The sequence below is a fragment of the Neobacillus drentensis genome (genome assembly GCF_036962125.1).
GTDB classification, from domain to species: Bacteria; Bacillota; Bacilli; order Bacillales; family Cytobacillaceae; genus Neobacillus; species Neobacillus drentensis_B.
Genome location: NZ_JBALOA010000021.1, coordinates 108128 through 148624, shown reverse-complemented (window position 1 = coordinate 148624; position 40497 = coordinate 108128). Strand labels below are relative to the sequence as shown.

At 35.9% G+C, this 40497-nt stretch carries 37 protein-coding genes, 1 tRNA gene and 2 pseudogenes (1 of these 40 running past the window's edge); 16 read left to right on the top strand and 24 right to left on the bottom strand.

Translation table 11 applies throughout. From position 1 onward, the window contains the following. Both V7121_RS18775 and V7121_RS18770 read right to left on the bottom strand, forming a co-directional pair. A partial coding sequence (locus V7121_RS18775) for a TPM domain-containing protein (protein ID WP_335547398.1) occupies positions 1–700 on the bottom strand: 700 nt, incomplete at its 3' end. Continuing rightward, positions 700–894: pseudogene (locus V7121_RS18770) on the bottom strand (LemA family protein); the annotation flags it as partial. The gene V7121_RS18775 and the pseudogene V7121_RS18770, both read right to left, overlap by 1 nt. Before the next feature lie 292 nt (positions 895–1186). Here V7121_RS18770 and V7121_RS18765 point away from each other — a divergent pair. The 4 genes from V7121_RS18765 to V7121_RS18750 are packed head-to-tail and all read left to right on the top strand — an operon-like array spanning position 1187 to position 7591. Beyond that, a complete protein-coding gene (locus V7121_RS18765; protein ID WP_335547395.1) occupies positions 1187–2497 on the top strand; it encodes a site-specific integrase in 1311 nt (436 codons plus the stop codon). Continuing rightward, positions 2476–5235 (top strand): hypothetical protein, encoded by a 2760-nt coding sequence (locus V7121_RS18760; RefSeq protein WP_335547392.1) that lies wholly within the window; start codon positions 2476–2478, stop codon positions 5233–5235. Before V7121_RS18765 ends, V7121_RS18760 begins: the two co-directional genes overlap by 22 nt. A gap of 9 nt (positions 5236–5244) precedes the next feature. Further along, positions 5245–6927, top strand: a complete 1683-nt coding sequence (locus V7121_RS18755) for a site-specific integrase (RefSeq protein WP_335547390.1) — start codon at positions 5245–5247, stop codon at positions 6925–6927. Then, positions 6902–7591, top strand: coding sequence for a hypothetical protein (locus V7121_RS18750; protein ID WP_335547389.1), 690 nt, complete (start codon positions 6902–6904; stop codon positions 7589–7591). Before V7121_RS18755 ends, V7121_RS18750 begins: the two co-directional genes overlap by 26 nt. A 470-nt stretch (positions 7592–8061) precedes the next feature. On the opposite strand, the gene V7121_RS18745 is transcribed toward V7121_RS18750, so the two are convergent. From V7121_RS18745 to V7121_RS24970, 4 genes are all read right to left on the bottom strand, one after another. Further along, on the bottom strand, positions 8062–9879 hold the full coding sequence (locus V7121_RS18745) for an ATP-dependent helicase (protein ID WP_335547387.1): 1818 nt from the start codon (positions 9877–9879) through the stop codon (positions 8062–8064). Beyond that, positions 9879–11879: an ATP-dependent nuclease gene (locus tag V7121_RS18740; RefSeq protein ID WP_335547385.1), complete on the bottom strand. Its 2001-nt coding sequence runs from the start codon at positions 11877–11879 to the stop codon at positions 9879–9881. Before V7121_RS18740 ends, V7121_RS18745 begins: the two co-directional genes overlap by 1 nt. Before the next feature lie 646 nt (positions 11880–12525). Continuing rightward, positions 12526–12702 (bottom strand): hypothetical protein, encoded by a 177-nt coding sequence (locus V7121_RS18730; protein ID WP_335547383.1) that lies wholly within the window; start codon positions 12700–12702, stop codon positions 12526–12528. Between the two features lie 129 nt (positions 12703–12831). Further along, on the bottom strand, positions 12832–13173 hold the full coding sequence (locus V7121_RS24970) for a GIY-YIG nuclease family protein (protein ID WP_420490731.1): 342 nt from the start codon (positions 13171–13173) through the stop codon (positions 12832–12834). A 271-nt stretch (positions 13174–13444) separates the two neighbouring features. Here V7121_RS24970 and V7121_RS18725 point away from each other — a divergent pair, with 271 nt between their 5' ends. Next, entirely contained in the window at positions 13445–13837 is a 393-nt protein-coding gene (locus V7121_RS18725) for a hypothetical protein (RefSeq protein WP_335547381.1), read from the top strand. A 331-nt stretch (positions 13838–14168) separates the two neighbouring features. Here the strand turns inward: V7121_RS18725 and V7121_RS18720 are convergent, their stop codons facing one another. The 11 genes and pseudogenes from V7121_RS18720 to V7121_RS18670 all read right to left on the bottom strand — a co-directional run bounded on the left by V7121_RS18720 (position 14169) and on the right by V7121_RS18670 (position 26869). Beyond that, a complete protein-coding gene (locus tag V7121_RS18720) occupies positions 14169–17267 on the bottom strand; it encodes a type I restriction endonuclease subunit R (RefSeq protein ID WP_335547379.1) in 3099 nt (1032 codons plus the stop codon). Then, positions 17268–18632 carry a restriction endonuclease subunit S gene (locus tag V7121_RS18715; protein ID WP_335547377.1) on the bottom strand — a complete coding sequence of 455 codons (1365 nt, stop codon included), beginning with the start codon at positions 18630–18632 and terminating at the stop codon, positions 17268–17270. Beyond that, complete coding sequence (locus tag V7121_RS18710; RefSeq protein ID WP_335547375.1) at positions 18622–20142, bottom strand: type I restriction-modification system subunit M; 1521 nt, start codon at positions 20140–20142, stop codon at positions 18622–18624. Before V7121_RS18710 ends, V7121_RS18715 begins: the two co-directional genes overlap by 11 nt. 320 nt (positions 20143–20462) lie before the next feature. Beyond that, positions 20463–20840 (bottom strand): annotated as a pseudogene (locus V7121_RS18705) (LemA family protein); the annotation flags it as partial. Positions 20841–21005: 165 nt separating this feature from the next. Further along, positions 21006–21563: a hypothetical protein gene (locus V7121_RS18700; protein WP_335495834.1), complete on the bottom strand. Its 558-nt coding sequence runs from the start codon at positions 21561–21563 to the stop codon at positions 21006–21008. A gap of 2 nt (positions 21564–21565) precedes the next feature. After that, the gene (locus tag V7121_RS18695) at positions 21566–22198 is read right to left on the bottom strand and encodes an SCO family protein (protein WP_335495833.1); all 633 of its coding nucleotides are present in this window, start codon (positions 22196–22198) and stop codon (positions 21566–21568) included. A gap of 98 nt (positions 22199–22296) precedes the next feature. Continuing rightward, complete coding sequence (locus V7121_RS18690; RefSeq protein WP_335547402.1) at positions 22297–23931, bottom strand: cbb3-type cytochrome c oxidase subunit I; 1635 nt, start codon at positions 23929–23931, stop codon at positions 22297–22299. Positions 23932–23993: 62 nt separating this feature from the next. Then, the gene (locus V7121_RS18685) at positions 23994–24461 is read right to left on the bottom strand and encodes a cytochrome c oxidase subunit II (RefSeq protein WP_335495831.1); all 468 of its coding nucleotides are present in this window, start codon (positions 24459–24461) and stop codon (positions 23994–23996) included. A gap of 11 nt (positions 24462–24472) precedes the next feature. Then, on the bottom strand, positions 24473–24622 hold the full coding sequence (locus tag V7121_RS18680; RefSeq protein ID WP_335495830.1) for a cytochrome c oxidase subunit 2A: 150 nt from the start codon (positions 24620–24622) through the stop codon (positions 24473–24475). Between the two features lie 195 nt (positions 24623–24817). Beyond that, positions 24818–25759: a heme o synthase gene (cyoE, locus tag V7121_RS18675; protein ID WP_335547373.1), complete on the bottom strand. Its 942-nt coding sequence runs from the start codon at positions 25757–25759 to the stop codon at positions 24818–24820. Positions 25760–25885: 126 nt separating this feature from the next. Then, positions 25886–26869, bottom strand: coding sequence for a 2-hydroxyacid dehydrogenase (locus V7121_RS18670; RefSeq protein WP_335547371.1), 984 nt, complete (start codon positions 26867–26869; stop codon positions 25886–25888). 239 nt (positions 26870–27108) lie between these two features. On the opposite strand from V7121_RS18670, the gene V7121_RS18665 reads away from it, so the two are divergent. Then, positions 27109–27966 (top strand): DNA-3-methyladenine glycosylase 2, encoded by an 858-nt coding sequence (locus tag V7121_RS18665; RefSeq protein ID WP_335495847.1) that lies wholly within the window; start codon positions 27109–27111, stop codon positions 27964–27966. An 86-nt stretch (positions 27967–28052) separates the two neighbouring features. Here V7121_RS18665 and garD read toward each other — a convergent pair whose 3' ends face one another. Next, positions 28053–29564, bottom strand: a complete 1512-nt coding sequence (garD, locus tag V7121_RS18660) for a galactarate dehydratase (protein WP_335547369.1) — start codon at positions 29562–29564, stop codon at positions 28053–28055. Positions 29565–29691: 127 nt separating this feature from the next. Between garD and V7121_RS18655 the strand changes: the two genes are divergently transcribed. Continuing rightward, positions 29692–30615 (top strand): LysR family transcriptional regulator, encoded by a 924-nt coding sequence (locus tag V7121_RS18655; protein ID WP_335547366.1) that lies wholly within the window; start codon positions 29692–29694, stop codon positions 30613–30615. A gap of 153 nt (positions 30616–30768) precedes the next feature. On the opposite strand, the gene modB is transcribed toward V7121_RS18655, so the two are convergent. Both modB and modA read right to left on the bottom strand, forming a co-directional pair. Continuing rightward, entirely contained in the window at positions 30769–31425 is a 657-nt protein-coding gene (modB, locus tag V7121_RS18650) for a molybdate ABC transporter permease subunit (RefSeq protein WP_335547365.1), read from the bottom strand. Further along, a complete protein-coding gene (gene modA, locus V7121_RS18645) occupies positions 31426–32229 on the bottom strand; it encodes a molybdate ABC transporter substrate-binding protein (protein WP_335547364.1) in 804 nt (267 codons plus the stop codon). It lies immediately after the preceding gene. A gap of 152 nt (positions 32230–32381) precedes the next feature. Between modA and V7121_RS18640 the strand changes: the two genes are divergently transcribed. From V7121_RS18640 to V7121_RS18625, 4 genes are all read left to right on the top strand, one after another. Continuing rightward, positions 32382–33317, top strand: coding sequence for a helix-turn-helix transcriptional regulator (locus V7121_RS18640; RefSeq protein ID WP_335547362.1), 936 nt, complete (start codon positions 32382–32384; stop codon positions 33315–33317). Positions 33318–33473: 156 nt separating this feature from the next. After that, on the top strand, positions 33474–33983 hold the full coding sequence (locus V7121_RS18635; protein ID WP_335495822.1) for a redoxin domain-containing protein: 510 nt from the start codon (positions 33474–33476) through the stop codon (positions 33981–33983). Positions 33984–34019: 36 nt separating this feature from the next. Further along, positions 34020–34454, top strand: a complete 435-nt coding sequence (locus V7121_RS18630; RefSeq protein ID WP_335495819.1) for a glycine/sarcosine/betaine reductase selenoprotein B family protein — start codon at positions 34020–34022, stop codon at positions 34452–34454. 27 nt (positions 34455–34481) lie between these two features. Then, on the top strand, positions 34482–34721 hold the full coding sequence (locus tag V7121_RS18625) for a hypothetical protein (RefSeq protein ID WP_335495817.1): 240 nt from the start codon (positions 34482–34484) through the stop codon (positions 34719–34721). 46 nt (positions 34722–34767) lie between these two features. Here the strand turns inward: V7121_RS18625 and V7121_RS18620 are convergent. Then, a tRNA-Val gene (locus V7121_RS18620) sits at positions 34768–34840 on the bottom strand. Positions 34841–34998: 158 nt separating this feature from the next. On the opposite strand from V7121_RS18620, the gene V7121_RS18615 reads away from it, so the two are divergent. The 5 genes from V7121_RS18615 (at position 34999) to V7121_RS18595 (ending at position 39558) form a co-directional block, all read left to right on the top strand. Beyond that, entirely contained in the window at positions 34999–35223 is a 225-nt protein-coding gene (locus tag V7121_RS18615; protein ID WP_335495815.1) for a hypothetical protein, read from the top strand. A 111-nt stretch (positions 35224–35334) separates the two neighbouring features. Next, on the top strand, positions 35335–36057 hold the full coding sequence (locus tag V7121_RS18610) for an alpha/beta hydrolase (RefSeq protein WP_335547360.1): 723 nt from the start codon (positions 35335–35337) through the stop codon (positions 36055–36057). A 122-nt stretch (positions 36058–36179) separates the two neighbouring features. After that, the gene (locus V7121_RS18605) at positions 36180–36692 is read left to right on the top strand and encodes a YjcG family protein (protein ID WP_335495811.1); all 513 of its coding nucleotides are present in this window, start codon (positions 36180–36182) and stop codon (positions 36690–36692) included. A 5-nt stretch (positions 36693–36697) separates the two neighbouring features. Next, complete coding sequence (locus tag V7121_RS18600; RefSeq protein WP_335495810.1) at positions 36698–37120, top strand: GNAT family N-acetyltransferase; 423 nt, start codon at positions 36698–36700, stop codon at positions 37118–37120. A 137-nt stretch (positions 37121–37257) separates the two neighbouring features. Continuing rightward, complete coding sequence (locus tag V7121_RS18595; protein WP_335495808.1) at positions 37258–39558, top strand: ATP-dependent helicase; 2301 nt, start codon at positions 37258–37260, stop codon at positions 39556–39558. A gap of 26 nt (positions 39559–39584) precedes the next feature. On the opposite strand, the gene V7121_RS18590 is transcribed toward V7121_RS18595, so the two are convergent. The 3 genes from V7121_RS18590 to spoVAE form a co-directional block, all read right to left on the bottom strand. Next, positions 39585–39839 (bottom strand): stage VI sporulation protein F, encoded by a 255-nt coding sequence (locus V7121_RS18590; protein WP_218350483.1) that lies wholly within the window; start codon positions 39837–39839, stop codon positions 39585–39587. Between the two features lie 161 nt (positions 39840–40000). Continuing rightward, on the bottom strand, positions 40001–40120 hold the full coding sequence (locus V7121_RS18585; protein ID WP_335495807.1) for a YjcZ family sporulation protein: 120 nt from the start codon (positions 40118–40120) through the stop codon (positions 40001–40003). A gap of 106 nt (positions 40121–40226) precedes the next feature. Continuing rightward, positions 40227–40497: the 3' portion of a stage V sporulation protein AE gene (gene spoVAE / locus V7121_RS18580; protein WP_335495806.1), read on the bottom strand. The gene runs 86 nt beyond the window's last position; 271 of the gene's 357 nt are visible here — the last part of the coding sequence; the start codon falls outside the window, past its right edge; it ends in the stop codon at positions 40227–40229.

Sequence of the window (40497 nt, the reverse complement as noted above, 5' to 3'; positions counted from 1 at the left end):
CTCGAGAACCACCGCCACCGCCTCTTCCCCCACCTCTGGAGATAATAGATAAAAGAAGATATGTCAGTGTGCCCCCAAAAAACTTAAAATCTAAAATCACCACAACAATTACTACAAGGACTATTAACCAGCTGGGAATACCCATTCCCTTCTCACTTGTGGACTGCGTTTGTTTACCGGCTTCTCCTTCTTTGCCATACTCAGCAAGTACTTCGTTTGCTAAAGTTTTATAGGTTTCCACAATAGCTCTGTCTGGCTGTTGATTTTTTAAATATGGAAGGGCATTTTCGTCAAGAATTCTACCGGCTTTTCCATCAGGAATTCTCCCCTCCAAACCGTAGCCCACTTCAATCCTCACTTTGCGTTCTTTCATGGATAAGACGAGTAATACACCGTTATTTTCGTTTTTATTTCCGATTCCATATTGCCGAAATGCTTCATTTGCAAATTCTTCAATTGGTTTGTCCCCGATGGTTTCTACTGTTAAAACAGCAATTTGTGCCGTTGTTTGGTCTTCAATGTTTCTGCCTAAATTGATTAATTCGTTTCGTTCTGTTTCATTTAGTACACCGGCAAAATCCTGAACATAGATATCTCCGACAGGAGCAGGAATTAGGACTTCCTCAGCATGTGTATTTCCTGCACAGACAAAAAAAGTGAAAAACACCAATAAAAGGCTGAAGAGCCGCTTCGTTTTCATTACTTATCGTCCCCAAAGTCAACGGTTGGAACTTGTCGGGCACTTGGGTCCGCTTTAAAATACTCTTTTTCATCAAACCCGGTAATGCCTGCAATAATCGCCCCAGGAAATCTTTTTACTTTTTTATTGTAAACGGCAACCTGATCATTATAATCTTTTCGTGCAACTGATATCCTGTTTTCCGTTCCATATAGATACACTTTCGGTCAATATACAAATTCAATCAATTATATCCTCAATAAAACATTGATATTAAAGGAATAAACACAATTATTTAATTTAGCCCATTATGTTAATAATTGGACAAAATAAAATTTATTATGTATACTAAAAATAATTAGTTAGGGTTTGAAGGGGACGAGCCCATAGCGGGAGGCGTATCCGGAGATGCGGAGCATCGAGGACCTTAAACAACAAGAACGGTAGTCTTTAACAATAGAAGTTCTTTTAAATAATGGGGTTATTCTTAGAAAGGGGAACAAATCAATGGACTTTTCAAATACTAAGTTTGTTAGCCGAGAGGTTACTGTAAATGAGACGATACAAGGCAAAATAAGAAATATAAAAGTAATCATGATAGGAGTATTGGATGAACAATCAGGAATAGTATACCCTCACCCTCTAACCCATTTTATTAAGACCCAATATGAGTATTATGGAAAATCACTAAATAGCCAAGATGCTCCTGCTAAAGAGGTTTGCAGACTATTAAACTATTGTTTACAAAAGATAGAAGAAGGAGATGAGGAATTTAGTGAGCTTAAGCTAAAAGGACTAAGAGGGCTTATGAGAAAACATGCTAGTCGTTACATTTCCCATTTGTCTTTAAAAGGTTTACAAAAATCAACGGTGGAGCAATATGAAAAATACCTTTCATCATTCTATGTTTACTTAAAGAAAATGGATTTAATAGATGAGGATTTTTCAATAGAGGAGAAAAAGAATTTTAAGGGAGAGACTGTATATAAATCGGTATTCAGGGAACCACAACTGGAGACAAGATTCCCCTCCCGTAATACGAGAAAGGAAAGACCAGCAAAACTTAAAGATTTCGGGGAAGACAGGGTAGTATTAACAGCACGTTTTATTAGCATAGCAATGGATGTTGCACCCGGTATTGCCCTTGGATTATGTTTTCAATACTTCGGTGGTTTAAGACGTGGTGAGGTAGTTAACTTAGACAGAGGCAGTTTAATTGTGAGCCACGGAGAATCAATGGAAGTTCAAATAAAAGATAACAGGCAGAGATTTTTCGCCCGACTTAAAGATACAAAAGCTGAGAACCCCAAAAGATTAAATTATTTAAACGTTAATTTGGCTAGACAAACTATTCTTGATAATGACTTGGTGTGGAAAGTTTACGACCAACACATGAAGCAGCTAAACATTTTACTAAAAACCGGGAAATGCAAAAATGCAAGTGCTTTGTTTTTAGATAACGACGGAAACCCAATGTCAGGAAAAGTCTATGACAAACAATTCAACAAAGTTAAAAATATTTTCCTTGATTCATTGATGGGGCATAAAGATTACGACCTTATAGCCGATACCTATTGGAGTACACATATTGGCAGAGGTGTATTCACAAATACGCTTATTGATATGGGGTTTACTCCCACACAGTTAGCCATCGCCAGAGGAGATAGAAACATTAATTCTGCTTTAAAATATATTGATGAAACACTTACTACCGAACAAATAAGAGAAGCGGTCAATGAGTTTAAAAAATATCCTATTGAAAAATTAGGGCTTATAGATAATAAAGATGTTCAAAGATGGAAGAAAAAGGTTGGTTAAATATGGAGCATGAAACATGGATTGCAAAATATGAGGTTGTTCAGTCTGGAAAATACGAAAAAATCGCCAAGACATATAAAGGTTTTAAACCCTTTGAAAATAATATCATTGAAACAAAAGAGGCACCCGGAACGACTACAATGGCAACTTATTACAAAAAAAGCGATTTGGATAATCTATTGCAACTTATCGAATTACTGGAAGTCAACTACCTACCTGATAAAGAAATTGTAAAGATGCTAGGTTTTGAAGGAAAAACCCCTCTTGCAGGAGTGAAAAGAAGAAAAGAGATTCTTGATGGAGTAATCTCCTTATGTGAATCCCAAAATATTGGGTACAAATATTTCGATGAGGGATTTAAAAAGGTTTATTTATATGTTGCCAAAGAGCATTTCTTATCTTTCATGGAAACTCATATTCAAAGCATAGCCGCAAGGGAAAAGTATAATATTTCTTATGAAGATATATACGGTTTAGAAACTAAATATAATATTCAAAGGGTGACGATAACTAAGAATAATTTTTTCTATAGTTTAAAAGACGCTGAGAAATATTTTAATATTCCTAAATACAATGAAGAGGATTTTTTTAATCTTGATGAAACATTATCAATTTTTAATTGCTCAAGAAATACGATTGATTCCCTTAGAAAAGAGGAACATATAGAGCCAGTTTTCATAAAAGGAAAGACTTTCTATTCAAAGGAAAGTGTTGATAATTTATTAAAAAAAATGGCAGAAATTAAAAATACATTTTGTACAGCAAAAAGTGTTATGCAAATTTGCAATCTGGCATATGTTCCCGGACAGCTAGTTTCTTTTCCAACAGACACCCTAGCGAATCTAGCTTTAGGAGAACCAGTTATGGTTATGTATTTCTTAGAAGATGTCAATCAGTATAAAAAACAAGTAGAAGAACGAAATAATTTAAGCCAAGCATTAAGTCTTTTCGACCCTGTTGAAGCTTTTGAACAAATTTTAACAATAAAGGAGATTTCATTTTCAGAGAAATGTCCTTACACACAAAAAGAATGGCATTCATTCTGCAAGGAAAAGCTGTCTTTAGCTAAAAGAAACATCGGTGGATTGAAAAGCCTAATATCAAACTATGTTGATTGTACAACCGTCTTAGCCGCTTTTACACTGGACAAAGAGTTATTTTCTCTTACTTCTAATGAAATTAACCTAAAACTATTTAACCCTTCAATTGCAATTCAAAAACAGCGCAATTTATATAGTTTTCTCTTGGAATACCACGGAAAAATAACTGCCCTCTTGTCGGAGAATAACAAAAAAACTAAGACCTTCAACATGTCCAGAATTATCAACCCTTATCTCTATGAAACTACTGAAAAACCCAAGGAGACTTACGAGTATTCCGAGTATATAGAAATATACGATTATGCAAAATCAATGAAACATAAACAACAAGCAATCATTGACGCTGAGAATATCATTAATAGAAATGAATATACCACTCATTACGCTTCTGCTTGGTTATATATACTGACTCATTTAGGTAATGCCTGGAGGCATAGTGATGTGATGTCTCTTCCAATGGTAGAATTAAAAGATGTTAACCATTGCTCACTGGAAACATTAAAAGAACGGGACTTAACATTGGAAGAGGCAAACTCAATAATAAATCAAGTCAAACGAAAAGACCTTACTGTTAATAAAACAGGAGCAACAAATCGATTCAACTGTCCAGATGATTTGGTCCTTCCCTTTGCTACTGCCGCTGCAATTTGTTCATTGATTGTAATTGAAATAAAAGGCATTATTAGCGATAGTGAAAATAATGTCATAAATAATAGCATTATAGATTTTGACATACAGAATAACAACGTTATTTCTAAAAAAGCCCATAATGCTTTTTTTAGTAATTTTAATAAAGAGGATTTTAAGTTCCAAAGCCTGAAAATGAATCGTACTGTCTTAGTCCTTATTTATATGGTTCTAGTACGAAAAGGACGCAGCAGTGCTGCTTTAGAATTGGCACAGAGACTACGTGCTCATGAGGACTTTGAAACAACTAACATCTATCTGGTTATCCCTGATGAAGAACTTGATGAATTATGTGAAAGTCTTTTTAACAGAAAATATTTCGGTTATATCCCATCACTTCTTGCAACTGTCCTGTTTGGAGATAATGAGGATAGAAATAAAAGAACACAAGAAATTTTAGCACTTAATTCAGCATTCGGTGGAATTCAAAGAATAGAGGCTACTACCGGATTCATCAATAAAACCTTATCAGAAAGACAAAAAGTTGCAGATGAAATTTTCAGGATGGGTCTTGATGAGGTTACAGATTTAATGTTTGATTTAGAAGTTAATGCGTTACCTAGTCATGAAGAAAACTTCCAATGTATAGTTTCACCAGATTGTCATAAGCCAGAATTAGAGTCATGTAAAGATTGTCCTTTTGCCGTTCCTAACTTCTACGCCATTTCTTCACTCGTAGAAGGCGTAAAAGGCACCATATTAGAGTTTATTAGAGATTTTGAACCCAGTACCTTTGAAGGCGAAAAAACGCGTCTAATGAACCATTTATATAAGGATATGGATGGCTTGGAACGGGCTATGCAGAAATTCGGTAAAACCGAGGTATTTAGATTCTTCGATAACGGTGAAGAAGAATACAATGGGCTATTAGACCTGCTTGATGAATTACAATATCGAACTGGTGAAGATTTTGAACAGTATCTAACTTATAATCCCATTTATTTGACATAGGAGGTACTTATGCCTGTACTAAACAAAGAATTGGAATTTGACATTGAAGAATTTTCCGATGAAACATTTAATTTAGAACAAAGCATTATAAAAGCTAAAGAAATCATTGAAAGTCTAGTAGTAGAAAATCGCTGGATTAGAGGTGATTTTGAAGATGATTGTTGGGAAGTCGCAAAACTGCAATACTATGAAAACTATTCTTCATTTGACTTTAGTAAATTAGACTCTGCACTTTTTAACAAAAATTCACCTCATGATTTCAAAGATATTGCCAAGTGTTGGACAGTCCATCTTATCGATAAATATAAGCAAGCTGCGGTTAGCTATCATATCCAATTTTTGAAGAGTTTTGAAATAACTAAGGGGTTTAGACGGCAAGAAAAAGGCTCTTTATTAAAGTATATTGAGTATTGCGATTATAGCAATAAATACAAAGTAGATTTGATAATATCTCTCTGTAATTTCTTTGACTTTTCAGACCTTGAGATAGGTGAGGACTACGTGCCTTCCCTTATCAATTTAAAAAACAAAATTCCAGTTAAAAGAAATATAAGACAGTTACCTCCTTCTAGATATGTGCTTTCATTTTCATATTATTTAGAAAAACATTTTGAACGATTATTAAATGATTCTCTTAGCCAAGCTAAACTAATAAAAGAATTACTTTTAATATTTCCATTAGTTATTTGGTGGAGATTAACAAATATAATTCCCATGCGACCAACGGAATTTTGTTTAATAGAAAGAAATTGCATTTTTATTAATAATGGGAAGCATTATATCAAATTACCTAGGAATAAACTGAAGAATACAAAAAGGATACAAATCCCCGACACACTATTAATAGATAAAGAATTATATCAACTTATCGAACGATATGTAGAAATAACCAACAAATATGGTAAAACAGATACGCTTATATCATATCGCTCGCTAATCTCCGGGGACCCTTCTACTAATAGAGCTGCTGTAACAAAAAATTTGAATCAGTTTAAATCACATAACTTAGATGCTCTGATTAAAAGATTTTACAAAACAATGGAAACAATATACGACTGTGAAATAGTGAAAGAACACCATATTTCTCCGAATGACACAAGACACTTTGCTTTTGTTTCGCTAATGATGCAGGGGTATTCCCCTATTGAAATTGCAAGATTAGGTGGGCATCAAACGATTCGAGCACAATATCACTATAACGGTCATTCAGAATATTGGGCTGATTGTGAAGTATTTAAGCTCATGAAAAAAGTAAAAAACTCTAAAATTGTTGCAGAGCATACTGGAACTATACCAGATGAAGTTAAACTTAAAGCGTATGATGATGATGGCACATTTAAGAAAAAGATGAAGATAGGATATTGTAAAGATGAAGAACAAAGTTGTGAAACAAAACTTTGTTACTTCTGTTCAAGGTGGGGTATAACTCCGGATGAATATATTGAAAAAAAAGAACAAATCAAGTCAGATATACTTGCTATGAAAAATAATATTAATGAACTTGCAGCAATAATTCGAAATCTTAACAAACAATTTTTAAGCGATGAACTATCAAGACGGAACCCAGAATTATTATCAAAGATAAAAACTAAGGCTAATGAAATACAGAGCGATATTTATAAACTTGCACTACTGTGTTCAAAAATAGGTGGAGGTGAAGTATTAGATGGCGAAAAAGTCCGTTGGTCGTAATCCAAAGCTTACTCAAGATGAGGTAAAGTTTGTTGTAAAAGACTTTAGAGATAATGTTCAACCAATGGGTATTATTAGTTATTCCAAGATTCATAGTTACGCTAATAGTCTTTATGAAGACAAACTAATCTCAGCTTCCACTTCTGATTCCTTTTGGAGAAAAGAAGGTCGTTTAGGTCGAATTGAAGTCGATAAAGCTAATAGAGTTTTTAGTGAAACTGTTACTGTTTCAAAAGGAAAGGAAATTAAGGTACCAAACGTAGTAGATTTAGTAAATAAAAAATACAAGAATAAAGAAGAATTATTAAAGCATTTAATCTTCATGGAAAAGCAATTTCATGAGTCATTAGAAAGAGAAAAAAAGTTAGGAAAGGACCTTTCAGAACTTGAAGAAACTCTTCAAAAGGTTAAATCCGATTTAAAAGAAAGAGACACACAAAATGATAAGTTACAAGCATTAGTGTACAGATTATCTAGAATCTTATCGGAATCATCCAATGAAGAGGTAAGACAGAATACTGAGTATGCAATGAAAACTATATTTAGCAACCCTGCTGCATTCTTTGAGTTTGAAGAACGAAATAAACCGAAGTATGAACCCAAAGTTATTCCATTCGAGAACAGTGAATCGAAAAATAAGTTTTCTAGTCGGTTTCGTAAATAAAAAAACAATGAGATATCTTATAAGGCATCCTCTTTTGGAGAAAAAACAATATAAATGCTACATAGGAGAGCTAATTCATATGAATTAGCTCTCCTTTTTTATTGAAAAGTTTTAATGTGAAAAATATTCGTTATTCCACTCGTCAAATTTGATAACATCATCAATATCTTTTTTACATTAGTTTTTAAAACTTATATGATGTATTTCAAATTTTTGTGCGTTTGTTTCAGAGAATTGATTGACCGATGATTTTACCTGATAAAACCATCACAGTCAGGATACACAAAATGGATATCCACAATGTTGTCACTATGCTTTGGCTCTAATGTGAATGATTCCCAATCATTCCATCTTCTAGATTTAAATGCTTCTAAAAGAGTAATATATGTTTGAGGTTTAAAACCTCTCATTGCGTTTGTTCCTGAACTCGACACGACAAGTTCCCTTTTACAAAATTCATTTAATATCAACTAGAAATAAGTAAGTTTCTTTTCTTTACATACTTGATGTAATTCTCGCCAGAACATCGATGGATAGTGTTTAAATGTAAAAGTACCTTTTTTTGTTTCTTTTGTATAATTTTTTGACATTAATAAATAGCATTCACGTTTTGCTCTTGTTATACATACGTAAAAAACTCTACGTTCTTCATTTAGCTTCTCTTGATTGTGGATGTTTCTGTAATTTGGGAAAACTTTTTGTTCCATTCCTAACATTACTACTACCTCGAATTCCAATCCCTTTGAACTGTGTCGAGTTGATAGGGCAATTTGGTTATCAGATTTACCAATCTGCGAGAACATCTCAACATTGTACATTTTATAACGACCTATAGTTGCTAATTCTAAAATTCTGTCAATATAATATATTTCACCGGAATATTTATCAGATTGATTTATAATAGCTTGAATGTTTAGCCTATTTATCATAAAAGTTAACCAATCACTCAACAAATCTTTATATTTTTCACTGATAATTAATGTATTATAGAATTTTTTTCTTTGGCTAATTTTTTCAGAATCACTAAGCATACCCTGATAACTCTCTAACAACCGAATCCAAAAATCGGAAATCTCTGTAAAGGAACCTTGATTGGTAACTAACCATGTACCACAATCTTTTAACCATAAAACAATATTACTCTTCGAGAATTCGAATTTTGGAATATAATGTGGGATTCCTCTTTCCTCCAATACTCTACGCACTTCTTCTACCACATAATTGTCTTTTACCAAGATACATATTTCTTCTAAAGGAATACCTTGTTTTTGACAACTAGGTATTATGGTATCTACTACATATTTGTATTGCTCTTCAAGTTCATTTTCACATTGGATAAAATGAAAGGCTCCCTTTTCATTTAATCTATATCCCGCCTTATATTCTCGGTCATCAATACTTAAAGCCATAGATGCAGCGTCAATTATATCCTGATTACTTCTGTAATTCGTTTTAAGCTGTATCGGCATGAGTTCATAGGAATCGTAAAGTTCTAGAAAATAGGCAGGGTGAGCACCGTTAAATCCATAAATGCTTTGGTCTGGGTCCCCGACTGCAAATATTTTTATATTAGTATTATTAATTAGAGATAAAATTAATTCATGAAGTGGCTTCCCAAAGTCTTGATATTCATCAATTAGAATCCAAGGAAACTTAGCTTCGATACACTTCCGTACGTATTCTTCTCGATTAATTAATAGTGTTGAATATTTAACAATTTCGATGAAATCCGTTTTTCCTAACTCTTTAAGTCGTTTTTCGTATTCGGTGGCAACTTTAGCGGCTAATGCATTTTCATTAATTTCTACTTTGCTTATTCCTGGCACAGAATGACTTCTTTCTGAATCTATTTGTTCGAATCTTAAGTCACTTTTACTAATGCCAAATTCATCTAAGATAGTGAAAAACAACTTATATTTTTCACTATCGGTAATGATATCTATAGGCAATGGAAAATCATCATTAAAAAGATGACAAAACGGCATTATAATTTGAGAAATACAAAATGAATGAACTGTGCCTAATGTTACATTTTCTCTTTTTTGATAACCCATTTTTCTAAGCCTGTTTATAAATTCTTTTGCCGCTTCATTACTGTAAGTTATGCATGCTAGCCCTCTTGGAGTGTTTATTCTCTCATTTAACAGTTTGATTATTTTAAGTGTTAAAATAGTGGTTTTACCACTGCCAGGTCCTGCCCTAACGATTGTACTTAAATTAGAATTAAACGCAGCTAACTGTTCGGGGTCATCCTGAATTTGGTGTACTTTTTGATAATATAGTTCCATTAAAGTTCATCTACTCTTTTATAAATAAATTCAATAGCTTCCTCGATATAGCTGGGTATATGGTTTTCTGTACATTCTATTGATAAATGCTGGGCAAATCTGCCTTTGCCTATCCCTGAATGGCTGCTTTCAATCTTTTTTAAACATGCTACATACTTTCCTTGTTCTAACTCATTTTGGAAGTTCTTTTTTTGTCTTTCCCCACCCAATGTTAGATTGGTAAAAATATTATTTAGAATTTCTTTTTCATGTTTTAATTCTTTTACCGATTCCATAATATCGATTTCCATTGTATGATAACCAATGAAGTAGCCTAATGAAAAAAATAATTCATCTTGTTCGCGGAAACTGTCAGGAATTTGTTCTTCAGTTAGCTTATTCAATTTAATTAATAGGTCACTTATTCTATCGTTTCCATCGTATCCAAAATCTTCATGGTCATCCTCGTTTAACAAACCAAATTTCCTTGTTGTATTTCCATCTTCCTCAACGTTTAAGTAATAATCGCCGTCTGTTATTACAACAAATGGAATACCTAAAGCATCAAGAAACTTTACGTATGGCTCAAAGTTTGTAGAGCTAATGTTACAGCAAATGATTCCTTTTATATCTAATGGCATATCAAGTATTTCTGCAAAACTTGGTATTAAATATTCTTCAGCAACACCCTCTATTAAAATAACTCCTTTTCCAAAATAGATTTCTCCTCTTTTAACATCGATGTAACGCTCTATATCTTTTCTATCCCTATCTTCAATTTTTAAAGTAGCAGTGGTATTTATAGTAGTTCCATCATTCGTATGCCTCAAATGAACAATTGAGTCAATAGGAGCAACAGATGTAATATGTGGAGAATGTGTGGTCATAAGAATAGATGTGTTTTTTTTCATTACATCTTTGTAAATAATCCGCTGTAGTGCAGGATGTAAATGAGATTCAGGTTCTTCAATTGCTAAGATTGTAAAACCATTGTTATTGGAATAATACGTATCCATAAAATGATAAAGTTTAGAATAATTTTCATTGGTTAAGTCAGTTTTTATTATGTAATTATTTCTTTGATTCTTTTCGAAACAAGCATTCAGTATTGCTGCTTCTTCTTCTTTTAACAGTTCCTGAAATTTATCCTCCTTAATAATTGTTGGTACTGTTTTGTCCTCTAAACTTAATAAAATTAATGAAATGTAGAGGATGTTATTTATCCCTAGACTTGTATCCCCGGTTTGACGTTTTTTCTGTCCAATCATCAATTTAAGAGTGTTTAAGATACGATTAGGGTCAAAATCCATAGTGTCTAAGGAAATCTTTGAATCAATCTGATTCCCAATTATATCAGAAAACCTTGAGCTGATTTTTCCTGTTAAATCAACGAGTTCATCAATAGATAACACTTCATCACTTTTTTCTTTAAGAGCAGAAGCAATTTCTTCTAGTTCTTGCTTTCGAATATCATATTGTTTAAGAAGCATATTTATAGGAGACTTATTAATATGCTTCATTTCAGTTTCAACGTCTCGTAATGCATTTATTACGCGTAAATTTAGAAATTTTCGATGGAAATGATTGAAGGGAACCTCTTCCTTGTCACCTTGGAAAATAATAAATTGGTAATCAAAGGTTCCATCTTCTCTTATCTTAGGAAAATACCTATATGTTAAACGCAAGGTCGGAGGTGATGTTGAAACTGTTGCAGAATCTAAGGTAGATAAAATAGTTTTATTGTGCTCAAAACCTTGAATTTCAATTGAGATTTCAATCTTTTCACCCTTGTTCATTGGTTCTGACAATCCATCAAAGAAATCTGTTTCAAATAAGAACCGGTCTTCATCGGACAATTTTGGGTCTAAAATAAGCTGAACAGCTCTCAATAAATTGGTTTTACCAACATTGTTTTCACCTATTATGATTTGTTTGTGGTTTAATTTAACATCTACATTTTTAAAATTTCGAAAGTTTACTATTTTGATTCTTGATATGTAAGGTGACTTTAAATTATACAAATGCTTCTCTCCTCTTAATTTAATTAGACATTATAATCTTAGAACATATTATAAAAGTTGACAATGTTTTACAATAAGTGTCAAATAAAAAAGTTAGTATTATGGTTTAGGTACAACTTTTCACAATCTTTCTTATGCAAAAAGAAAAAGACGACCTTCTTCCTGAAGAATCGCCCCCCTTAGTTGAACAATAGGGTTCATGGCTACAGCTTGACCTTCTAAGTCATTCTCCTTACTCGGTCAAAGTTTCTATTCCGAATCAGGTCAGAAACTGTGTTAATATTTAATTCATGTAACTCCGGGAGCTTAGCTGTAACTTCATTATAGTGCCTCGTATATAAACGGACTTTATTGTCAAATTTAGTCCATTAGAGACGCATTCCATCTAACTTAAGCTTAGTTGAAAAATTATCATAATTAAATGGTTGCTCGAATTTATGCATCAACATTGGTGAAACAAACATGCTACCTCCTCAATAATTATGAAAAAGCATAAAGTTAATTATATGCCTGGTGGGATTCTGGAAGGTGACGAAAAATACGGAGAAATAAATAGGCAATTGATTCAAAGAATCTGATTGGATAAATAACAATATAAAACACTGCAATTCATGAGAATCACAGTGCTTTAACTGTTTTGCCGCTTTTATTGCATATATGTAATAGTTACTTTGTACCAGGTCTGACCTAAAAGCCCAGTTGTTTCACCGTGAAAATGACACTGAACAAACATTATCTTCTTTTCATGATTACTCTTAAACCAGATGTTAGCCTCGTCTATACTATTATGTTCCACAATTTGTACCACATTGTCGGTATACATATCCCTGATGCCCTCCTATAAACAAACCTATACTATTTCTTTCAATATTCTATTTTGAAATAACATTTTTTCATATTACCTCAAATAGGTTGTTCCTCTAAAGAATAGCCGAAAAAAGCGTCATATCTTTCACTTACATTTTGAATAATGGATAAGTTTCTTATTAATTATTCCAGCAGGAAAGAGATATGGCGAAGCTTGTATAAGTAAGCGCTCAGACTCCCTCAATAATTGTTTGTTAGCATGGGGGATTACCGCTAAAACCTTTACTGTAAGTCTATCGGTATCGAATGCCTGCTGGAGCTCCATGCTATAATGTCTACTGCTTAATAGTAGACTTCTGTGAGCGGCAATTCTTGCCCTCATATTTTGAGTGCAACCTATATATACTTTGCCGTTCCTTTGATTTTCTAAAATGTAGACTCCTGGCTTTTTGGGGAATCCATCATCATGTGAGAATTTTAAGAGCAATTATTTCATCTCCCTTTCTAATTTATGAAGATGTTATCAAAGTAAATATTAAATAACAAATTTATCCATTAACTAGAGAAATAAAATTAAAGAGTAAAAATAATAAAAATTCAATTCTAATACGGGTTCTCACTATCTTAATATTTTTAAGTTAACTGTCTTCAATTAACTGTCTTTTTTAATTTAAAGTGTAATTATCAGAAAAATTCACCTTTTTTCACACAAAAAAGAAATACAGGTTAAAATTTAAAAAATTAAGAGGTGAATAACCATGAAAAATAATCCTAAAAACTTTTCGGTTAAGATTATTCGAGGATTGCCTTATATTTATTCTTGGTCTTATAGGAAGATGAATCATCGCTCAAATACAGTATTACAACGTTACCAATGGAAATATCGAGGTAGATACGGTACAAAACGTTTACAGAACTTTATGAAACAATTAACCGAAGATGAGCAGCAGCAATTAAAGGAGGATGTGCAGAAAAAAATAAAAGACTACCAAGAATCTCAAAAGAGGATAAATATATTGATGGAACAAGAACCCTATAAAACAAGGTACACTGAAATAACTAAGATAAAAAACAGACTTACCAGGGAAAAGGCGCTACAGGCTTTACGACGAGAATTAAATCAATTAATTAAGAATGGGCACTGTTATTAAATATTAAAAAACCTATTTTTCAGCAGGTTCGGTTCCGTAACCTTTGCAAACATTAAAAATGTAAAGGAAAATGACTATCAAAATTTAACTTATTTGATAGTCATTTTTATTGGTATATAGTAATACCTTATAATTTCTTTTTAGTTATGGTATTGAGAATACAACCATGACCAAACCATTTTTCTTTGCTGATAGGCATTGGTATAACTCTTAAGAAAACAACGTTATAGAAATCTACCACTTTTTAAATAGTATAAGCAATTACTTTATGAAATTATTTTTCACTACCAAAGGTGTCAGCCTGGTAGCAGGAGAATTGTAATAAATCTCATTAAATATGTAGGTCAAACTCCATCTGCGCCATCAACTCTGCCTGCTTAACTACTGTTTCTACTGCTTCCTTTTGTAAATCTGGTGGATAACCGTATTTCTTTAAGAGTCGCTTCACGGTTACTCGCATTTTAGCTCTTGCGGATTCACGTAGGTTCCAGTCGATGCTCATATTCACTTTAATCGACTTTGAAAGCTCGTGAGCTATGAGTTTAAGTGTAGCATCACCTAATACTTGCTCTGCTGTTTCATGTGATGCTAGCGCATCATAGAAGGCAATCTCTTCTTTAATAAGACCTGTCTGCTCCCCACGTTTATGTGCCGAATCCATTTCCTTAGCCAATGCAATCAATTCTTCAATAACCTTCGACGTTTCAATCGCTCGCTTATTGTATTTGTTGAGTGCTCCTTCAAGCATTTCAGAAAATTTACGTGCCTGTATTAAGTTCGTTCGCTGTACACTTTTCACTTTGCCGTTTAATAAACGATTCAGTAACTCAACCGCTAGGTTCTTATGGGGCATTGCCTTCACATCTTGTAAGAACTTATCTGATAAAATAGAAATATCCGGATTCTCTAAGCCAAGTGATTCATAAATATCCACTACTTCTTCTGAAATGACCGACCTCGAAATTAACTGGTTAATTCTTGCTTCCATTTGGGCGCTTGTTTTCTTCTTGCTACCGTCACCAATGCTCTTTACTAGGCTTGCTTTTACAGCCTTAAAGAATCCAATTTCTGCATTTAGTTCCTGTGCTTCGGGTGTAGTGGCGCATAAAGCAAACGCTTTCGAAAGTTCTGTTACATTCGTTAAAAAACGTTTCTTTTCTTTTTCACCCAGACCGAGAACAAAATCCATTGTTGAAATAATAGCATTCATTCGTTCCGTTGCCTTATCAGATAGATAACCGCTATAATCATGCCCATACAACATTTCATTGAGCACTTCATACTTTTCTAGCAAGACATCCACCGCAACAGATGTATCCACACCAGCAGTATTTTTGTCACTTTCTGTGTATTGATGCAGCGCTTCTTTTAAGCTTTCTGCAATACCAATATAATCTACAATCAATCCACCCGGCTTGTCTTTAAACACGCGATTCACACGAGCAATTGCTTGCATCAAATTATGTCCCTTCATCGGCTTGTCGATATACATAGTGTTCATTGCTGGAACATCAAATCCTGTCAGCCACATATCCCTTACAATAACAATTTGCAACGGGTCAGCATTATCTTTCATACGTTTTGCTAAATACTCCCGTCTCTTTTTATTCCCAATGAACGGTTGCCATTCTACAGGGTCGCTTGAGGCTCCTGTCATGACAATTTTAATCACACCTTTATCATCGTCATTGGAATGCCACTCCGGACGTAATGACACAATTTCTTTATATAAATCAATCGCAATGCGACGAGACATTACGACCACCATCGATTTCCCAAACATAGCTTGTTGCCGTTCTTCATAATGTTTCACAATATCTTCGGCTAAACGTTTCACTCGTGATTCGGCTCCGGCTAGCGCTTCGAGTCTTGACCATTTTGATTTTAATCGCTCTTTCACAGACTGTTCTTGGTCTTCTGTAATTTCCTCGTACTCATCATCTAGTCGAAGGTCGCTCGGTAAATCTAGAGGAATAATACGACTCTCATAGAATATTTTTACTGTTGAACCATCTTCTACAGCTTGTGTCATATCATAAATATCAATGTATTCACCGAAAACAGCAGGTGTATTCTTATCTGTTGCTTCCACAGGTGTTCCAGTAAAACCAATAAACGAAGCATTCGGAAGTGCATCACGAACGTATTTTGCAAATCCATACTTCGTTTCCGCATCGTTTCCACGAACAGTTGCCCCAAATCCATATTGGGACCGGTGGGCTTCATCCGCCATTACAATTACGTTTGAACGGTCAGTTAAACAAGGCATGATGCCTGTATCTTCATCAGGGAAAAACTTTTGTAGCGTAGTAAAAATAATACCTCCAGATTCAACCGACAGTAATTGTCGCAGTTCATCACGACTATTTGCTTGGCTCGGTGTTTGACGTAAAATATCTTTCGAAATCGAGAAAGTATTAAACAGTTGGTCATCTAAATCATTGCGGTCAGTCAATACCACAATCGTCGGATTGTTCATAGCTTGAATGAGTTTGCCTGCATAAAATACCATAGATAAACTCTTTCCAGAGCCCTGTGTATGCCATATAACCCCGATTTTACGGTCTCCTTGCACTGCTACTTTCGCTTTCTCTACCGCTTTATTCACAACATGGAATTGATGATATGCAGCTAAAATTTTGTATGTATTCTCTCCATCTGTTTGGAACAAAATGAAGTTACGTATGATATCCATAAAACGACTTGGTTCGAGCATTCCTTTTAGCATCACTTCTAATTGTGATAGAGAAGTAGGAGCTAGTTCAAGCCCATTAATTGTCCGCCATTTCATAAACCGTTCTTCATTAGCCGTTAATGAACCGACACGAGCATTTACTCCATCACTCGTTAATAAAAAAGCATTGTAACGGAATAAAGAAGGAATAGTTTGCTTGTATGTTTGAAGCTGATTATAGCCTTCTGAAATTCCAGTAGCTTCATTTGTAGCATTCTTCAACTCAATTACCACTAAAGGCAAGCCATTTACAAAAACAAGTACATCAGGACGTTTATTTTGATTCCCTTCAATAATCGTGAACTGATTGACTGCCACAAAATCATTATTTTCAGGATGTGCAAAATCAAACAACCATACTTTCTCAGTTGGATTGTAACCATCTGTGCCTGGCAATTCAACATCTAATCCTTCTGTCACCATACGATGGAACATTTTATTATTTACAATAAAACTAGGAGATTCATTCGCTGCAATTTTCTGAACCGCTAGCTCAATTGCATCCATTGGAACATTAGGATTAATCCTCCGGAGCGCATCCTTCAAACGTTCATCTAACACTACATCTTGATAACTGTACCGTTCAGGATACTCACCTTCATGAGCAATATCAGGACCAGCCAAGATGGAATAATCCATCTCAGCCAGCCATTCTAACGTCGCCTCTTCTAAATCTGATTCTAAATACTTGAACATTTAAACCACCACACTTTCGTCTGGGATTTCAATCTCTCCTGAGAAGATTTTTATGATTAAAGTATCCTTCAGCATTGCCAATTTTTTATTTTCTTGAAAAAGCAAATTCTTTTTCCTAAACATACTCTCAGTTAATAAATGAAACGTTTCTACAGTATTTTCAGAAGGAACAATAACTTTGAAACCATTCAAATCATTCTTTGAGATATTTAAATACACACTGCCACTGGCTGTTTGTTCAAATGTATTAAATGCATTTATTAACTGAAAATATAAGTATTCTTTAAATTTATCTTCATTAGCTCTAGCGATTCCTGCTCCACGCCCAATTGCATACTCTTTATTCGTTTCAGTAACATTCCCTAATGTAGCTCGAACACCAAAAATATAATCTCCAACTTGAGTCACTTTTTTAGGGTCAGTTGTATATTTATTAGGGTTTATATCTCCACCTTTAAAATCACTTGCACCATTGATTAACGGTAATCCAATTCCATCTGAATTATAAGTATCACTCTTTGGAGATTGTCCCATGATAATTGTTGAAATATCATGTAAAGCTCCAACACTCCACCCATCAGGTATCTCTCCTAACTCGCTATCAATCATCTTGCCACCACTTGATTTGTATGGCAATCCTTCCTCATTTGGAAACTCAATGTCAATGAACCAGCGTTTGAAAAGGGTTTGAACTATTTCTTCGATTTTAATAATAATTGCATTATTTATTTCAATTTTTTCATCGAATTTCGATAATAAATTTGCTATTCTATCCTGAAGTTCTAATGGTGGTATCGGCAATGGCATTCTCTTCAAATCTGTAACTTTAAGATTTGGTTGAGTAGAACCTAAAGTATGTTCATACATAAATCTATCAAAATGAGGACTTAGCAACACATAATAAATATATACAGGATTGACAACAAGTGGATGCCATCTAACAAAGTAATGTGCAAAAACAACATTATCGTTATCCTGTTTCACAAGGTATCTTTTCCCTAAATTGTTACCAGTGAATGAAATATATATATCATTCTTTTTTATAGTTTTTTCATAATCGCCTTTCACAAACCTCTTACAATACGGTAGATTATTAAAATTTGGTTCTCGTCCTTCTTGCAAGTCAGTGATTCTTAGCATTTTTTTATTTATACCTAATTCATCATTCAAAGATGTAGGTGCGTGTACACCATTGGTAATAAAAGTGGAAATTTCATTACTCGTAAGCCAAATCCAACCATTAGGCAATTTTGGCAATTTGCTTTTTTCCAAATCTGATAAAGGTTTTATTTTTGGGTCATTAGGAAGATTAAATTTAGTTCTAATATTTTGTATTTGCGTTAAAATATCCGTACTAAATGTCATACCCTATTCCCCCAAGTGCATGACTGATTTGTTCTTCTAATTCTTTTGATTTCGAAAACTGCACTGATAATTCCGATGTCAAACGAGCCATTTTTTCTTCAAATGGTTCTCCGTCATCTTCTACTTCTTCTAATCCAACATAACGACCTGGTGTTAACATGTAATCATTGCTTCGTACTTCTTCAAGTGTAGCTGCTCTGCAAAAACCTTGCATATCTTGATATGGAACATCTAAAGTACCACGCCATGCATGAAAGGAATTTGTAATTTTCTTGATATCTTCGTCTGCAAATTCTTTATGGGTACGGTCTGCCATGAAGCCAAGTTTCCGTGCATCAATAAATAGAATCTCCCCGTTTCGACCACGTTTGCCTGTTTTCGATTTATTTTTTGATAAGAACCAAACACAAACAGGAATTTGTGTAGAATAGAACAGTTGTCCTGGTAATGTTACAATACATTCAACTAAATCAGCTTCGATTAAGTTTTTACGAATATCACCTTCACCCGAAGTATTACTAGACATAGAACCATTTGCTAGAACAAAGCCAGCTGTTCCTGCTGGTGATAACTTTGAAACCATGTGCTGAATCCATGCATAGTTCGCATTACCAGTTGGTGGTGTTCCGTATTGCCAACGAACATCTTCACGCAACTTATCTCCGCCCCAATCCTTAATGTTAAATGGTGGGTTCGCTAATATGAAGTCTGCCTTTAATCCCTTATGTAAATCATTTAGGAATGTATCCGCATTATGTGTTCCAATGTCTCCATCAATCCCACGAATCGCTAAATTCATCTTGCAAAGCTTCCACGTTGTAGGATTCGATTCTTGACCATAAACTGCAATATCCCCTAGCTTACCTTGATGTTCTTCCACAAACTTTTCACTTTGTACGAACATACCACCTGAACCACAACAAGGGTCATATATACGTCCTTTATATGGCTCTAGCATTTCAACTAATAGGCGCACAATAGACGATGGTGTATAGAACTCTCCACCGTTCTTTCCTTCAGCACTGGCAAACTTACTCAAAAAATATTCATAAACTCGACCCAACACATCTTTTGAACGACTTTCTTCATCACCCACTTTGAAAGAAAACAAATCAATCGTTTCTCCAAGACGTACTTTGTCTAATGCTGGACGTGCATAATCTTTTGGGAGAACACCTTGTAATGATGAATTCTCCTTCTCAATTGCAATCATGGCTTTATCAATAATCTGACCAATTTCCGGCTTCTTTGCGTTATCTTTAATGAATGACCAGCGTGCTTCTTTCGGAACCCAGAAGATATTGTCCATCACATATTCATCACGGTCTTCTGCATCTGCCAACTCATCTTCCTCAAGTTCCGCATGTCGTTCTTCAAATGCATCTGATACATATTTCAAAAATAACAATCCTAATACAACATTTTTATATTCACCAGAATCCATTGAACCACGTAATTTATCCGCCATACTCCATAACTGTTCTTCAAAACCAATATTTGCTGTTGCCATATGTATATCCTCCTAGTCAATCCTACCTTTATATTGTCAAATATAGGTATGATTGTAAAGTTAAAATAGCTGTTGGGATTATTTTTGACAAATAAAAAACAGTATCTAAAAAAGCTACTGTTGGCGGTATTTATACTGCTATTAAATTAAGGAGATATAAAATGAACTGTAATTAGGTTTTAGGAGGTAAAATCAGGGGTGAATTGGAGGATTTTATTAATTGAAGAACTAATTTCGACCGCATCATATGGGCAAAATAAAAATTACCTATAGAGCACAAGAACTTGATGATTTTGACCACTTATTTTTTGTACCTATAAAGTACCTGCTAGTTCATCCATTAATTGCGTAAATTGTTGATTGGCTTTGAGATCAGGGTAATTTTCAACAACAACTAGCAATCGACTTAAAGCACCTGATAAATCTGCATTTGCTGTTGCTTGTTCCTGCGGTGTATTCGCACCGGCAAGTCGTGCACGGGCATCAGATATCGATGCAATCACTTCCTTCTCATGTGAGGCAAAACCTTTCACTGTATTCACTAAGTTTGGAATTAAATCAAGTCTTCTTTGCAGCTGATTTTCAATTTGAGCATAGGACTGATCCACATTTTCTTCTTGATTGACAAAAGAGTTATAACTGGAGATTAACATGGCACCAAAAATAACAATCACTGCTATAACAATCCCAATTACCATATATCCTTTTTTCAATTTCAACACACCCCTTCCTTAATAGTATATTTCAATTTTAAAAAATTTTCCTTTTTCGACCATTATCATTTGTAAGTGTGCCCAGAAATGATATTTACATTATCCATAAAATAGAGCCCCATCCAGATAGATCGGGCTCCCTTTTTTCAATTATTCATATTTTGTTGGGTCTACGAAGGCCATATACGCTAAATAGATGACCATACAGATTGCTGTGGTAATAAATCCCCAGCCAAGAGTGATTTGCTCAATGATTAAATAGTTATTACACAATTGCACAGGAGAATCTATATATAACCATCCCATACCAGAAAACAGGATAATAAAAAAATAAAATATACTATGTTTCACGTTTGGTTTCAGTTTTTTCCAACTATCTCTTAGTGGAACACCCGCTAGTAATGGCAAACTGATAAATTTAAATGCTTCCATACTCTGTTCCGTCAAAGCTGCATCCATTGACCTTGGCAGTGTCCAATAGACAACGATGATTACAAATAAGAGAATGCCTGGTATACCATTACCATTCCACTTTTCAAAAAAATGAGGAGTACCTAATTGAAAAAAACGGGCTATTAAAAAACCTGTAAATATCAACAGAGGCATTTGCATATGCATGTGAATAATCATGACGGATTCCATTAAGTTTGCAGCAGGCGGCAATGCCAGGGATAGAAGGATCAATAAGCCATATAGGGATTGCTTCATGATTAGTCCCTCGCTTCCTTGTCAAGAATTCCGACTAGTTTATTGGCAGCTTCATCAATTTTTTTGTAGTCCATCACATCAACGAGACTTCCCTTTTTATCGACTAAATAAAAAGCAGAGTTATGAGCAAAATTTCCGTTTTCATCGGGAATTACAATGACACCGAATGCTTTTAATAAAGAATCCAATTCTGCTTTTTTAGGAATTCTAGCCATTCTCCAGGTTTCACCATCGCTATTAAAATACCCGCGGTATTTTTCTAATGTGGACACATCATCTCTGACAGGGTCAAAGCTTATACTTAAAAAGACAATTTCTTTCCCCATATACTTACTCGGCACTTTTTCATAAACTTTAGACATGTTCATTTCTAATTGCGGGCAAACTGTGGTACAGGAAGTATATAGAAATGTAATAAATACATATTTACCTTCAAATTCAGATATTGAATAACTCCGACCCTTACTATCCTCAAAGGTGACATCGGGAAATTTAGGTTTAACGTCTATTAGTCTATTTACCCTTGCTGTTTCAGCCGTAAATGCGCTGAACCCATCGGTACCGCAATAGAACAGTACCCATCCAAATATAATCACTATAAGCGCAGCAAGTGGAGTATGCCAACGTTTGATCACGAAGATCACTTCCCATATCTAATGTTTTTTTCATGTGTTAAGACTCTTTAAAGCATAAAGAGATAGCCCTAAATATCCGAGCTATCTCTTTTTCTAGTTTACCAAGTCTTATATGGCGGTGATCCCGGAGGTGCATTTACGATAAATTCTGTTAATGGAATAACATAGGCCATTGCCACCACTAACAGCATAACCACAATCCAAAGACCCCAGCGCTCTGTTAAATAAGGAGTTTTTGTTGCATTTTCTTCTTCTTCAGCAATTGGAAATTCTGTTTCACCTTTTGGAGCAAAGAACATCATATTAATTACTGCGTACACCTGAAGTAACACACCAATGATTAATAATGTTCCGCCAACAGCTAAGCACAATAAATATGGGTTCCAGCTTAGCGCAGTTGCATTGTCTCCGTAAGTTGTAAAGGAAGTCCTACGAGGGGAACCAAGTAATCCCACAGCGTGCATAGATCCTGACATAAAAATCATACCAATTGTCCAAATCCAAGTTTGGATTATACCTAATCGATTGATTTGTGGTGTTAACACACGTTTTGAAATATAAGGAACTAACCAATAACTAATACCAAAGAATGTCATAACAACGGACATACCTAATGTTAAATGGAAGTGTCCAACAATCCACATCGTATTATGAACAACCTGATCTAATTGGTTCGTACTTTGCGCAATCCCGCCTGCACCCGCTGGAATAAAAGCAATCATTGCAATCATTGGAGCTAAGAAACGAACATCGCCCCAAGGCATTTTTTTATACCAGCCGATTAGACCTTTTCCGCCTTGTTTTCTTGCAGTCCGTTCAAATACAGCGAACATTGCCCATGCAGTCATTAATGAAGGGAAGCCAATCGCTAAACTCATAAATACGTGCATAAATTTAACAGATGGTGAAATACCCGGGTCAACGATTTGGTGATGGAATCCACCAGTAATATTCATAACAACTAAGGCAATAATAACGACACGAGTTAATGTGTCACTCCAGCGTTTTCCGCCAATAATTTTTGGTACAACAACATACCAAGCAGAAACAGCTGTTAAATACCAGATATTAACCAATGTATGACCGAAGGCCCAGAATAGTGTACGGGCAACCATAACGTTGATTGTCTTAACCCAGCCAAATGACCAAGGAATAATCATTACGATTACTTCGATTGCTACAGGAAGAGAACCAAAGAATAGTAGAACGAATACGCCAGTAGCAAAGTAAGAAAGAATTGGAACATGCTGCCCTTTATGATTCTTTCTCCAATTTGCAACTTGGATAAAGGCTCCGAAAGCACACATCCAAACGCCTACGACGATTAATGCTAAACCAATATAAAACATTGGCGCAGCTGCCATTGGCGGATAGAAGGTATACATGACAGATGCATCACCCATGATGATGGGAATGACAGCAAGAACAAATCCGACAATCTTCAATCCAAAACCAACCCAAGCAATTTTTCTAACTTTTGGAAGAAGACCTCCTAGAGTATGTGAAAGGCTGGCGTAAAAATAACCAATTGTAAAGAAAGCAGTTAATACAACCACTAATATTAACCCATGGGCTGTTAGAACTTGATAATAGTTAATCCAGCTTGGTAATTCTAAAAGTCCGGCACGGTTTAAACCTTGGATCAGACCCAAAATTCCGCCTAGAAGTAATGCTATAAATGCTACAAAAATATATGATTTCGTTAATACGGCGTCTTCCTTACTTATCCCCATCACATTATTAGCTTTATCTGTAAATGAAGCTGATTTTGCAGTTTGCACTTTGTTTCCCCCCTTTATTTAACAATAATCGTTGTACTCATAGCTTGATGACCTGCACCACAATATTCATTACATATCACTAAATACGTACCCGGTTTAGTAAACTTTTGGGTAATTTTTTGAATATGTCCGGGCATAATCATTGCATTTAGGTTTGTTCCGGCCACTTCAAAACCGTGGACAACATCTTTTGATGTTAATGTAAAATGCACAGTTGATCCAGCTGGGACCTCAATATTGACAGGATTAAAAGAAAAAGCCTGTAAGGTCATAACTACTTCATATTCATTTTCACCAATTTTCGTAATACCTGGTTTATCAAATGGAGCTGTTTGGTCTACTTTTTGTGGATCAATAATTTCTTTATTACTTGGCGGCTCCATGTCATAGGCAAATGCCTGATAGCCAGTGATAAACATAAATATCATGATCATACCAAAACTTAAGGTAAGCCATATCTTTTCATCAAGATGCATCTTCATTTCTTTCCCCCCTATACTCTAGTCATATAAAGACCGTATAATAATAAGTAAGTAGCCAAAATTACTGCACCAACTACTCCTACGGAAATCCATGTCCCTTTAAGTGGCTTTTCGTGTACTTCAACTGACTCCTTTTGGTTGTTTCTTTGTGAAGCTCCCATCCAAATCATCCCCTTTATGATTTTCATACTTTCATCATAAATGGGAACTATTCTCAGTGTAGTGAACCGCATCACACATTGAGCAGTTAGATAAATTAAAAAAAGCTGTCCTCAGGACGGCACTATAATGCCTACCAAGAACAGCCAATCATTTTATTATTTAAACTATTCATTATTAATATTACAAATTGAAAACTAGTCAAATATCGGCAATGTAACAATAACCATCATAAGGAAGACAATGGTTATATAATTAACGGAATATAGAAAATTTATATGCGCCCATTTCAGGTCATCCTTTGTAAAAAATCCACTTATACTCACAACTAACCAGCCAATGTTAAGCAGAGTAGCAAGTATGATAAATGAAGTCCCAAGGGTCGTTAAAAAGAAGGGTAGTGGCGCTAAGCAAGCAATATAAATCACCATCTGCCATTTCGTAACGGCCAAACCGCGGACAACAGGAAGCATCGCAACTCTCGCAGCCTTATATTCATTATATTTTTTTATCGCAATCGCAAAGGTATGAGGCATTTGAAAAATAAATAAGATAAGAAACAAAATGATAGGAACTTGTTGAAAGCCTGGTGCAATAGCCGTCCATCCGATTAAGGGTGTAACAGCACCAGAAACACTGCCAATTACCGTATTAAACGTATATCTTCTTTTCGACCACATCGTATATAAAACTACATACGTAAACCAACCTACGAAAGCATAAACGGTCGCTTCAACTGTTGTAAAAAGCAACAAGAAAAAACCAAGCCCCGTAAGAGATATCCCGATGGTTAAAACGATCTGTAAAGAAATATTCCCCGTAACGGTTGGTCGACTTTTCGTTCGGGCCATTACCGTATCAATATCGACATCGTACCAATTATTAAGCGCGAGTGCCCCGGCCATAATCAATGTACTTCCAATCATCGTTAAAATAAATAGACTCCAATTATCTATAAAAGATGCATCGCTAAAATATAGTGCCAGCCAGAATCCTGAAAAGACAGGTAATACATTGGCAATTAACACAGGACCTTTAAAAAGTGACTTTAGATCAGTAAATAAAGTAATTGCCTTTTCTTGTTGCAATAAGGGAGAACACCCATCCTTTTCTATCGATGGTATATCAATTTTACTCATCCTAATCCCCTTTCTTAAGAAATGCCCTAGTATATATAATATTACATGTCCGTCCAATAAAAATAAACCTTTATGATTTTACCATACTATTTAGGTGTCAGGCACTGGAAATGTATTCTCCTATATCTATTGTACTTCTGCGAAAACTTCCTGATTAATTAGTGTTTGCGGCATCTTACCTTGTAGTCCAATCACTAGACTTTCCGCTGCAAGGTTTGCCATTTTCAAACGAGTTTCATGGGTAGCAGAACCAATATGCGGCAATGTAACAACATTATCCATCCCTAATAATGGGTGATCTGGACTTACTGGTTCCTGTGCAAACACATCTAGTCCCGCTGCTAAAATTTCTCCATTTTGCAGGGCATGAACTAAGGCATCTTCATCGACCGTTGCCCCTCGAGAACCATTTACAAAAATGGCTGTTTTCTTCATTAGTTTGAATTCCTTTTCCCCAATTAGCTTAACTGTATTTGGTGTTAGTGGTGTCATTAAACAAATGAAATCAGCTTGTTGACAGAGTTCTTCTAGGGAATAGTAGGTAGCTTGAAAGGTTTGTTCAGCTTCTGTATTCCTTGAGCGGTTGTGATACAAAATCGGCATATCAAACCCGAAATGAGCTCGTTTGGCAATTGCAGAACCGATTCCGCCCATTCCAATAATCCCCAACTTCTTATGATGGACATCTACACCATACAGACCCTCTCCAACTTGTGCAGTCCATCCTCCTGACTTTACCAACTGATTTAATTCCGGCATCCTTCTAGCGGTTGCGAGTAGCAAACCGAATATAGTATCGGCGACGCTATCATTTAATACCTCAGGAGTATTCGTAGCCATAATATTTCGTTTTGATATTTCCGGCATATCTAAATTATCATAGCCAACTGAGATATTACTGATAACTTTTAGTTGAGGTGCCAGGTCTAACAACTTGGCATCCACTTTTAATCCTGAGCCGATAATTCCCGTAGCATTCTTTAATTCTTGATAAAAACTAGGAAGTGATTGCGAATCTAGGGTTTCAAAATATGTAACTTCACAATTTTCACTAAGATAGGCTAATACCGTAGTGTCGATTTTTTTATAAACAATAACTTTTGGTTTCATTAAAGACCCCTCACTTTCAGAACTAAATTGTTCATTCACAGATATTTATCATTGGTAACTGATCTACATTATCAATATACACCTTATTGAGTCAAAAATAAGAACATATTGGTTGAAAGACAAAACATTCATGGGATAATACTAGAATATAGCAAAAGAATGGATGGAGAAAAGACTTGGGAAAAGAAGTTCACGAAATCACTGAAAATCTTATTATTCCATTGCCAACTGGGTTTAATATGACAGCAAATCTTGGCTACCTGCAGCGGAGTGATAATGAATGTATGTATGAAGTGGAAAACGATAGGATTAGAAAAGTAATTGTAATTGGCGAAACCCAAACACTTGTGGAAATCGAAGGAATCAATAATAAGCTGTTAAAGATTCATTTTTTAAGAGGTACTGTCCCTAGAACCCCACAGCATCGGACTGAGATTATTCGATACATCCGCGAATGGTTTGATCTGGATATCGATCTAACACCATTTTATGAAATGGGGAAAATTGACCCTTTACTTAAAATGGCTGTAGAAAAGTTCTATGGATTACGTCTTATCGGGATTCCCAATTTATTTGAGGCATTATGTTGGGCAGTCTTAGGTCAACAAATTAACTTAAGCTTCGCCTACACATTAAAGAGTCAATTTGTTGAAAAGTATGGCGATTCGATTGAATGGAATGGAAAAAAATATTGGGCGTTCCCTTCCTACGAACGAATTGCTAAACTCACACCCAGTGATCTTGCAGATATAAAAATGACCGTGAAAAAGAGTGAGTATATTATTGGGGTCGCGCAATTAATGGCCTGCGGTGAATTATCCAAAGAAAAATTAATGGACGCCGGCAGCTTTAAAGAGGTTGAAAAACGCTTAATTAAGATTCGTGGGATTGGTCCTTGGACTGCAAATTATGTACTAATGCGCTGCCTGCGCTTCCCAACTGCCTTTCCAATCGAAGATGTAGGTCTAATTAATTCCATCAAAACAATACTTAATATGGATAGGAAGCCAACCAAAAAGGAAATTCTAGAATTTTCAATACCATGGGAGAACTGGGAATCCTATGCAACTTTTTATTTATGGCGTCTTCTTTACTAATTATCTAAGAGTTTCATGAGATCAATATCTCTCTCAGCAGGGGAACAACATATGTTGTTCCCCTTACAAAATTTGTACATCCATTATCAGGTAATTGGTGCTGGATTAAAAAGAGTAAAATCATTATAAATTTCGTATTGTTCTGCTAAACTCTTTTTACGTCCGCTCGCAACGTCGATAATTTCATTGAATAATTGTGTTCCAATTTCTTGAATGGTTGCTTCACCGGTTGCAATTGGCCCTGCATTGACATCGATCAAATCTTGCCACATATTTTTCATATCATTTCTTGAACATACTTTAATAACTGGAGCAGCTTCTAATCCGTAAGGAGTTCCTCGACCAGTCATAAAGACTTGGAGCGTAACTCCGCTGGATAATTGGCAAGAACCACAAACAAAGTCACTGGCCGGGGTTGCTGCAAAGATCATTCCCTTTTTCGTTGGTCTTTCACCAGGTGAAAGAACTTCTACAATCGGAGATGAACCAGATTTAGCAATCGATCCCATGGCTTTTTCAACAATATTCGAAAGTCCACCCTTTTTATTTCCTGGAGTAGGATTCGCTGAACGGTCAACTTGGCCATTGCTCAGGTATTGATCATACCATTTCATCTCATCAGCCAATTTTTTGCCAACTTCTTCACTCACACAACGCTCTGCAATAATATGGACACCATCACGGACCTCGGTTACTTCAGAAAACATAACAGTTGCACCTGCATTGACTAACATGTCGGCAGCATATCCAGCTGAAGGATTCGCCGTTACACCAGAGAAAGCATCACTGCCACCGCATTGTAATCCGATGCATAATTGAGAAAGAGGCAGTTCAACACGGACTCTCTCATTCAGTTTTTTTAATTTATTTTCTGCCATTTCCATAATTTTCGACATAATAGCTTGATGACCCATTTCATTTTGAAACGTGACGACGTTTTCTGGAGTGTTATATTCTGCGTCTAATAACATTTCTAATGTAAGTTTTTCGCATCCCAAAGAGATGACCATCGTCTCTCCGCCGAAATTTGGATGTTTAACCATATTTTGCAGCATTCGAATCGGAATTTTTGCTTCAGGGGCATTGATGGCGACACCGCATCCATAGGCATGGTTGATGGCTACCACATCATCAACATTTGGATATTTTCGTAGAAGTTCTTTTTTAATTCTTTTTACTGCATTATTTAATACACCAGTTACGCATTGAACAGTAGTAACAATTCCCAAGATATTTCTTGTTCCTGCATATCCGTCTTTGTTTGGATATCCCATAAACGTCCGAACTGGTGGTTTTGGAAGATCTGTATTCAAGTTTGTTGCAAACTCCATCTCATCCAAGGCTGGCGGAATGGGAAGTTCCAACATATGTTCATTTATCCAGTCGCCCTTATTAATAGAATGTAAGGCATATCCTAAAGTGACACCATATCGGATAATTGGTTCCCCTTCTCCAACATTGCATAACGCAATTTTATGCCCTTGGGGAATATCCTCGTTTGCTAGAATATCATCCATAACATGGGTACCTGCTGATATGGCATTAACTGTAATCGCAACGTTATCAGTTTCGTTGATTTTAATCATACGATTTCCCATTGCGTAACCTCCTCAACTCTTGTTCTCTCTTCAAAAACATTGTACTCTTAGCTAAAATATAAAGTAAAAGTGTAAAATTTTAGATTTCTCTTAATTAAATTAAGAGTTATGAGGAGAATGTAACAAGATGGATCTCAAACAGTTGGAATATATGATTAAAATTGCGGAAGAAAACAATATAACAAAAGCTGCCAAAAAGCTTTTTATCACTCAATCTGCCTTAAACCAACAACTCTTAAGACTAGAAAAGGAACTGGGAACACAACTATTCCTCCGCTCAAAAAGGAATTGGCATTTAACTCAGGCCGGGGAAATTTATGTGGAAAATGCAAAAAAAATGGTACGCATCAAACTAGATACCTACAACCAAATTAACGATTTAATTGAGATAAAGAAAGGGCAATTAAGAATAGGATTGACACCTGAGCGTGGTCCTGAAATGTTTGCGGCTATCTATCCGATTTTTTATAAAAAGTATCCTAATGTTAAGATAGAACCCTTTGAAATGGGGGTAAAACAACAACAAGATGAAATCACACAGGGAAATCTTGATATTGGTTTTCTAACCTTACAAAGTTTCCAAAAAACAAATGATAACTATCTCCCAATCTGTACGGAAGAAATTATTCTAGCCGTTCCTAAAGCACATCGCCTTGCACATTTGGGAGGAAGAATCGGTGAAAAACTTCCTGAAATTAGCTTGAGTTGTTTTAACCATGATTCGTTTGCCATTATGCAAAAAGGGTCCACTCTTCGAGAAATCTATGATAACCTCATCTCTGAAGAAGACTTTGATCCGAATATTCTTTTAGAAACAAGAAGTGTCCATAACTTATATCATATGGTCGCGGAGGGTATCTGTTGTTCAGTTATTCCCAGTGCTTATGCAAAAGACAGCTCTACCGTTTCCTATTTTACTATCACACAAAAACCAGTTTGGGAAGTTTACGTTAGTTACCAAAAAGGCAGTTATCTAAGTAACGTAGCTAAAGATCTTATTAAACTTGCTACTGATTATTGGACAAAGAAATTGAGTCAAACGATTGTTTAGTCGTAACTAAAATATGTCCCATATTTTACGAATAAAAAGCACACAAAAAGAAGGTACTGAAATTAGTAACCTTCTTTTTGTGTAAATCTATTTATATCACTTTTTTAGATCAAAGCCCCGTTCATACAATAAAAAGGGATTTATTATTTGCCGTCAGGATTTCATTAAGTGGACGAATATTAACATTAAAAATGAAATTCCTACTATGCTCGCTACCCATAACCAAGCTAATTCCATATTTCCTGAATCAAGTGCTACATATATAGCTGTTGGAATGGTTTGAGTTTTTCCTGGGATATTTCCAGCAAACATTAATGTAGCACCAAACTCTCCTAATGCTCTTGCAAAGCTCAAGATTGCACCAGAAATGATGGTCTTAAATGTGAGAGGAATGGTAACAAGCATAAATAATTTATACCCATTTGCCCCGTCAACACGAGCTGCATTCTCAATATCCTCATCAATCGCTTCAAATCCGGTCTTAACCGATTGATACATAAGCGGAAATGCGACCACGGTTGACGCAATCACAGCAGCCCACCACGTAAACATTAAAGGCTGCTTAAATATCGATTCAATCAATCGCCCAACAGGACTATTCCTTCCAAAAACAACAATTAACAAAAAGCCAACAACAGAAGGAGGTAATACTAACGGTAATAGGAAAACCGTTTCAACTAAGGCTACCCCTTTAAACTTTTTATTGGCCATCAACTTTCCTAAAAGCAGCCCAAAAATTACAACCAATATTCCAGAGACAGTGGCTATCTCAAGGGATAGTCTGACGGGTGACCAAAAATCAACTGCCATTTATTCTAGACCTTTAAACCCATACTTTTTATAAGTCTTCATCGAAATATCATTTTGTAGATATTCGTACAATAATTGGGCTTCTTTAGGATGGGGACTATTCTTAATCACACCCAAAGGATAAATAATCGGAGCATGAAAATTCTCCATTGCCGTTGCTGCAATGTTAACCTTTTGAGAAATCAAAGCATCTGTTTTATAGACAATTCCTGCGTTAACATTGTTCGTCTCTACGTATGTTAGCACCTGCCGAACATCCTTTGCATATACCACGTTTCTTTCAATGTCTCCCCAAACATTTAACCTTTTTAATGTTTCTTTCGCATATTGTCCTGCTGGTACAGTTTCTGGGGTCCCTATGGAAATTTTATCTGTTTTGGTAAGGTCCTCGAATCTGTTAATCTGTTTTTTTGTATCCTTTGGTACCACCAATACTAGTTCATTTCCAACTAAATTTGTTTCCCTTGACTTGTCTATTAGACCGTCTTGAACCAATTTTTCAAATTTGTCCTCTGCAGCAGAAAAGAAAAGATCGACAGGTGCTCCCTGAGTAATTTGTTGTGCAAGTGCTCCCGAAGCTCCAAAGTTATAGTTTACTTTTATATTAGAATGTTTCATCTCAAAGTTTGCTTTAATCTCATTTAAGGCATCTTGTAAACTAGCAGCTGCTGAAATGGTCAACTCCACCTTCTTTTCAGAAACTTCTTTCTGACCTTCTGGCTTTTTCGTTTGTTCGTTAGATGAACATCCTGCAACTACTAGTAAGAATATCATCATGAGAAATAAAAGATATTGTTTTTTCATTATCCATCTCCCTTTTCTAGTTATAACCAGTTATATCTAATTATAATTATTTATAACTCAAATCGATATAAGAAATCTCACAATGTTTATTTTTTTATTAGAACATACTTTTTATCTTGAAGTTAGTTAAAATAGTAAATGGAGGGATGCAAATGTCAAAAGAGCTTTCCTATACGATTGAAGAAGTATCGCAGCTATTAAAGGTATCGAAATTAACCCTATATGATCTTGTAAAAAAAGGAGAACTACCTGTTTTCCGTGTAGGAAGACAGATGAGAATTGATGCAAACGATTTGGAAATTTATATAAATAAACATAAGACTAATCAACATACTCCATTTCCACCTTCTGTTGCCCTTCCTCAAAGGAATGATTCAAAGGATATCAATAACATCGTCATTAGCGGACAAGACCTAATTTTAGACATCCTAGGTAAACATATCGAGAAAGATACTGCCTTTAAACCGTTACGATCTTTTACGGGCAGTTTAAACAGCTTAATTTCTATGTACAACGGTGAAGGTGATATCGTTAGCTTGCATCTGTTTGACGGGGATACAGGCGTATATAATCTTCCATACATAAAAAAAATATTGGTAGGCTTTCCTTTTATATTAATTAACCTTCTTACAAGAAAAGCAGGTTTTTACGTTAAAAGAGGCAACCCTTTACACCTCACCTCTTGGACTGACTTAATCCGAGAAGATGTAAAAATTATTAATCGGGAGAAAGGTTCTGGTGCTCGTGTTCTACTTGATGAGCAACTCAGAATCAATGAGATTCCTGCAAGGAATATTCACGGCTATGAGCACGAAGAGACCAGTCATTTAAGTGTGGCTTCCGCTGTCTCGACTGGAATTGCCGATGTAGGTGTGGGCATTGAAAAAGCTGCGAAAATTGTTGGAATTGATTTTGTTCCATTAATCACAGAACAGTATGACCTAGTTATTCTAAAATCACCCAAAACAGTACGTCTGATAAATACGGTAAAGGAAATTTTATCATCTCATCAGTTTCAGTCTGAAGTTAATTCTTTAGGAGATTATGATACCTCTCAGACAGGGAAGATTATTTATGAGACAGATTAAAAAGAAGGCTGCTGACATTTCAGGAGCCTTCTTTTCTGCACACCTTTCAATTCTATTAATACCAAATCTTCTTGGCTCAGATTAATTTTTAGGGTTTAAGACAATTGGGTATGGGGAAAATAAAAAGTGTTGTAAGAATGGAAGAAAAGAAAGGAGATGTTTTACATGCCACAAGGAGCTACTGAAACTAGTACCTTAAAAGTGGGCGATCAGGCACCTGATTTCACCATGGAAGCACATGGCGGCCGCAAGGTTACACTGAGCGAATTCCGTGGATCAAAAAATGTATTTCTTTGTTTTTATCCTTTAGATTGGACTCCAGTTTGAGGCGCGCAAATGCCTTCATACGAGGATGATCTTCCTCGTTTTGAAGATTTCGATACCCAGGTCTTGGGTATCTCAGTCGACAGCGTCCACAGTCATGATGCATGGGCACATTCTATTGGAGGAATATCGTATCCACTTTGTTCCGATTTTTACCCGCATGGAGAAGTTTCGGAAAAATATGGTGTTTTACGTAAGAACAAAGGTGAGCCAGCCTATGGGGCTTCAGAGCGTGCCCTCTTTATCATTGATAAGGATGGAATTGTTCAGTGGATTGATGTTCATCCAATTGATAAACAGCCTGATAACGAAGAGTTGTTTGATGTCTTGCGAAAACTTTAATACTTACTTAGTAAGCAGAGAATAAGGAGGCTGTGTATGGAACTCTCAAGAAAAGCAATCCCATATACACCCAGTAATAAACCACTTCATGAGATGACCATTATGATTGTGTCAACTTCCGGCGTCCATTTGAAGGAGCAGGAACCATTTAACACAGACCCAAGAGAAGGTGATGCGACCTTCCGCATCATTCCAGGAGATGTTAATTCAAAGGACTTAACAGTAACTCACGCTGCTCCCAAGGAACATTATAATACAGATGCTCCGAAAGAAGATATTAACTGCGTTTTCCCTATAGACCGACTGCGGGAAATGGTTGAGGATGGAGACTTAGGCGGAGTTGCTGAAAAGCATCTAACCATGATGGGTTATTCGATGAGATTAAATAAAATCAATAATGAAACCATACCCGCACTTGTAAAAGAAGTGGTTCGTTCCAAAGCCGACGCTGTACTTTTAACCGCCGGTTGACCACTCTGTCATCGCACTGTAGTTACAGTGCAGCGTGGTATTGAATCACAGGGAATTCCAACAACATTGATTACGTTGGACGTTGAACAATCCAGCCTGATGAGACCACCACGGGCTATTCATCCAGTAGGATTTGAATTTGGACATTCGTTAGGAAAGCCTAATGATAAAACAACACAAATGAAGGTATTATTGGCAGCCCTGGCAGAATTAAATGAAAGACAAGAGCCAGGGAACATACATGATGCCCATTTTCCAACTTATTAAAGAAAAAGCTCAAATCCTTGATAACAGGATTTGAGCTTTTTTATGATGACCTGTGAGGGGTTCGAACCCCCGACCTCAACCCTGTCAAGGTTGCGCTCTCCCAGCTGAGCTAACAGATCGTTTATTTAAGTACAAATATAATTATATAAAAATTTATCAAAATGTCAATATTTTTTTAGTGTTATCCCAAATAAAGAACGTATGTTTCTATTTTTCTTGAATAAAGAACGAGTGTTCGGATATAATAATACTATAAACTAAGAAAGGAGAGATTCACATGGAAGGGCTTTTCATCCGTTCAATTCAGGAAAATATCCCAATAGAAATGATTTACTTAGCCGATAACCAAGAGTTATCGCAACGGAAATTGATTGTAAAGGAAGTGAATGACGAATATATTCGCGCCTATTGTCTGCTAAGAAAACAAATGCGCACCTTTAAACGTGAAAATATATTATCCATTAGGCCTGAAACCCGCACCAACTACCGCTACCTCCACTAATACACACATCCTCATTCTCTTCACTTACATTCCCCCTATTAATAAAAGCATTTCCACTTCGGTTTTGTTATAATGCAGTGGTAGAGATCGAATCATTGGGGGAATAATCACATGGAGTTTCCAAAAGGATCAGTCAAAGAACGTACTATCTACAGTGAAGAACTTGGGGAGGATATTCAGCTCCTTGTCTATCTGCCTCCAAACTTCTCACCACTATATAAATATTCCCTGCTAATCACCCAGGATGGGCAAGACTACTTTCAACTCGGTAGAATTGCGCGATTAGCAGACGAGTTACTTTTTCAACGAGAAATTGAAAACTTAATCATTGTTGGGATACCCTATAAGGATGTTGAAGACCGGTACAAAAAATATCATCCAAACGGCTCACAGAATCAACAATACATCCGTTTTCTAGCCCATACTTTAGTGCCTTTTCTGGATAAAGAATTTCCTACTTATCATATGGGCTCAACTAGAGCACTTATTGGAGACTCCCTTGGTGGAACTGTATCTTTAATGACAGCGATTCAATACCCACATACATTTGGAAAGGTCCTGCTCCAGTCTCCTTATGTTGATGAGACTATATTGAATTCGGTCGAGTCCTTTTCGGAGGGACAGTTATTACAGCTCTACCATGTGATTGGGAATCAAGAAACGGCAGTTCCTACAACAAACGGCATTATTAAAGATTTTCTAACCGAAAACAGAGCGTTTTCAAAGCTTATTTCTGGAAAACCAATTACATATTTTTATGAAGAGTTTAACGGAAATCATACATGGACTTACTGGCAGCCTGATTTAAGACGCGCCCTTAAAATGTTATTCTAATCTTGCTAATATCAACATCATGATAAGTCATTTAATATATTTTGAAAATTTGCTATACTATGAAGAAGGTCCATTTTCTTTGTTTTGAAATAAGGAAAGTTCAATTAATTGGAGGTATACGAATGAAATTTGGAGTTGTTATTTTTCCATCAAAAAAACTTCAGGATTTAGCTAATTCCTATCGAAAACGTTATGACCCGCATTATGCTTTAATTACGCCGCACCTTACATTAAAAAATGCGTTTGAGGCGTCCGAAGAAGAAGCAAAAGGATATGCGGATAAATTACGAAGAGTTGCTTCCAGCCATAATGCATTTTCATTAAAAACTTCAAAAATCAGCTCGTTTAAACCCGTAAATAATGTTATTTATTTTAAAGTGGACAAGACAGACGAATTATCTGCCTTGCATAATGAAATCAACCAAGAATTTACAGAACAAACGTTAGAATATGCTTTTGTTCCACATATTACGATTGGGCAAAACTTATCAAATGATGAGCATTCAGATGTATTTGGCTCACTGCGTATGACAAAAATAGATCATGAAGAAACGGTTGACCGTTTCCATCTTCTTTATCAATTAGAAAATGGATCTTGGACCGTTTACGAAACATTTCGGCTTGGAAAGGAATAGTTTAAGTGACCGTAAAGATTGTTGAAACACAAAAAGAACTTGAAGATGCTTATACAGTGAGAAAAACCGTTTTTGTTGAAGAACAAGCGGTCCCATTAGAAGAGGAAATAGACAACTTCGAAAACGAAGCAAAACATTTTGTCCTGTACCAAGAAGGATTACCCGTTGGTGCAGGTCGCTTTCGTATCGTTGACGGCTACGGAAAAGTCGAACGGATCTGCGTCATGAAAGAGGCAAGAAAAACTGGGGCAGGTAAAGCAATTATGAACACGATTGAGAATTATGCTCGTGAGAAGGATATTCATAAATTAAAGCTTAATGCCCAAACACATGCGATTCCTTTTTACGCTGGTCTTGGTTATGAAGTTGTCTCAGAGGAATTTATGGATGCAGGAATTCCTCATAAAACAATGGTAAAAGAAATATAAACACTCCAAGCACTTGTCGCAAAGGCGACAAGTGCTTTTTTGGTAATTCCACCAATATTGGTGATTCCCTTTTAGTTCCCCTCCGGTTTTGATATGATAGAACATGTCTTGATTTTTGAATAAAGAGGAAAAAATTTATGAAAACAGCTATATATCAAAATCAAAGTATTGTTCTTGGCCAGTTAAGCAGGGACCAATATCAAAAAATATTTCTCGCTGGGAAAACAGGTCAATTGACGTGCCCTACATGCAACAAAAGCGTTCGCTTGTTTTTAGGTATACAGATGGAACCGCATTTTTTCCACACACATTCACCAGAATTCGATTGTCCAGAACCTGCTGAGAGTCTAGTTAGAGATGAAGCACAGCCCACTTCGGAATTGAATGGCTTTAGCATTCCAAAAGGTAGGACCATTACAAAAACTCCGCAAACCGTTGATCATTTCAAAGTTGCTAAAACGATTGAATACTCTGTTCCGTTTAACCAGACAATCAGTGAAAAACAGGGCGAACTCTCACCCTTTTTACAACAACTTACAGATAATGGCGTTGTTCTTGACCTAAGTCAGGCTGCCGCAGTCAAGGAAACAGAGGGGTCTTTATTGGTCCTCGCTGGTGCCGGGAGTGGGAAAACCCGCGTGTTAACAGCACGCACAGCGTATATGCTTGCCGATAAGCAGATTGACCCGAGAACAATCATGCTTGTTACTTTTACATCAAAAGCGGCAGCTGAAATGAAGAATCGGCTGCTTTCCTATCCGCAGATGAAACGAGAGAAAATTAATCAACTTGTTTCCGGTACCTTTCACAGCATTTTTTATCGTATCCTGATGTTTCATGATTCCTTGAATTGGGCCTCTAACAAACTCTTGAAAAAAGAATGGCAACGCGACAAAATTCTAAAGGAGGCAGGCAGAGAGCTCGACCTGTCTGAAAAGGAATTTGCTTATGATCTTGCACTTCAGCAAATTGGCTTATGGAAAAACTCTTTGCTAATGCCTGATCAAGTGAAACCCGCTTCTGAGTGGGAAGAGAAAGCAGTATTTTTATATAAGAGATATGAAGACTATAAGAATAAAGAGGGTTTGTTTGATTTTGATGATATGCTAATTGGCTGTTATCATCTGTTCGCCTCAACCCCTCATCTGCTTGAAGTATATCAAAATCGTTTTCATTATTTCTTAATTGACGAGTTTCAGGATATAAATAAGGTTCAATACGAACTTATCAAACTATTAGCAGGAAAACATAAAAATGTTTGTGCCGTTGGCGATGATGACCAAGCTATTTATTCATTTAGAGGAAGTGATCCAAATTATTTGTTAGAGTTTGAAAAAGACTTCCCCTATGCAAAAATGATTACTCTGGATCAAAATTATCGTTCCTCTCATGAAATTGTATCATCTGCGAATCAAATGATTGCAGCTAATAAAGTGAGAAAAACAAAAAAAATGAAGGCACAGTTTTCTTCTGGCGCACTTCCTCAGTTATTCTTCCCCTATGATGAAGAGGAAGAAGCAACGATGATTGTCACGGATATACAAGAGCAGATATCACTGGGGGCAAACCCTTCCGACTTTGCTATCCTCTACCGGACCAATGCGGGGTCAAGAGCGGTATTTGAAAGGTTGGCTGGCTCTAACCTTCCTTTTAGGATTGATATAGACGCAGAAGCTTTTTACGATCGTTATATTGTTAGGAGTGCTCTTTCATTTTTAAAGGTGAGCTTAAATGAGGATGACCCACAGGCCATGTCTGACATATTGCCTTTATTATTTTTAAAACAAACCATTCTAAAAGAATTAAAGGCCCAAAGCATCCTCAAGGATTGCAGTCTTCTTGAAGCTCTGGCCCATTTAAAAACCGCCCATGCTTTTCAAGAAAAGAAATTAAAAAAAGCTGTTACGATTATTCGGGGATTAAAACAAGCTTCTCCTTTCTCAGCGCTTGAAAAAATCGAAAAAGATATTGGCTTCCTTGATTTTTTGAAAAAGCGTGGCAACGAGGCCAATAAACTTGAAAAAGGCTCGGACGATCTTAAAGACTTAAAAGTGGCTGCCAAAAGCTTCGACAAGATTGAAGCTTTCCTTGCTCACGCCGAGCATATGTCAGCCATGAACAAAGAAATCAAAAATTTAAGCAAACATTTTCACGAGGCCATTAGTCTTAGTACGATCCACCGATCGAAAGGGCTCGAGTATCAGACAGTTTATGTGATTGGAGCAGTCGATGGGAGTATCCCCCATGATTTTGCATTGGACGCCTATCGAAATGGTGATTTTACCGCGCTTGAGGAGGAAAGAAGGCTATTTTACGTGGCAATGACTCGTGCCAAGGAAAAGCTGTTTATTTCTGTTCCGGAAAATAGACGAGGAAAAAAAGCTAATCGCTCAAGGTTTTTAGTTCCTTTAAATAAAAAGAAGAAGACCGATTCCTAATATATAGGAATGTGGTCTTCTTCTTTTTACTTTTTATTGATCATATTAGAAATTGTATTGAGGTCAAGCTGCTTCCCATCGTTAACGATGGACTTAACAATTTGATCTTCCATTTCTTTACTGACCGGCTTATTGGCAATTTGAGAAACTCTACGGATCACATTACGGACTGTTTTTTCATCTTTAAAATTGGCATTTTGTAATGAATTAGCTAACTCAAAGATATCCTTCATATTAACGCCCGTTTTCTTTTCAATGTTTTTAAAAAAACCATTATCCATGTTAAAAGATCACGCTCCTTCATAAACTACTTTATTGTATGAAGGAAGAGTAAATTGGTGAATTAAATTATAAGAAAAGCCTAAGCTCCCCATTTTACGAAAAAAGAGAAAGGGCTGGCCATTTTTTGGGGCCAACCCCATCCTGATGCAAGAACTAATTATTAATAAAAGCTTGCACCAACAATAATTAAAAGGATAAATAATACGACGATTAATACAAAAGTTGAACCGCCGCCATACCCTCCGCCGTAGCCGTAACCGCAGCCGCCATATCCAAACATAGACTGTCACCTCACTTCTGTAATCTCATTAATAACATATGAAATTACCTTATACTGTGTGTAGGCTCGACATCTATTTCAGTAAATTGGTTTAAAAATGAGTATTTTATCCCTTAGGTTTAAAAATTAGTGCGCCAATAAAGCCGAAAACAATCGCTGCTGAGATTCCTGAACTAGTTACTTGGAACATACCTGTCAATACACCTATCAGTCCATGTTTTTCTGCATCCTGTAATGCCCCATGAACTAAGGAATTACCAAAACTGGTAATTGGGATCGTTGCTCCTGCACCTGCAAAGTCAACTAATGGTTCATATAGTCCAAATCCATCCAATACTGCACCAATAACAACTAGCAAACTTAGAGTATGGCCTGGA

What these genes read in the sequence shown, in the direction of transcription:
- V7121_RS18765 (WP_335547395.1), top strand. Translation starts at nt 1,187, where the DNA reads ATGGACTTTTCAAATACTAAGTTTGTTAGCCGAGAGGTTACTGTAAAT.
- V7121_RS18760 (WP_335547392.1), top strand. Translation starts at nt 2,476, where the DNA reads ATGGAAGAAAAAGGTTGGTTAAATATGGAGCATGAAACATGGATTGCA.
- V7121_RS18755 (WP_335547390.1), top strand. Translation starts at nt 5,245, where the DNA reads ATGCCTGTACTAAACAAAGAATTGGAATTTGACATTGAAGAATTTTCC.
- V7121_RS18750 (WP_335547389.1), top strand. Translation starts at nt 6,902, where the DNA reads ATGGCGAAAAAGTCCGTTGGTCGTAATCCAAAGCTTACTCAAGATGAG.
- V7121_RS18745 (WP_335547387.1), bottom strand. Translation starts at nt 9,879, where the DNA reads ATGGAACTATATTATCAAAAAGTACACCAAATTCAGGATGACCCCGAA.
- V7121_RS18730 (WP_335547383.1), bottom strand. Translation starts at nt 12,702, where the DNA reads ATGTATACCGACAATGTGGTACAAATTGTGGAACATAATAGTATAGAC.
- V7121_RS18725 (WP_335547381.1), top strand. Translation starts at nt 13,445, where the DNA reads ATGAAAAATAATCCTAAAAACTTTTCGGTTAAGATTATTCGAGGATTG.
- V7121_RS18720 (WP_335547379.1), bottom strand. Translation starts at nt 17,267, where the DNA reads ATGTTCAAGTATTTAGAATCAGATTTAGAAGAGGCGACGTTAGAATGG.
- V7121_RS18715 (WP_335547377.1), bottom strand. Translation starts at nt 18,632, where the DNA reads ATGACATTTAGTACGGATATTTTAACGCAAATACAAAATATTAGAACT.
- V7121_RS18710 (WP_335547375.1), bottom strand. Translation starts at nt 20,142, where the DNA reads ATGGCAACAGCAAATATTGGTTTTGAAGAACAGTTATGGAGTATGGCG.
- V7121_RS18700 (WP_335495834.1), bottom strand. Translation starts at nt 21,563, where the DNA reads ATGAAGCAATCCCTATATGGCTTATTGATCCTTCTATCCCTGGCATTG.
- V7121_RS18690 (WP_335547402.1), bottom strand. Translation starts at nt 23,931, where the DNA reads ATGGGGATAAGTAAGGAAGACGCCGTATTAACGAAATCATATATTTTT.
- V7121_RS18685 (WP_335495831.1), bottom strand. Translation starts at nt 24,461, where the DNA reads ATGAAGATGCATCTTGATGAAAAGATATGGCTTACCTTAAGTTTTGGT.
- V7121_RS18680 (WP_335495830.1), bottom strand. Translation starts at nt 24,622, where the DNA reads ATGGGAGCTTCACAAAGAAACAACCAAAAGGAGTCAGTTGAAGTACAC.
- cyoE (WP_335547373.1), bottom strand. Translation starts at nt 25,759, where the DNA reads ATGAGTAAAATTGATATACCATCGATAGAAAAGGATGGGTGTTCTCCC.
- V7121_RS18670 (WP_335547371.1), bottom strand. Translation starts at nt 26,869, where the DNA reads ATGAAACCAAAAGTTATTGTTTATAAAAAAATCGACACTACGGTATTA.
- V7121_RS18665 (WP_335495847.1), top strand. Translation starts at nt 27,109, where the DNA reads ATGACAGCAAATCTTGGCTACCTGCAGCGGAGTGATAATGAATGTATG.
- garD (WP_335547369.1), bottom strand. Translation starts at nt 29,564, where the DNA reads ATGGGAAATCGTATGATTAAAATCAACGAAACTGATAACGTTGCGATT.
- V7121_RS18655 (WP_335547366.1), top strand. Translation starts at nt 29,692, where the DNA reads ATGGATCTCAAACAGTTGGAATATATGATTAAAATTGCGGAAGAAAAC.
- modB (WP_335547365.1), bottom strand. Translation starts at nt 31,425, where the DNA reads ATGGCAGTTGATTTTTGGTCACCCGTCAGACTATCCCTTGAGATAGCC.
- modA (WP_335547364.1), bottom strand. Translation starts at nt 32,229, where the DNA reads ATGAAAAAACAATATCTTTTATTTCTCATGATGATATTCTTACTAGTA.
- V7121_RS18640 (WP_335547362.1), top strand. Translation starts at nt 32,382, where the DNA reads ATGTCAAAAGAGCTTTCCTATACGATTGAAGAAGTATCGCAGCTATTA.
- V7121_RS18630 (WP_335495819.1), top strand. Translation starts at nt 34,020, where the DNA reads ATGGAACTCTCAAGAAAAGCAATCCCATATACACCCAGTAATAAACCA.
- V7121_RS18615 (WP_335495815.1), top strand. Translation starts at nt 34,999, where the DNA reads ATGGAAGGGCTTTTCATCCGTTCAATTCAGGAAAATATCCCAATAGAA.
- V7121_RS18610 (WP_335547360.1), top strand. Translation starts at nt 35,335, where the DNA reads ATGGAGTTTCCAAAAGGATCAGTCAAAGAACGTACTATCTACAGTGAA.
- V7121_RS18605 (WP_335495811.1), top strand. Translation starts at nt 36,180, where the DNA reads ATGAAATTTGGAGTTGTTATTTTTCCATCAAAAAAACTTCAGGATTTA.
- V7121_RS18595 (WP_335495808.1), top strand. Translation starts at nt 37,258, where the DNA reads ATGAAAACAGCTATATATCAAAATCAAAGTATTGTTCTTGGCCAGTTA.
- V7121_RS18590 (WP_218350483.1), bottom strand. Translation starts at nt 39,839, where the DNA reads ATGGATAATGGTTTTTTTAAAAACATTGAAAAGAAAACGGGCGTTAAT.
- V7121_RS18585 (WP_335495807.1), bottom strand. Translation starts at nt 40,120, where the DNA reads ATGTTTGGATATGGCGGCTGCGGTTACGGCTACGGCGGAGGGTATGGC.